Annotated in this window: 50 protein-coding genes (2 of these 50 cut by a window edge); 19 read left to right on the forward strand and 31 right to left on the reverse strand. The window is 59.9% G+C overall.

The window, feature by feature from the left end; genetic code table 11:
* From BMZ67_RS16415 to BMZ67_RS16435, 5 genes are all read left to right on the forward strand, one after another.
* Positions 1 to 731 carry the 3' end of a PrkA family serine protein kinase gene (locus BMZ67_RS16415; protein WP_092025750.1) on the forward strand. It extends 1,192 nt beyond the left edge of the window, so only the last 731 of its 1,923 coding nucleotides appear in the window; the start codon falls outside the window, past its left edge; it ends in the stop codon at positions 729 to 731.
* Between the two features lie 123 nt (positions 732 to 854).
* Positions 855 to 2,141, forward strand: a complete 1,287-nt coding sequence (locus BMZ67_RS16420) for a YeaH/YhbH family protein (protein ID WP_245750022.1) — start codon at positions 855 to 857, stop codon at positions 2,139 to 2,141.
* Positions 2,138 to 3,709, forward strand: coding sequence for a SpoVR family protein (locus tag BMZ67_RS16425; protein WP_092025756.1), 1,572 nt, complete (start codon positions 2,138 to 2,140; stop codon positions 3,707 to 3,709). Before BMZ67_RS16420 ends, BMZ67_RS16425 begins: the two co-directional genes overlap by 4 nt.
* Positions 3,690 to 5,414, forward strand: a complete 1,725-nt coding sequence (locus BMZ67_RS16430; protein ID WP_092025760.1) for an ABC transporter substrate-binding protein — start codon at positions 3,690 to 3,692, stop codon at positions 5,412 to 5,414. Before BMZ67_RS16425 ends, BMZ67_RS16430 begins: the two co-directional genes overlap by 20 nt.
* Positions 5,408 to 6,130, forward strand: a complete 723-nt coding sequence (locus tag BMZ67_RS16435) for a substrate-binding periplasmic protein (RefSeq protein ID WP_092025763.1) — start codon at positions 5,408 to 5,410, stop codon at positions 6,128 to 6,130. Before BMZ67_RS16430 ends, BMZ67_RS16435 begins: the two co-directional genes overlap by 7 nt.
* Here the strand turns inward: BMZ67_RS16435 and BMZ67_RS16440 are convergent.
* From BMZ67_RS16440 to BMZ67_RS16455, 4 genes are all read right to left on the reverse strand, one after another.
* A complete protein-coding gene (locus tag BMZ67_RS16440) occupies positions 6,111 to 8,243 on the reverse strand; it encodes a TRAP transporter large permease subunit (protein WP_217642513.1) in 2,133 nt (710 codons plus the stop codon). The two genes, BMZ67_RS16435 and BMZ67_RS16440, sit on opposite strands and share 20 nt — an antisense overlap.
* A gap of 3 nt (positions 8,244 to 8,246) precedes the next feature.
* Positions 8,247 to 9,368 (reverse strand): putative solute-binding protein, encoded by a 1,122-nt coding sequence (locus BMZ67_RS16445; RefSeq protein ID WP_092025766.1) that lies wholly within the window; start codon positions 9,366 to 9,368, stop codon positions 8,247 to 8,249.
* Between the two features lie 128 nt (positions 9,369 to 9,496).
* Positions 9,497 to 10,387 (reverse strand): bile acid:sodium symporter family protein, encoded by an 891-nt coding sequence (locus BMZ67_RS16450; RefSeq protein WP_092025769.1) that lies wholly within the window; start codon positions 10,385 to 10,387, stop codon positions 9,497 to 9,499.
* Positions 10,388 to 10,455: 68 nt separating this feature from the next.
* Entirely contained in the window at positions 10,456 to 11,148 is a 693-nt protein-coding gene (locus tag BMZ67_RS16455) for a Crp/Fnr family transcriptional regulator (protein WP_092025772.1), read from the reverse strand.
* A gap of 132 nt (positions 11,149 to 11,280) precedes the next feature.
* On the opposite strand from BMZ67_RS16455, the gene BMZ67_RS16460 reads away from it, so the two are divergent.
* From BMZ67_RS16460 to BMZ67_RS16470, 3 genes are all read left to right on the forward strand, one after another.
* Positions 11,281 to 12,051 carry a class II aldolase/adducin family protein gene (locus BMZ67_RS16460; RefSeq protein ID WP_092025775.1) on the forward strand — a complete coding sequence of 257 codons (771 nt, stop codon included), beginning with the start codon at positions 11,281 to 11,283 and terminating at the stop codon, positions 12,049 to 12,051.
* A gap of 14 nt (positions 12,052 to 12,065) precedes the next feature.
* Positions 12,066 to 12,662, forward strand: coding sequence for an HD domain-containing protein (locus BMZ67_RS16465; RefSeq protein ID WP_092025777.1), 597 nt, complete (start codon positions 12,066 to 12,068; stop codon positions 12,660 to 12,662).
* A gap of 255 nt (positions 12,663 to 12,917) precedes the next feature.
* On the forward strand, positions 12,918 to 14,366 hold the full coding sequence (locus tag BMZ67_RS16470; protein WP_092025780.1) for a WS/DGAT/MGAT family O-acyltransferase: 1,449 nt from the start codon (positions 12,918 to 12,920) through the stop codon (positions 14,364 to 14,366).
* A gap of 9 nt (positions 14,367 to 14,375) precedes the next feature.
* Here BMZ67_RS16470 and BMZ67_RS16475 read toward each other — a convergent pair whose 3' ends face one another.
* Complete coding sequence (locus BMZ67_RS16475; protein ID WP_092025782.1) at positions 14,376 to 15,020, reverse strand: TetR family transcriptional regulator; 645 nt, start codon at positions 15,018 to 15,020, stop codon at positions 14,376 to 14,378.
* A 300-nt stretch (positions 15,021 to 15,320) separates the two neighbouring features.
* Here BMZ67_RS16475 and BMZ67_RS16480 point away from each other — a divergent pair, with 300 nt between their 5' ends.
* Both BMZ67_RS16480 and BMZ67_RS16485 read left to right on the forward strand, forming a co-directional pair.
* Positions 15,321 to 16,424 (forward strand): ferredoxin reductase, encoded by a 1,104-nt coding sequence (locus BMZ67_RS16480; protein WP_092025785.1) that lies wholly within the window; start codon positions 15,321 to 15,323, stop codon positions 16,422 to 16,424.
* Positions 16,425 to 16,491: 67 nt separating this feature from the next.
* Positions 16,492 to 17,571, forward strand: a complete 1,080-nt coding sequence (locus tag BMZ67_RS16485) for a fatty acid desaturase family protein (protein ID WP_092025790.1) — start codon at positions 16,492 to 16,494, stop codon at positions 17,569 to 17,571.
* Positions 17,572 to 17,589: 18 nt separating this feature from the next.
* Here the strand turns inward: BMZ67_RS16485 and BMZ67_RS16490 are convergent, their stop codons facing one another.
* Genes BMZ67_RS16490 through BMZ67_RS16500 form a run of 3 tightly spaced genes read right to left on the reverse strand, consistent with a single transcriptional unit; the run spans position 17,590 to position 18,695 of the window.
* Complete coding sequence (locus BMZ67_RS16490; RefSeq protein WP_092025792.1) at positions 17,590 to 18,027, reverse strand: RrF2 family transcriptional regulator; 438 nt, start codon at positions 18,025 to 18,027, stop codon at positions 17,590 to 17,592.
* Positions 18,028 to 18,069: 42 nt separating this feature from the next.
* Entirely contained in the window at positions 18,070 to 18,432 is a 363-nt protein-coding gene (locus BMZ67_RS16495) for a YbaN family protein (RefSeq protein ID WP_092025795.1), read from the reverse strand.
* Between the two features lie 47 nt (positions 18,433 to 18,479).
* Positions 18,480 to 18,695, reverse strand: coding sequence for a hypothetical protein (locus tag BMZ67_RS16500; protein ID WP_092025798.1), 216 nt, complete (start codon positions 18,693 to 18,695; stop codon positions 18,480 to 18,482).
* A 133-nt stretch (positions 18,696 to 18,828) separates the two neighbouring features.
* Here BMZ67_RS16500 and ytfE point away from each other — a divergent pair, with 133 nt between their 5' ends.
* The 3 genes from ytfE (at position 18,829) to moaA (ending at position 23,075) form a co-directional block, all read left to right on the forward strand.
* Complete coding sequence (ytfE, locus tag BMZ67_RS16505; protein ID WP_217642514.1) at positions 18,829 to 19,515, forward strand: iron-sulfur cluster repair protein YtfE; 687 nt, start codon at positions 18,829 to 18,831, stop codon at positions 19,513 to 19,515.
* Entirely contained in the window at positions 19,508 to 21,796 is a 2,289-nt protein-coding gene (locus tag BMZ67_RS16510; RefSeq protein ID WP_092026203.1) for a nitric-oxide reductase large subunit, read from the forward strand. Before ytfE ends, BMZ67_RS16510 begins: the two co-directional genes overlap by 8 nt.
* A 286-nt stretch (positions 21,797 to 22,082) precedes the next feature.
* On the forward strand, positions 22,083 to 23,075 hold the full coding sequence (gene moaA, locus BMZ67_RS16515; RefSeq protein ID WP_092025801.1) for a GTP 3',8-cyclase MoaA: 993 nt from the start codon (positions 22,083 to 22,085) through the stop codon (positions 23,073 to 23,075).
* Positions 23,076 to 23,117: 42 nt separating this feature from the next.
* On the opposite strand, the gene BMZ67_RS16520 is transcribed toward moaA, so the two are convergent.
* The 9 genes from BMZ67_RS16520 to BMZ67_RS16560 form a co-directional block, all read right to left on the reverse strand.
* Entirely contained in the window at positions 23,118 to 23,432 is a 315-nt protein-coding gene (locus BMZ67_RS16520) for a c-type cytochrome (RefSeq protein WP_092025803.1), read from the reverse strand.
* Positions 23,433 to 23,467: 35 nt separating this feature from the next.
* Positions 23,468 to 24,058, reverse strand: a complete 591-nt coding sequence (locus BMZ67_RS16525; protein ID WP_092025806.1) for a nitrous oxide reductase accessory protein NosL — start codon at positions 24,056 to 24,058, stop codon at positions 23,468 to 23,470.
* A complete protein-coding gene (locus BMZ67_RS16530; RefSeq protein WP_092025807.1) occupies positions 24,055 to 24,885 on the reverse strand; it encodes an ABC transporter permease in 831 nt (276 codons plus the stop codon). The genes BMZ67_RS16525 and BMZ67_RS16530 overlap by 4 nt, the downstream gene beginning before the upstream one ends.
* A 1-nt stretch (position 24,886) precedes the next feature.
* Positions 24,887 to 25,801, reverse strand: a complete 915-nt coding sequence (locus BMZ67_RS16535; protein ID WP_092025809.1) for an ABC transporter ATP-binding protein — start codon at positions 25,799 to 25,801, stop codon at positions 24,887 to 24,889.
* Positions 25,788 to 27,062 (reverse strand): nitrous oxide reductase family maturation protein NosD, encoded by a 1,275-nt coding sequence (locus BMZ67_RS16540; protein WP_092025811.1) that lies wholly within the window; start codon positions 27,060 to 27,062, stop codon positions 25,788 to 25,790. The genes BMZ67_RS16535 and BMZ67_RS16540 overlap by 14 nt, the downstream gene beginning before the upstream one ends.
* Before the next feature lie 20 nt (positions 27,063 to 27,082).
* On the reverse strand, positions 27,083 to 28,975 hold the full coding sequence (nosZ, locus tag BMZ67_RS16545; RefSeq protein ID WP_092025814.1) for a TAT-dependent nitrous-oxide reductase: 1,893 nt from the start codon (positions 28,973 to 28,975) through the stop codon (positions 27,083 to 27,085).
* Positions 28,976 to 29,018: 43 nt separating this feature from the next.
* Positions 29,019 to 31,124, reverse strand: coding sequence for a transcriptional regulator NosR (gene nosR, locus BMZ67_RS16550; protein ID WP_092026206.1), 2,106 nt, complete (start codon positions 31,122 to 31,124; stop codon positions 29,019 to 29,021).
* A 151-nt stretch (positions 31,125 to 31,275) separates the two neighbouring features.
* Positions 31,276 to 31,680 (reverse strand): ribonucleotide reductase subunit alpha, encoded by a 405-nt coding sequence (locus BMZ67_RS16555; RefSeq protein WP_092025816.1) that lies wholly within the window; start codon positions 31,678 to 31,680, stop codon positions 31,276 to 31,278.
* Positions 31,681 to 31,685: 5 nt separating this feature from the next.
* Complete coding sequence (locus tag BMZ67_RS16560; RefSeq protein ID WP_245750020.1) at positions 31,686 to 32,111, reverse strand: putative zinc-binding protein; 426 nt, start codon at positions 32,109 to 32,111, stop codon at positions 31,686 to 31,688.
* 251 nt (positions 32,112 to 32,362) lie between these two features.
* Here BMZ67_RS16560 and BMZ67_RS16565 point away from each other — a divergent pair, with 251 nt between their 5' ends.
* Both BMZ67_RS16565 and BMZ67_RS16570 read left to right on the forward strand, forming a co-directional pair.
* Entirely contained in the window at positions 32,363 to 33,700 is a 1,338-nt protein-coding gene (locus BMZ67_RS16565; protein WP_092025819.1) for an MFS transporter, read from the forward strand.
* Between the two features lie 67 nt (positions 33,701 to 33,767).
* Positions 33,768 to 35,372 (forward strand): MFS transporter, encoded by a 1,605-nt coding sequence (locus BMZ67_RS16570; RefSeq protein WP_092025822.1) that lies wholly within the window; start codon positions 33,768 to 33,770, stop codon positions 35,370 to 35,372.
* A gap of 286 nt (positions 35,373 to 35,658) precedes the next feature.
* On the opposite strand, the gene BMZ67_RS16575 is transcribed toward BMZ67_RS16570, so the two are convergent.
* From BMZ67_RS16575 to BMZ67_RS16605, 7 genes are all read right to left on the reverse strand, one after another.
* Entirely contained in the window at positions 35,659 to 36,408 is a 750-nt protein-coding gene (locus tag BMZ67_RS16575; protein ID WP_092025825.1) for a Crp/Fnr family transcriptional regulator, read from the reverse strand.
* 165 nt (positions 36,409 to 36,573) lie between these two features.
* A complete protein-coding gene (locus tag BMZ67_RS16580; protein WP_092025828.1) occupies positions 36,574 to 37,383 on the reverse strand; it encodes a peptidylprolyl isomerase in 810 nt (269 codons plus the stop codon).
* Between the two features lie 186 nt (positions 37,384 to 37,569).
* Complete coding sequence (gene narI, locus BMZ67_RS16585; protein ID WP_092025831.1) at positions 37,570 to 38,247, reverse strand: respiratory nitrate reductase subunit gamma; 678 nt, start codon at positions 38,245 to 38,247, stop codon at positions 37,570 to 37,572.
* Positions 38,248 to 38,266: 19 nt separating this feature from the next.
* Positions 38,267 to 39,007 (reverse strand): nitrate reductase molybdenum cofactor assembly chaperone, encoded by a 741-nt coding sequence (narJ, locus tag BMZ67_RS16590; protein ID WP_092025834.1) that lies wholly within the window; start codon positions 39,005 to 39,007, stop codon positions 38,267 to 38,269.
* An 11-nt stretch (positions 39,008 to 39,018) separates the two neighbouring features.
* Positions 39,019 to 40,596, reverse strand: a complete 1,578-nt coding sequence (gene narH, locus BMZ67_RS16595; protein ID WP_092025836.1) for a nitrate reductase subunit beta — start codon at positions 40,594 to 40,596, stop codon at positions 39,019 to 39,021.
* On the reverse strand, positions 40,593 to 44,336 hold the full coding sequence (locus BMZ67_RS16600; RefSeq protein WP_092025839.1) for a nitrate reductase subunit alpha: 3,744 nt from the start codon (positions 44,334 to 44,336) through the stop codon (positions 40,593 to 40,595). The genes narH and BMZ67_RS16600 overlap by 4 nt, the downstream gene beginning before the upstream one ends.
* A 205-nt stretch (positions 44,337 to 44,541) precedes the next feature.
* Positions 44,542 to 45,801, reverse strand: a complete 1,260-nt coding sequence (locus BMZ67_RS16605; protein WP_092025841.1) for an MFS transporter — start codon at positions 45,799 to 45,801, stop codon at positions 44,542 to 44,544.
* A gap of 216 nt (positions 45,802 to 46,017) precedes the next feature.
* Between BMZ67_RS16605 and BMZ67_RS16610 the strand changes: the two genes are divergently transcribed.
* From BMZ67_RS16610 to ubiT, 3 genes are all read left to right on the forward strand, one after another.
* The gene (locus BMZ67_RS16610) at positions 46,018 to 47,886 is read left to right on the forward strand and encodes a histidine kinase (RefSeq protein ID WP_092025844.1); all 1,869 of its coding nucleotides are present in this window, start codon (positions 46,018 to 46,020) and stop codon (positions 47,884 to 47,886) included.
* Positions 47,887 to 47,900: 14 nt separating this feature from the next.
* Positions 47,901 to 48,563 carry a two-component system response regulator NarL gene (gene narL, locus BMZ67_RS16615; RefSeq protein ID WP_092025847.1) on the forward strand — a complete coding sequence of 221 codons (663 nt, stop codon included), beginning with the start codon at positions 47,901 to 47,903 and terminating at the stop codon, positions 48,561 to 48,563.
* A 91-nt stretch (positions 48,564 to 48,654) separates the two neighbouring features.
* Entirely contained in the window at positions 48,655 to 49,149 is a 495-nt protein-coding gene (gene ubiT / locus BMZ67_RS16620) for a ubiquinone anaerobic biosynthesis accessory factor UbiT (RefSeq protein ID WP_092025850.1), read from the forward strand.
* 3 nt (positions 49,150 to 49,152) lie between these two features.
* On the opposite strand, the gene BMZ67_RS16625 is transcribed toward ubiT, so the two are convergent.
* The 3 genes from BMZ67_RS16625 to hemN all read right to left on the reverse strand — a co-directional run bounded on the left by BMZ67_RS16625 (position 49,153) and on the right by hemN (position 52,628).
* On the reverse strand, positions 49,153 to 50,043 hold the full coding sequence (locus tag BMZ67_RS16625; protein WP_092025853.1) for a U32 family peptidase: 891 nt from the start codon (positions 50,041 to 50,043) through the stop codon (positions 49,153 to 49,155).
* A 13-nt stretch (positions 50,044 to 50,056) separates the two neighbouring features.
* Positions 50,057 to 51,052 carry a ubiquinone anaerobic biosynthesis protein UbiU gene (ubiU, locus tag BMZ67_RS16630; protein WP_092025854.1) on the reverse strand — a complete coding sequence of 332 codons (996 nt, stop codon included), beginning with the start codon at positions 51,050 to 51,052 and terminating at the stop codon, positions 50,057 to 50,059.
* A 142-nt stretch (positions 51,053 to 51,194) separates the two neighbouring features.
* Positions 51,195 to 52,628 carry an oxygen-independent coproporphyrinogen III oxidase gene (gene hemN, locus BMZ67_RS16635; protein ID WP_092025857.1) on the reverse strand — a complete coding sequence of 478 codons (1,434 nt, stop codon included), beginning with the start codon at positions 52,626 to 52,628 and terminating at the stop codon, positions 51,195 to 51,197.
* Between the two features lie 250 nt (positions 52,629 to 52,878).
* Between hemN and BMZ67_RS16640 the strand changes: the two genes are divergently transcribed.
* Positions 52,879 to 54,183, forward strand: a complete 1,305-nt coding sequence (locus BMZ67_RS16640) for a DUF2235 domain-containing protein (RefSeq protein WP_092025860.1) — start codon at positions 52,879 to 52,881, stop codon at positions 54,181 to 54,183.
* Positions 54,184 to 54,219: 36 nt separating this feature from the next.
* Here BMZ67_RS16640 and BMZ67_RS16645 read toward each other — a convergent pair whose 3' ends face one another.
* From BMZ67_RS16645 to BMZ67_RS16660, 4 genes are all read right to left on the reverse strand, one after another.
* A complete protein-coding gene (locus BMZ67_RS16645; RefSeq protein ID WP_245750021.1) occupies positions 54,220 to 54,801 on the reverse strand; it encodes a DUF2845 domain-containing protein in 582 nt (193 codons plus the stop codon).
* Between the two features lie 32 nt (positions 54,802 to 54,833).
* Positions 54,834 to 56,525, reverse strand: a complete 1,692-nt coding sequence (locus BMZ67_RS16650; protein ID WP_092025862.1) for an HAD family hydrolase — start codon at positions 56,523 to 56,525, stop codon at positions 54,834 to 54,836.
* Positions 56,526 to 56,613: 88 nt separating this feature from the next.
* On the reverse strand, positions 56,614 to 57,114 hold the full coding sequence (locus tag BMZ67_RS16655) for a hypothetical protein (RefSeq protein WP_092025865.1): 501 nt from the start codon (positions 57,112 to 57,114) through the stop codon (positions 56,614 to 56,616).
* 49 nt (positions 57,115 to 57,163) lie between these two features.
* Positions 57,164 to 57,501, reverse strand: partial view of an ATPase gene (locus tag BMZ67_RS16660; RefSeq protein WP_092025868.1) — the 3' portion only. Its footprint extends 121 nt past the window's final position; 338 of the gene's 459 nt are visible here — the last part of the coding sequence; its start codon lies beyond the right edge, outside the window; the stop codon is at positions 57,164 to 57,166.

The following is a 57,501-nucleotide window of genomic DNA, read 5'->3' on the forward strand; positions in this document are numbered from 1 at the left end:
CGATCCAGGAGTATCGTGATTCCGCCGGGGTCAATGAGGGCATGGAGGGGCTGTCGACACGTTTTGCCTTCAAGATTCTCTCGAAGGTGTTCAACTTCGACACCACCGAGATTGCCGCCAACCCGGTACACCTGCTCTACGTGCTGGAGAAACAGATTGAACAGGAGCAGTACCCCAGCGAAACCCAGGAGCGCTACCTGAGGTTCATCAAGGAGTTCCTGGCACCGCACTACGTCGAGTTCATCGGCAAGGAAATCCAGACCGCGTATCTAGAAAGCTACAGCGAGTACGGCCAGAACCTGTTCGACCGCTACGTCACCTACGCCGACTTCTGGATTCAGGATCAGGAGTACCGCGACCCCGAAACCGGCGAAATCCTCGACCGCTCCGCCATCAACGATGAGCTGGAAAAAATCGAGAAACCCGCGGGGATCAGCAACCCCAAAGACTTCCGCAACGAGGTGGTCAACTTCGTCCTGCGGGCCAGGGCCAACAACCAGGGTCAGAACCCGTCGTGGCTCAGCTATGAAAAACTGCGCAGCGTGATCGAGAAGAAGATGTTCTCCAACACCGAGGACCTGCTGCCGGTTATCTCCTTCAACCCCAAAGCGAGCCAGGAGGACCAGAAGAAACACAAGCAGTTCGTCGAACGCATGGTCGACCGAGGCTATACCGAGAAACAGGTGCGTCTGCTGGCCGAATGGTATCTGCGGGTCCGCAAGTCCCAGTAAGGCGCTGTGGATGACGGTTCCGGAACTGCGGGCGCCGATGCCAGGGAGCACGGTGCAGGTCGCGGTTCCGGAGTCCCCAGCGATTCCCGGTATAAATGACTATCAAGAGGTGCAGTTATGGGAATGACCCATATCGTCGACCGGCGACTGAACGGCAAGAACAAGAGCGCCGTCAACCGCGAGCGTTTTCTCCGCCGTTACCGCCAGCACATCAAGAAGGCCGTAGCGGACGCGGTTCAGCGTCGCTCAATTACCGATATCGAACGGGGGGAGAGCGTCAGCATTCCTTCCCGTGACATTCAGGAACCGGTCTTCCACCATGGCCGCGGTGGACGGCGTGAAGTTGTTCACCCTGGCAACCGCGAATACGTCGCCGGGGACAGTATTCCCAGGCCCCAGGGCGGCGGCGCAGGGGGTGGCGGCGGCCAGGCCAGCCCCGATGGTGAGGGCATGGACGAGTTCGCATTCCAGATTACTCAGGAAGAGTTTCTCGATTTCCTGTTTGATGACCTTGAGCTGCCCAACCTCGCCCGCAAGAAACTCAAAGACACCGAGACGTTCAAGTATGTCCGGGCCGGCTACTCCACCCAGGGTGTCCCTGCCCGCCTTGATGTGGTCCGCTCGCTGCGGGGCGCCCATGCCCGCCGCCTGAGCCTTGGCGGTGCCCGTCGGCGCAAGATTCGAGACCTGGAGCAACAGCTGGCGGAGCTGAAAGCCAGCCCCCAGGAACAGGACCCGGCGTTCAGCGTCGAAGACCAGATCGAGGCCCTGGAAGAAGAAATTCTTCGCCTGAAAAACAACCTCCGGCGTATCCCGTTCATCGATGACATCGACCTGCGCTTCCGCCAGCATCAGAAACAGCCACAACCGGCCACCAGCGCGGTGATGTTTTGCCTGATGGACGTGTCCGGTTCCATGACCCAAATGCACAAGGACATCGCCAAGCGCTTCTTCATCCTGCTGTACCTGTTCCTGAAGAAAAACTACAAGAAGATCGACGTGGTCTTTATCCGCCACCACACCAGCGCCAAGGAAGTGGATGAGGAGGAGTTTTTCTACTCGCGGGAGACCGGTGGCACCATCGTGTCCAGCGCACTCAAGTTGATGAAGAAGATCGTTGACGCCCGTTATCCGCCGTCTGAGTGGAACATTTACGCTGCCCAGGCCTCCGACGGTGACAACTGGAATGACGACTCGCCCATCTGCGGCAAACTGCTCAAGAACGGCATCCTGCCCCTGGTTCAGTATTTCGCCTATGTAGAGATTACGCCCCAGGACCACCAGATGCTGTGGTACGAATACGAAAAGGTCATGGCGGAGGCTTCCAACAGCTTCGCCATGCAGCAGATTGCCGACGCCAGTGAGATTTATCCGGTATTCCGTCAGTTGTTCGAGAGGAAAGCGGCATGAGCGAAAGCATCGAGCAGCCACCCAAAACGCCGCCCAGCAAGCCCGCGGCCCGAGAGCCCATTTCCACCGGTTCGGAGTGGACGTTTGACCTGATCGCCCGGTACGACGAGGAAATTGCCAAGTGTGCCAAGGAGTTCGGTCTGGACACCTATCCCAACCAGGTCGAAGTAATCAGTGCAGAGCAGATGATGGACGCCTACAGTTCCGTCGGCATGCCGGTTGGCTATAACCATTGGTCCTTCGGCAAACAGTTCCTGAACACCGCAAAGAGTTACCAGCGTGGCCAGATGGGCCTGGCCTACGAGATCGTCATAAACTCCAACCCCTGCATCGCCTACCTGATGGAGGAAAACACCCTGCCGATGCAGGCACTGGTGATCGCCCATGCCTGCTATGGCCACAACTCGTTCTTCAAGGGTAACTACCTGTTCCGCACCTGGACCGACGCCAGCGCCATCATCGACTACCTGGTATTTGCCCGGAACTACGTGGCCCAGTGCGAGGAACGCCATGGTGTCGATGCGGTGGAGGAGATCCTCGACTCCTGCCACGCTTTGATGAACTACGGGGTCGACCGTTACAAGCGCCCCGCCCCCATCTCGGCCGCCGAGGAACAGCGCCGCCAGAAAGAGCGGGAGGAATACCTCCAACGCCAGCTCAACGACCTGTGGCGCACCATTCCCCGGAGCCAGGACGGCGACGAGGAAAAGAACCGTCGCAAGCTGCGTTACCCCGAGGAACCCCACGAAAACCTGCTGTATTTCATCGAAAAGAACGCCCCGCTACTGGAAACCTGGCAACGGGAGATCATCCGCATCGTGCGCAAGATTGCCCAGTACTTCTACCCTCAGCGCCAGACACAGGTAATGAACGAGGGCTGGGCCTCGTTCTGGCACTACACACTGCTCAACCGACTGTACGAGAAGGGGCTGGTCACCGATGGCTTCATGATGGAGTTCCTCCAGAGCCATACCGCGGTGATCTACCAGCCGCCCTTCAACAGCCCGTGGTATTCCGGCATCAACCCTTACACTCTGGGCTTTTCCATTTACACCGACCTGCGGCGCATCTGCGAGAACCCCACGGATGAAGACCGGGCCTGGTTCCCGGACTTTGCCGGCACCGACTGGGTCGAGACCCTTCATTTCGCCATGAAGAATTTCAAGGACGAAAGCTTCATCCAGCAGTTCCTGTCGCCCAAGGTGATGCGGGACCTGAAGCTGTTCGCCATTGAAGACGATGACCAGGCGGACGCCTACAAGGTCACCGCCATCCATGATGAACCCGGCTATCGTCAACTGCGGGAGAAACTGGCCCGGCAGTACAACCTCAGCTACCGGGAGCCGAACATTCAGGTCTGGAACGTTGATTTGCGTGGCGATCGTTCGCTCACCTTGCGCCACGTGCCCATTGACCGGATTCCTCTGGCCGAGGACACCGAAGAGGTATTACGTCACACTCACAGACTTTGGGGTTTTGATGTCCACCTTGAGAGTGTTGATGATGGTAAACTGGTGCAGGAGTTCCATTGCCCTCCCAGGGACATGGATGAGGAACGGGACACCTGAGATCAACCTATCAGTGAAAGTTACTTTGCCACTGCTTGTGTCGGGCCTGGCGGCATTTCCGGCGCACGCCGATGTGTACACAGATGCCGCCGAACGCTGGCTCACCAACGAATTCACCGAATCAACCCTGAGTCACGAGCAGCAGATGGACGAGCTGGCCTGGTTCAGCCAGGCCGCCGCTCCTTATCGGGGCATGACGATCCGTGTGGTCTCCGAACGCATCGACACCCACGTCTACGAAGCCAACGTACTGGCCCGGGCCTTCCGTGACATTACCGGTATTAACGTGATCCATGAGGTGACCGGGGAGGACGACCTGGTCAAGAAGATCCGCGCGCAGATGGACACCGGGCTTAACATCTACGACGGATACATCAACGACACCGACTTTATCGGCACTCACTTCCGTTATGGCAAAACCGTTGCGCTCTCCGACTATATCCAGGCGGAAGGCGCTGAGGTGACGCTCCCCACACTGGATCTGGACGATTTCATCGGCCTGGACTTTGGCACCGGCCCGGACGGTAAGCTGTATCAGTTACCGGACCAGCAGTTTGCCAACCTGTACTGGTATCGCCACGACTGGTTCAGCCGCCCCGACCTGCAACGGCAGTTTGAAACCCAGTACGGTTACCCGCTGGGGGTTCCGCAGAACTGGGCCGCCTACGAAGACATCGCCGAGTTTTTCAGCCATCGGGTCCAACGAATCGACGGCCAGCGTATCTGGGGGCATATGGACTACGGCAGGACCGACCCTTCGCTGGGCTGGCGCGTATCCGATGCCTGGCTGAGCCTGGCCGGTGCTGGTGATACCGGGCTACCCAATGGCTACCCGGTTGATGAGTGGGGGATCCGCATGGATGGGTGCCATCCGGTCGGCGCGTCTGTCGCCCGTGGCGGGGCGCTCAACAGCCCCGCCGCCGTATATGCCATCACCAAGTATGTGGAATGGCTGGAGCAATTTGCGCCTCCTCAGGCCTTTGAGCTGACCTTTACCTCGTCTGGCGAATGGATCGCCCAGGGCCAGGTGGCCCAACAGGTGTTTTGGTATACCGCATTCATGCCCGCCCTCACCGCACCAACCTCCAGGGTAACCGGTCAGGATGGCCGCCCGCTCTGGCGAGTGGCGCCCTCTCCTCGAGGCGCCTATTGGCAAGAGGGCATGAAATCCGGCTACCAGGATGCCGGGGGTTGGACTTTCCTGAAAAACACCCCGGCGGACCGGCTCGCCGCCGCCTGGCTGTATGCCCAGTTCACCGTATCGAAGACCGTCTCGCTGCAAAAGCTGCTGGTCAACCTGACCCCGATACGGCTCTCCGACATTGAGTCAGAGCAGTTTGGCGAACAGGCGCCCTACCTCGGCGGCCTGGTCGAGTTCTATCGCAGCAATGCCCGCAATATCTGGACACCAACGGGGGTCAACGTTCCGGACTACGCGGCCCTTTCCGGCTACTGGTGGCAACACCTGAGCCAGGTTCTACGCCATCAGGCGTCGCCAGAAGAAGCCATGACAGCGCTGGCCCGGGACATCGATATAACGCTGGAGGAGCTTGGCAACGACCCCGACCTCTCCTGCGCGCCGCAGCTGAATCCGCCTCGCCCCGAGGCTGACTGGCTGCAGGTTCCCGGTGCACCCAAGCCCCGCCTGACCCAGCAGCCCACGCCGGTCACCTTGCCCTATCGGGAGGCCATCGAACAATGGTAATCCTGCGACGCCTGACGGGTATCCTACTGTTGCTGACCGCCTGTGGCGGAAGCCGGGCGGACGAACCGCTGACCCTGCTGACCTTTGACATTCCGCCCCTGGTGAATGAGCAGGAAGGCCGGCAAGCCAGCGGCTATGCCTACCGGGTTGTCGAGCGAATGTTTGAACTGGCTGGTGACGAGTTCCGGCTGGAATTCCAGCCTCCTAAGCGGGCCCTGCGATCGGCCATGGAGCTGCCGAATACCTGTGCCTTTCCCGTCGATCGCTCTCAGGAGCGGGAAACCAGCCTCAGCTGGATTGGCCCGGTCTCGGTGAGCCGCCACGGCCTCTATAGTCATCCCGATCGCCCCCACCCCATCGCCACCCTGGATGATGCCCGTCAATGGAGCATCAGCAGTTACCTCGGCAGCGGCGTTGGTGAGTACCTGCAAACCCAGGGGTTTGACATTCACCTGGCCTCAAAACCGTACCTGGGCCTGCTGATGTTGCAGGCCAACCGCGTCGATCTGTGGATCGCCGACACCCGGGCGGCGCCGCTCATTGCGCGGGCCCAGGGCATAGAGCTGAATGAACCGGAGCTGGTGTTTTTCACCACCCTGCGCTCCATGGGCTGTAATACCAGCATCCCTCAGGAGCGCCTCCGCAAACTGGAGCGGGCCTTGCTGACCCTTTATCGAAACGGCGAACTGGCCGACATTATTGAGCTGGCTCCGTGACTCCGCCAAGCAACAGTCGGTAGGCCCAGTCCGACGCTTCCGGCGCAAACGTGACCACGACCAGCGCCGTCCCCATCACCAGTACCGGCAGGATGTAGCGAAAGTTACGCTGCCAGAAACTGCCATGCAGACTTTCCCAGTCCGTCGGTACCCCAACCACCTGACGGGTCAGCAGGTGGTTCAGCGCAACCGGCGGTGTCAGGTAGCCCATCTCAAAGGCCAGCACCGTCATTACCCAGAAGTGCAGCGGATTCACTCCACTTTCCAGCGCGATGGGCGCCAAGGTCGCGTTAACGAGCAACACTGCGCCGTAGGGATCCATGATCATGCCAATAATCACCAGCATGCCCATCAGCAATGCCAGGGTCAGCCACACCGATTCAAGGTCGCGGGGAAACAGCTCCAGCAGCCCAGAACGCTCGATCAGTCCGCCCATGCTGACCGACAGAGCCATCAGCATTAACAGCGCACCAATCAACGCAGATGAATCGTCAGTCGCCCGCATGACCGCATCACGAAAACGCGTCGGTGTCGGCTGTTCGATTGGGTCATCGGGGTCACCTTCCTTCAGTATCAGCCGCTCCATCGCCACCACCAGCAGCATGACCAGTGGCAGGATGGCCGGTGCCGAGAACTCATCCAGCCCTCGACCAAGCAGGAATTCCCAAGCCATCACCACGGTGACAAAGCAGGCGATGTAGGGCAGCAATGGCCCAAGCGCACGCACCATACCTGGCAGCGCCCGCGTCGGCGAAGCAATCCGCAGCGTCGACTTGCCGCCCAACACCAGCACATAGAGGGTATACAGCAGGGCCGTCAGCAACAGCACCCGGGCACCCGCGGTAAACAACTCGTCGGTGGTGACACTGCTGTTCAGGGTGGCGACGATCACCACCAGCAGGCACGGCCTTAGCATGGTGCCCATTGAGCCTGAGATCGCGGTGGTCGCCAGCGCCAGCTGCTCCGAGGTACCGGCGCGGCGTAATTCCCGGTAGAGCGTCATACCAGCAGCGAGGATGAAGATCCCCGACGCACCGCTGTAGGCCGTGGGCAATGCCGTCAGCAACAGCACCACCACCCCCAGCCATTTGGGCGGCAATTCCCAGGGCCGGATCAGGTCAAACACCTTACGGGGCAGATGAGTCCGCGCCAGCAGCATGCCCACCCAGACGTACAACCCCAGGCTCAGGAACAAGGCTGACAGCTCGGCCATCATATTGAGGTACACGGCAATACCGTGATAGAAACCGTGCCAAGCAAACTGGGCAGCCGCTGTCAGGCACATGAAGCTGTACAGGGGTATGCTCAGCAGCGCCCGGTTCCAGGACGAGCCCGCCGGCAGATCCGTTCGGGGCTGGCGGAGCTGCCAGACAGAGATCAGGGTCAACCCGCCGAAACCGGCCACCCAGACATCGTGCATAAAAAGATGGGCCAGCGGCATCCCGGCGGCGGCCTGGGCCAGCTCCTGCTGACGGTACAACAGCGCGGACAGCGTCAGCAGACCATTGGCGATCAATTGCGCCAGGGTTGCCACCCGGTCGTCCCGCTGACTCTCCACCGGCCGCAGGGCAATGTGCTGGCGACGCAGGGTCGCAGCAGCGGCACAGAACAGCAGCATTAACCCCAGCAGCACCCGGCGGTTACCGGTCACCAGCACCACGGCCTGGGCCAGCCCGGCCTCAATCGTGGCATACACCCGCACCGCGGGCGTATCCAGGGCCTGCAGACGTTGCCAACTCCGCCACTGGGTTTCACAGGCAGCGGTCTGAGCCTGCAACGATGCGCGAATAGCAGCTCGATCAATATCACCACCAAACACGTCGGCAAACGGGTCGTTCGCCAGCTCCCGCTGCCGGTCATGCACCGCCTGCTCAACTGCCTGATCGAGGTCGGGCTGGCGCTCACAGGACGGTGACGAAACCTGGTCAAGCACCCGCAGGCTGAAATAGTCCGGCCAAGTGGCACCACCGACCTCCAGCAGGCGGGAGTGCAGGGTTTCGCCCACCGCAGCCAGCAAGGTCAGCATCAGGACGACCAGCATTGGTAACGCAGACAGCCCTCGGCTGAAGGCCAACCCTCGTGGGCCCGACAGGGTCCCCGTGCGCATGGTCATGGCTTACTCAACCGGGTTGGTGCATTCTTCACGGGTACTGTCAGTACGACAGCGGATCTTGCGCTGCAGCGACAGCATATCGGCGTTGTAGTAGCCTTCATCACGCAATTGCAGACGGGCCTGCTGCATCATCCGTTCGTACTCGACACGGTCGTTTTCGGGAATCGGAATCCACCACTGCTCCGGCACCTTTTCCTCTTCGGCGGCCACCCGGCTGATGATCTCATCAAACCCCTGATAGAAGGCTTCCCGGACAAACTGGGCCAGTTCATTGGGAACCACCTCACGGCGTCCGATCAGCTGCATGGTGATGTGGGTCAACGGCAGGTCGATAATGCCGCCGTCCGGCGCCAGCCCCTTGTAGAGTTCCAGCACTTCGTAGCCTGCCAGCGGCGCTGCCAGCACATCCACCACGCCGGTATTGAACATGTTGGGGGCATTGACGATGTCCGCGACCACTGGCGTGGCACCCACACCAGCAATCATCTTGGCCTGGGTGGGGTCATAATCCAGCACCACCACGCGCTTTCCGGAGGCCTTGGCGAGGGTATTAATGCTGCGGTCATTCACAAACACGTGGGCGGCACCACCGGGCGCAATGCCCATCACCACATAGTCTCCGCTGACCATGCGCTCGGCACTGCGGGAGTCGGCCATCAGCTGCAGGGCCAGGCGCATCTGACTGCGCTCCGGAAAACCGCCAATGGAATCCAGGGTACCGGTGTACTGGTTGAACAGGCGGGCTCGTAAACCGCTCATCAGGGCAGCGTCACAGGTGCCGGATTTCAACTCCTCCACCATGATCGATTCGCTGGTATACGGCACCATCTCCACGTTAATGCCGTACTGCATGATCTTGACCCGCTGGGCCTGGGCCGCGTTGAAGATGGGCCCCGAACGGCCAAAGATATCCCAGATACAGACCCGGTATACCTGATCCGGGTCTGGCTCCAGTCCTGTCAGCGCCTGCATGGCGGCAATGCGCACATCCAGTGGCTGACTCTGGTCATAGACCTGGGCTCGCAGCGCATCGTCGGAGCCATGGCTGGCTAAGGAAAACAGAACGGAAAACAGCAGCAGTGCAGCACGGTACAGACCCGTACCAGGGGAGTGTCGGAAAGGCATTGTTATTGTTCCTGATCGGCTGGTCTCGGTGGCGCTTAGCGCCAGCATTCACGCAGACTACCAGTATCAGGTTCCGGGAGGACTGACCCTGAGGCCAGCCACCCCCGTCAAACAAACCGGCTAATGATTCAGGCCGGTTCCGCCAGGGACTTTGGCAGCGCAGGGATAACCTTGCGGCCATAGGTGACCAGAAGGAATCCAATGGGGAACATCAGTACGCCGTAAACCGCCGCAGGAATCGACATTTCACTGGATTCCAGCAGGGTCAGGGTCACCATCAGCGCAATGGTGCCATTCTTGATTCCAAGTTCCATCGCCACCGCCAACGACTCCCGCTGGGAGAGTCCCGCCATCCGGCTGGTCACTACACCGATCACAATACCGCCCAGGTTGAGCAGCAGCGCCGCCAGGCCAGCCTGAGCCGCCAGTTCGCCAATCCGGTCGCGAATGCCATACAGCAGGCCAACAATAAGCAGCGCCAGCACCACACCACCAAACAGGCTGACAATTTTCTCCGCCCGGATTGCCAGAGCCGGAGCGCGCGTGCGCACCAACATGCCCAACGCAACCGGAAGCAGGACCACGCCGACAAGCATGACGATGGTCTTGCCTACCGGCAGGGATATTTCTGCCGAAGTACCGAAGTACAGCCCAAGGGCATAGTTGGTAAAGAACGGTAAGGAAATGATGGTGATCAAGCTGGCCGACACCGTCAGCAGGATGGATAGGGCCACGTTGCCACGGGCCAACAGGACAAACAGGTTGGAGGTCGTACCGCCAGGACAGGCAGCAATGATGACCAACCCGACCGCAATGGCAGGCGCAAGCCCGAGTGCTCCGGCCAGGGCCAGGGCCACCAGCGGCATGATCAGGATCTGGGCAATGCTCCCGACGATCATTCCCCGAGGGTTAACAGTGACTTGGTGAAAGTCCCTCAACGTCAGGGTCATGCCAATGCCGACCATGATGATGAACAGGGAAAGGGGCAGTCCAAAGGAAATCAGCGGCCCGGATTCCATAGTAATTCTCCGATAATGTTATTGTTGTGTCCGCCCGGTTGGTGCCGTTCGGTAGTACTGGTCGCATATCAATCCAGAGTTTGCAGGTACGCCTGCAGCGCTGCTGGATCCACGACCGTTATCCGTCCATAAGACAACTCCAGCAGGCCTTCGGTTTCAAATCGTTTGATCACCTTGTGGACACCCTGACGGCTCATTCCCATCATATTGGCCACGTGCTCCCGGGTGAGAAAAAACGTCACCGGCTCCGAGCCGAATTGACCATCACCCTGAATCTGAACCAGGAATAGCATCCGCCGGGCAAATCGCGCCTCAATTCCCCGCAAGGCGTCGGTCTCGATGATGGACATCGCCGACCACAATCGCCGGCTGACCAGGTCCAATGCCACCGGATAGCTTTCCGGGTAGTTCTTCAGCAACTGTCGGAAGCCCTCCCCGGGGAGTTCAACAACCACCGCCGATTCATGGGCCGTAGCCCCATAGACCCGCGGCATCTCCGGCGAAAATACGGTATCCCCAAGCCATGCTCCGGGGCCAAAGATAATCAGCGTCGCCTCCTTGCCGGCGGCATTCACTGAACTCACCCTTACCGTACCGGAGGCGATCACACAGAGGGTCGATTGACGCGATCCCACGTCGTAGATCGACTTGCCAGCCACAAACTGGCGCTGTCGCGCCATGGCCGTGGCCTCATCCAGTGCCTGATCGGGAAGTCCTGCCAGAAGCGGGCACCCTGCAAGCACCGATTTGATATTTATCATGGTCGTAAACTATAGAAGTAAGCCAGAAAACAATGTAAACGATTTGACAGTTTTGCGCTCTCTGAACTGCCTACACTGATAAAAATGCTCACAAGGCAACTCCAACAACAACCAGCAGATGAGAGCTACCCTATGACTACACAACTGGTAATTCCCTCAAAGAAAGATCACGTCAGCCCCGAGGAATGGCAGCTGCGCGTGGACCTGGCCGCCGTCTACCGTCTGATCGCCCTGTACGGCTGGGACGACCTGATTTTTACCCACGTTTCGGCTCGCATCCCCGGTGACGAGCACCATTTCCTGATCAACCCCTACGGCATGATGTTCGACGAGATCACCGCCTCCAGCCTGGTACGGGTTGACCAGGACGCCAACAAGATCGATCCGGATGACTTTGACATCAACCCGGCCGGCTTCACCATTCACAGCGCCATTCATGCGGTACGTGAAGACGCGGCCTGTGTCCTGCACACCCACACCACCGCCGGCGTAGCCGTATCGGCCCAGCAGGAAGGCCTGTTGCCGCTGTCGCAACAAAGCCTGTTCCCGCTGTCCAACCTGGCCTACCACGAGTACGAAGGGGTCGCCCTGCGCGAGGATGAGAAGTCCCGCCTGCAGGCAGACCTGGGCACCAACAATTTCATGATCCTGCGCAATCACGGTCTGCTGACCACCGGAAGCAGCATTGCCGATGCGTTCCTGGGCATGTATGTCCTGCAAACCGCCTGTGAGATCCAGCTTCAGGCGATGTCAGGCGCCCGCCCACTGACGCACGTTCCAGATGGCATTGTCGATACCATCAAACAACAGGCAGAACAGGTCACCAAGGGCATGGGAGGGAAGCTCGCCTGGCCGGGTCTGCTCCGCAAGCTTGATCGCATCGACCCCAGCTTCCGCGACTGACAGAGGACCTGAACATGACTGACATGACCACGCCACACGCCCAGTTCACCCATATGAAAGATGGGACCGCCGAAGACTGGGGCATCATCGCCTCCCACTTTGGCGAATTTGCCAAAGGACTGCCGGACCGCATCATGCAGCACATGGAGTTGCTCAAGGGCGACTTTGGTGGCTTCCCCATCGACCGCCTCAGCCACTGCCTGCAAACGGCCACCCTGGCGCACCGGGATGGCAAGGATGACGAATACGTAGTGTGTGCCCTGCTCCACGATATCGGCGACACCCTGGGTTCCTACAACCACGCCGACGTCGCTGCGGTGCTGCTGGAGCCCTTCGTCAGCGAAGCCAACCACTGGATGATCAAGCATCACGCCATCTTCCAGGGCTACTACTTCTTCCATTATCTGGGTATGGATCGCGACCTTCGAAACAACTACCGCGACAACCCCCACTTCATGCGCACGATCGAGTTCGTCAGCAAGTACGACGCACCCGCGTTTGACCCGGACGGTGAAATTCTGCCGATGGAGTTCTTCGAGCCGATGATTCGCAAAGTATTCGCCAAACCGGTACGGTCACTCTACAAGGAAGCGGAAGCCGCAATGAGCTAATCCCGCGCACACCGGCAGTGACCTGATCACTGCCGGTGTGAGTACCGTTTCACGACTCCACAGGTCACCCTTCTTTTGTCCCTCTTCCCCCTCGTTTCAACGCGTCTGTAACCGTATACTCAACAGTAAACCGGTGGAACCTTTTCAAACATAACAACGTGTGCCCTTAACGATCGCGGCACATGACAAAAACCATCCCAGAAAAACACCACCCCACGTTCGTTCAACCGAGCAAGGGATGCAAGAGGACGACGAATGAAACGCCTGGCAACACTGGACGCCTCCTGGCTGGCAGTAGATTCCGAAGACACGCCAATGCACGTTGGCACCATGCAGATTTTCTCGGTACCGGAGGGGGCTCCGGATACCTTCCTGCGGGACCTGGTCGAACGCATGAAGACACAGCGTGAGGTGGCCAAACCCTGGTGCTACAAACTATACCGCCCCGGGGCTTTGGGGCGCCTGCTGACCCCCGCATGGAAGATCGATCAGGACATCGATCTCGACTATCACGTGCGACACTCGGCGCTGCCTAAACCCGGCAGTGAGCGGGAACTGGGGGTTCTGATTTCCCGGCTGCATTCCAATCACCTGGATTTCAGCCGTCCGTTGTGGGAGTGCCACATCATTGAGGGCCTGGAAAATAACCGTTTTGCCCTCTACACCAAAATGCATCACTCTCTGATTGACGGCATCAGTGGCGTACGCCTGATGCAGCGAGTGCTGTCTACCGATCCGGAAGAGACCCACATGCTGCCGCCCTGGGCCGTTCGCCCGGAGCAGCGCCGCGCCAGCAAAGACGACAGCGATGCATCATTCAGTGGGGCGGTGTCGCAAGCCCTGGACGCGCTCAAGCTTCAGGCCGACATGGCCCCTCGGCTTTGGGGAGCGATGTCTCGACTGGTCAGCTCCATGCGCCATCCGGAAGACAGCCTTACAGCCCCGTTTACCGGACCGGTTTCACTGCTTAACCATCGGGTTACCGGGCAACGTCGTTTTGCCACCCAGCATTACCAGCTCGACCGGCTCCGCAAGCTGGCCAAAGTGGCCCAGGGCTCAATGAACGATATCGTTCTGTACCTGTGTGGCACTGCCTTGCGCCGCTTCCTGATCGAGCAGGGGGAGTTACCCGATACCGCACTGACCTCAGGTATTCCAGTCAGCATCCGCCCTGCGGATGACCAGAATACGGGTAACCAAATCAGTTTCATGATTGCCTCGCTGGCAACCGATGAGCCTGACCCGCTGACTCGTCTTCAGCACATCAAGAGTTCCACCCGGAAAGCCAAGGAGCACCTGCAGAAGCTACCCAAAGCCGCCCTCACCCAATACACCATGATGTTGATGTCGCCGTACATCCTTCAGCTGATGACCGGGATGGGCGGGCGCATGCGGCCGGTATTCAACGTCACCATCTCCAACGTTCCCGGGCCCAGCAAGGCGCTGTACTACGAAGGGGCAAAGCTGGAGGCCATGTACCCGGTTTCGCTCATTGCCCACGGCGGCGCCCTGAACATCACCTGCCTGAGCTACGACGGCTCGTTGAACTTCGGGTTTACCGGTTGTCGCGACACGCTGCCCAGCATGCAGAAGCTGGCGGTATATACCGGTGAAGCACTGGACGAGCTGGAAGCCCTGCTGATGCCCGAGGTGGCCAGCAACTCCGACCGGAGCGAGAAAGCCAAGACCCGGGCCAAGGGCTGATCGACCGACTCAGCTGGAAAGAGGGGCTTGCTCGCCGGTGCGCCAGTGGGCAGCCCCGACAAAAATCAGCTGAAGAAAACGCGTGGTACGCTTACGAATCTGCTCAATCTGGTAGTCATCCTCCGGTGACACGCCAATCAGATCGGTCAGGCTGAAGGCCACCGTCCGCACCACCAGGTCACAGGTCAGCTCCAGGTCACCGTCATTGAGGTGGTCGACCAGGCGCAGGCGCCTCAGATCATTGCCAAGCTCACTGGCAAAGAACCGCAACTCACTGCGAATTCCCTCCTGAACCGCCCGGCTCTCCCCGGCCATGCCCTGCGCCATGAATACAAAGAAGCTCCGGTTTTGCTGGACGTGACTGATGAAGATCGCCACCGACTCATCCATCAGACGATCCGCCTGCAACACATTGGCACGGGCTTCCCGCATCATTCGCCGCAGCACCAGCCCCAGCTCATCCACCAACTGAAGACCCAGGTCATCCATATTACGGAAGTGCCGATAGAACGATGTCGGCACCACCCCGGCCTGACGGGTGACTTCACGAATGCCCAGACTGGCAAAGTGACGCCCCTTGCCGACCAGCTCGAGCGCAGCGTTCATCAACTTGTCCCGGGTTTCACCCGGCTTACGGCGTTTTCGCTCAGTCATACCCACAACGATCTCTGATACCTGCCTCCCGTTCTCCGGTTGGCCCACTCCCCAGAACGGGGACTGACAAGTGTACACAAACCTGTCTGAAAGTTGACACAATCCAAGTCATAACAGGCCATTAAACCTGAGAACTGCGTCAGAAACATCAGACCAACCAGATTAAATCGAAAATAATCTCTTAAAAACAGCACATTACAACTGACAATCAAGCATAGACCCGGATCATTGACACCTCAATTGCCACTTGTGTACATTCGTTCACATAACGTGAACAACTGTACACATGAAGGATAAACCATGCTGTCTATTCTGGAAAATAGCCGTTCCATACGCTGGCTCGGCAAGCAGCTCTTCAACCGCGAAGACCCCAGTGCCTTTTTTGATCCGCTGCTCAGCCAGCTTGACCCGATGATGGTGCGTCAGTACATCCCCGCGCGGGTTATTGAGATCTTTGATGAAACTGCCGACACCAAAACCTTCGTACTGAAACCAGCCACGCGCTGGCCAGGCTTCGGTGCCGGACAACATGTGAACATCTGTATCGAAATCGATGGCACTCGCCATAACCGCACCTTCAGCCTGTCTTGCTCCCCTGAGCAGTGGCGGCAGCAGGGTACGGTATCCCTGACCATCAAACGCCTGCCTGGCGGTCGAGTCACCAACTGGATGCACGACAACCTCAAGCCCGGTGCAGTACTGGGGCTGGGTGATGCCTTTGGTGAGTTCCAGCTGCCGGTCAACCCGGAACCGTTGCTGTACATTGCCGGCGGCAGTGGCATTACCCCGATCCTAAGCCAACTGGAAAGCCTGGCCGGAGCCGACTGGCGTGCGCCGGTCACCCTGCTCTACTTCGTGCGTACCCAGGCCGATGTGATTGCCGCCGAGAAGCTGTACGCCATCCAGCAACGCTGGCCCGCGTTCAGCCTGAACGTAGTCACCACCGAAGACGGTGACACCCCGCAATACCTGAGCGATCAGCATCTTGAGCAGGTACCCGGCGTCAACGCCCGCCGCTGTTACCTGTGTGGGCCGAAGGGCCTGATGGACCTGGCGAGCGAGCTGCTCCACCGTCGCGGAGTTACCGAGGATCGCATCCACAGCACCTTTTTCTCCGCCCCCGCTGCCGCGTTGGTCAGCGATGAGCTGGGAGGGGAGGTTCGCTTCAGTCGCAGCGAACTGACGGTGTCATCCGAGGGTGATGCCGCCCTGCTCGACATCGCCGAGGCCGCGCGTCTGTCGCCACAGTCCGGATGCCGCATGGGTATCTGCCACCAGTGCAGTTGTCGGAAAACCAGCGGAACCGTCATCAACCGGCTCACAGGCAAAGCCTCTGGCCCTGGTGAGGAAAGCATTCAACTCTGTATTTCCATCCCCCAAGGGCCGGTCACTGTCGACCTTTAACCCTGGCACCCCCACAAGAACAACGACACCGGGCTCCACAAACGAGCCCGGCGAAGGAGCACTGACCATGAAAAAACTGACTGAAGAACAACTCAACGAATTGCAACAGGATCTCGACGCCATCCGTGACGAGGTTCTGGCTGACCTGGGTGAACGCGATGCCAACTACATCCGCCGCATCATCCGCCTTCACCGTACCCTGGAAATCGGCGGACGGGTCATGATGCCCTTCGGCTTCATCCCGCCGGTATTCGTTGCGGCGACGGTTTCCCTCGGCCTGGCCAAGATCATTGAGAACATGGAAATCGGCCATAACGTCATGCACGGCCAGTACGACTGGATGAACGACCCATCATTGAATTCCCAGACCTACGAGTGGGATACGGTGTGCACCAGTGAATCCTGGCGCCGCACCCACAACTACGAGCACCATACCTACACCAACGTGATCGGCAAGGACCGGGACTACGGCTACGCCGTGCTGCGCCTGAGCGACGACGTGAAATGGCACCCGGGGCACCTGCTCCAGTTCATTAACTACCTGCTGCTGACCGTATTCTTCCAGTGGGGGGTTGGAGTGCATGAACTTGAGAGTGAGCGGCTGCGCCGCCGGGAAATCACCTGGGCGTCGAAGTTGCCGTTCCTCAAGTCCTTTGTCCGCAAGGGGGGTCGCCAGGCATTCAAGGATTACGTCTTCTTCCCCTTGCTGACCTTCCCGGTCGCCCCGATCGTGCTGGCCGGTAACCTCGGCGCCAACCTGATCCGCAACCTGTGGTCATCCACGGTAATTTTCTGCGGCCACTTTACCCAGGACGCCGAGACGTTTACCGAGCAGGAGTGTGAAAACGAGAGCAAAGGGCATTGGTACCTGCGCCAACTGACCGGGTCCAGCAACTTCACCGGCAGCAACTTTGTCCACATGCTGAGTGGCCACTTGAGCTTCCAGGTCGAACACCACGTGTTCCCCGATCTCCCCGCCCACCGCTACAAGGAAATCTCACCGAAGGTGCAGGCGGTGTGCGAGAAATACGGTATTCACTACAACACCGACAGTTTTGCCCGCCAGTACTGGACGGTACTCAAGCGCATTGGCAAATTCTCACTGCCGGATCGGGTACGCCTGAAACTGGACACGCAACCGGCGTAACGGCCAAACGTCTCCGTCTCAGCCTATTTGCAGAAGCCGCACCAGTTGCGGCTTTTTTTGTTCGGGAAGAATGTCCGCCAGGGTGTACTTGTCCAGCGTGGCCAGGAACGCCTGCAGGGCTTCGGAGAGTATGCCCTTGAGCCCGCACACCGGGGTGATGGTGCACTGGCTACCGGACGAAAAACACTCCACCAGTTCCAGGTCCTGTTCGGTTTCCCGCACCAGTAAGCCTACATTGATATCCCCAGGCGCCTTCGATAATCGCATCCCGCCATTCTTGCCCCGGACGGTCTCGATGTAGCCTTTCTTGTTGAGCTGGTGAACGACTTTCATCAGGTGGTTCTTGGACACCGAGTAGCTGTCCGAGATTTCCTGGATCGTAACCAGTTTGTCCGGTTGCAGTGCCAGGTAAATCAATACCCTGAGAGAGTAGTCGGTATAGCGAGTGATGTGCATCCAAGGTCTCCGATGCGGGGGCAGGACGGGCCCGGAAAAAAACTAGTACGACGGCCGCGACAGCAGGTAGCCCGCCAAGCCACAGAAAAACAGGCCCAACGAGGCCAGTAGCCAGAACGGCGAGCCGTTGTAGTACAGGATCAGCCAGCTGACCGAGAGCATGGTGCAGGCCAGCGCCTTGGCCTTGGGAGGCACCACCTGCCTTGCCCGCCAATTCACGATTGTCGGTCCGAACCGTTCGTGGTTGAGCAGCCAAGTCTCAAACTCTGGTGAACTGCGTCCGGCGGCCCAGGCGGCAATCAGCACAAAAACCGTGGTCGGCAGCAACGGCAGGATCACCCCGGCAATGGCAAGGCCAACACAGAGGTAGGCCAGTAATCGATAACCGCCCTTACTGATGGACATTGTCGCAGAGTCACCTGTCATATCTGGTAGGGCCATTCTAACCGCATTCAATGCAGAGGTCTTCCCAGCGCACGCAGGGACACCAGCCTTACGATGTAAGCCACCTTGATCCCGGTCGCAAACAACAGCGTACCAATATGGGCCGCGACCTGGCCGAACATGGGCACCTTTGCAGCCAGTGGGTAGGCAATCAGAATCGTCACCACCAGCGCCACCAGAAACAAGGCCAACGTGGTATTTGCCATTGTCAGTAATTGTTTCATTGGTCGTTTCCTCTTCTCGAAACAGACTCCTGGGCAGGGGTCGTCTCAATCAAAACAAATATTCTGTTTACATCTTATATTCAAAAGATGTATTTTGAAAGCATGTTAAAAAGAGACCGAAGAGGTACCGACCATGATCACCTTGAGCGAACAACCCATTGGCCAACTGGCCCGAGACCTGCCGGGGGCCACCGCGGTGTTTCACCGGTTCAAACTGGACTTCTGCTGTGGCGGCGGGCAGTCCTTGCGGGAGGTTGCCACCCGTAAGGGAATTAATCTGGCCGATGTCCTGGAAGCACTGTCTTTGCTCCAGCAGGACACTCCGGATCTTGACCTGCTGACCCGGCTGGACGACCAACCGCTGGTGGAACACATCCTTACCCGCTACCACGACGTGCATCGCGAACAACTGCCCGAACTGATCCGCCTGGCCCAACGGGTAGAGCGAGTCCACGGCGGCCACCCCAGCTGCCCGGCGGGGCTCAGCGCTCATCTGGAGGAAATGGCGGCTGAGCTGGAAGCGCACATGCAAAAAGAGGAGAAAATCCTGTTCCCGATGATCACCCGTGGGATGGCAGGCATGGCCGTGGCGCCGGTGCAGGTGATGCGCCACGAGCATGATGACCACGGCGCAGCGCTGGATAAGCTGCTGGCGCTGACCCACGACCTGACCCTGCCGGAAGGCGCCTGCAACACCTGGCAGGCGTTGTACCGGGGGCTACAAACCCTGAGGAATGACCTGATGGAACACATCCACCTGGAAAACAACGTGCTGTTCCAGCGCGTGGATGGCCAACTGGGAGGCGAGCACCATGGCTAACTACCGCCGACTCTGGCTCACGTTGATCGCTGTGCTGGCGATCACCTTTGCCTTGCTCGGGTACTTCGGTGTCGAAGTCTACCGGGCCGCCCCCCCCATCCCCGACCGCGTGGTCAGCGATCAGGGCGAACTACTAATGACTGAGGACAGCATCCTCGATGGTCAGACCGCCTGGCAGTCCGTGGGCGGAATGCAACTGGGCTCGGTCTGGGGACACGGCGCCTACCAGGCACCGGACTGGACCGCTGACTGGCTGCACCGGGAACTGACCGCCTGGCTTGAACTGGCCGCCCAGGACACCTATGGCCAGGGCTACCACGACCTCGACGGTGCCCAGCAGAACCAGCTGCAGTACGAGCTGAAACAGACTTACCGGAGCAACAGCTACAACCCGGACACCGGAACCCTGGTGCTGTCTCAGCGGCGCATTGACGCCATCAACGAGACAGCGGCCTACTACCGAACTCTGTTCAGTGACGACCCGGCGTTGCAGCCAACCCGGGAAAACTACGCCATGAAGGAGAACACCCTGCCGGACGAAGCCCGTCGTCAGCAGCTCACCGAGTTCTTCTTCTGGACCGCCTGGGCTGCGTCCACCGAACGACCGGGCAGTGACGCCACCTACACCAACAACTGGCCCCACGAACCGCTAATCGACAACGAACCCACCGCAGAGAACGTGGTCTGGTCAGTGGTCAGTGTGATCCTGCTGATTGCCGGCGTCGGTGGACTGGTCTGGGCCTGGGCCTTCCTGCGTCGTCACGATGAACAGGACCCGGACGCCCCGCCAGCCGACCCGCTCACCAGCTTCGCCCTGACCGCGTCACAGAAAGCCCTGGGCAAATACCTGCTGTTGGTGGTGGCGCTGTTTACCTTCCAGGTCATGCTCGGCGGCTTTACCGCCCACTACACCGTGGAAGGCCAAAGCTTCTACGGCATCAACGTGTCCGAATGGTTCCCCTACTCACTGGTCCGCACCTGGCACATCCAGTCTGCGCTATTCTGGATCGCCACCGGCTTCCTCGCGGCGGGTCTGTTCCTCGCCCCCATCATCAACGGCGGCAAGGACCCCAAGTTCCAGAAACTGGGGGTAGACCTGCTGTTCTGGGCACTGGTGGTGGTTGTGGTTGGCTCCTTTATCGGCAACTACCTGGCCATCGCCCAGATCATGCCAGCTGAGTGGAACTTCTGGCTTGGCCATCAGGGCTATGAGTTCGTTGACCTGGGCCGGCTCTGGCAGATTGGCAAGTTTACCGGCATCGCCTTCTGGCTGGTCCTGATGCTGCGGGGCATCGTTCCCGCCTTGCGCCAGCCCGGCGACAAGAACCTGCTGGCCCTGCTCACCGCCTCAGTCGTCGCCATCGGCCTGTTCTACGGTGCCGGCTTCTTTTATGGCGAACGCACTCACCTGTCCATCATGGAGTACTGGCGCTGGTGGATTGTCCACCTGTGGGTGGAAGGTTTCTTTGAAGTCTTCGCCACCACCGCTCTGGCCTTTATCTTCTGCAGCATGGGCCTGGTGTCCCGCACTGTGGCCACCTCTGCGAGCCTGGCCTCCGCGTCACTGTTCATGCTGGGCGGTGTACCTGGCACCTTCCACCACCTCTACTTTGCCGGTACCACAACCCCGGTCATGGCGGTGGGCGCTACTTTCAGTGCCCTGGAAGTCGTGCCACTGGTGGTGCTGGGTTACGAAGCCTGGGAAAACTGGCGCCTGAAACAGCGGGCACCGTGGATGGAGAACGTACGCTGGCCGCTGATGTTCTTCGTCGCTGTGGCGTTCTGGAACATGCTAGGCGCCGGGGTGTTCGGTTTCATGATCAACCCGCCCATCTCGCTGTACTACGTGCAGGGCCTCAACACCACACCAACCCACGCCCATGCGGCCCTGTTCGGTGTCTACGGCTTCCTGGCCCTGGGCTTCACCCTGCTGGTATTGCGCTACATCCGGCCCCGGCTGGTCTTTGACGAGCGCCTGATGAAGACCGGTTTCTGGTGGCTCAACATCGGCCTGGTGCTGATGCTCGCCACCAGCCTGCTGCCCATTGGCATCATCCAGTTCCTGGCAAGCGCCGATCAAGGCCTGTGGTACGCCCGCAGCGAAGCCTTCATGCAGACCGATCTGCTACAAACCCTGCGTTGGGTCCGCACCTTCGGGGATGTGGTGTTCATCGTCGGCGCTTTGGCAGTGACCTGGCAGGTGGTCAAAGGCTTGTTCTTCCCGACCTTGAGGGAGGAAGAGCTGACAGCTATAGGCCAACCTCTGGAGCAAAATTCATAGCCTGTCGAATAGCAACATCGGTGATGCGATATCACCTAACTCTGGCTGTTTGGCGGCCGGATCGTTACAGAGCAGGGCCATGGATGGCCCGATAGCTTGGCCGGCACACGGACGTGCCGTCCAAGCGGTGGCGTAACGATCCGGCCGCCAAACAGCTTCACTCAAACACCAGGCTACACCCCAACAGGATCCTGGGGTTACCCCCCCAGAGGTATCAAACCAACCCCCAGGATTTGAGATACTGACCCCATTCTGGAACCGGCTTTACAAAGACGGGACACTGACCATGCCAAACGCCCAACTGACCGACCGCTTCGGCCGCACCATCAACTACGTGCGCCTCTCGGTCACCGACCGTTGCGACTTCCGCTGCGTCTATTGCATGGCAGAAGACATGACCTTCCTGCCCCGCCAGCAAGTGCTGACACTGGAAGAAATTGCCCGCCTGGCCCGCACCTTCATCAGCCTGGGCACCGAAAAAATCCGCCTCACCGGCGGCGAACCCCTGGTCCGCAACGACATCCTCGACCTGGTCCGCGAGATCGGCGCCATGGGCCTGCGAGACTTTGCCATGACCACCAACGGCAACCAGCTCACCAAACTTGCCCAGCCGCTCCGACAGGCCGGACTCAAACGCCTGAACATCAGCCTCGACTCCCTCGACCCGGACCGCTTCCACAGCATCACCCGAACCGGACACCTCAACCAGGTCATTGACGGCATCGACGCCGCCCGCGAGGCCGGATTCGACGGCATCAAGCTCAATGTAGTGGTTATGAAAGGGCGTAACGAGGATGAAGTGCCAGCGCTGGTCGAGTTCGCCCGCGGCAGGAACCTCGACATCAGTTTTATTGAAGAAATGCCCCTGGGCCAGATCACCGAACACCACCGGGGTGAAAGCCTATTTACCAGCGACCAGGTCCGCGCCATGATCCGCCAGCACCACGACCTGGTACCCGCCACCGCCGACAGTGGTGGCCCTGCCCGTTACTACCGTATGCCCGACAGCAACATCCAGGTCGGCTTTATCTCGCCCCACTCCCACAACTTCTGCGCCACCTGCAACCGGGTCAGGGTCACCGTGGAAGGACGACTGCTCCTGTGCCTGGGCAACGAACATTCCGTTGACCTGCGCCGGGTCCTGCGGGGCTACCCCGTCAGCGACGACAAGCTCAGGGACACCATTATTCAAGCCATGGACCTCAAGCCCGAACGCCATCACTTCTCCAGCGATGGCGATGTCCAGATCCTGAGATTCATGAACATGACCGGGGGCTGACCCCCGGCCCTTACCTTTACCCGCCCTGAAAGGCGAGCCTTCCTACTGCAAACTCAAAACCCATTCCGCCAAGGTACGAGCTTCCTCTTCAGTCACCGCATTGGGCGGCATGGCGGCGGACCCCCATTTTCCACTAACACCGTTCTTGATGCTGGTGGCCAGAATATCCACCGCACCTTCCTGGCCGGCATAGCGGGCGGCCACTTCTTTCAGAGCTGGACCTACCAGCTGGCTGTCAACGGTATGGCAGGCCACACAGGGTTTACTGGAAAACAGCGCCTCTCCGTCTTGCGCCTGAAGCGGGGCTGTTGCCAATGCGCCAGCGGCGAGACTTAGCGAAAGCAGGATTTTTTTCATCGTCGTTTCTCTCTCACTCAGGGTTTACTCAGGGTTTATTCAGAACTGTCGGCGCTACCGTGGGCAGGCATATGGCCCATGGTGGCGTGGCCGGAAACTTCCTCGGTGCCGATATCTGTCATGGATTGCAGCACCGCCAGTGTGATTTCTTCGTAGCGCAGGAGACGTCCACCATAGTTCGCCATGAACTGCCGCGCCAACGACTCGCTGGCAAACGAAGCCAGAGTCGGCCCCATGGCGCCAGCGCGCTCGCTACCTACAACATAGTAGGCCAGACGGGCATCCACCAGCGCGGCATCGTCAGGGCGCTGCCAATCGGTCTGAGCCATGTCATGCACATACACCGTGTAATCCCGGTGCTGTTGTTCCGGTTGCAGCAACCAGGAGAACAGATCGCGGGTCGAGCAGAACTTCCGCACTGGGGCGTTCCCTCCCAGAACCTCCCCCTTCGGCCCGGGGAAGCCGGCAATCACCATGCCACACACATGGCATTCGTCGCCGGATTCAAACGCCACTGGTGGCAACTGGCCAACCGACTCATCCGATGACGGTTGAGAGCACCCCGCCACCACCAGCAGCCATCCCAGAACCAAAATACCGCTCCAACGAACCGATCTCACCGTCATACCCTCCTAGCCTTAAACAACGCCAGCGCCGCCATAAACGGCGCCACCACCCAAACCAGCAACGCCCCCCACAGCCCCCAGGGGCCCATAGGCAAATCACCGCCCAGACTCAGCACCCCGGCCAGCTCACCACCATCACTGAACGCCAAGATATTCAGCAGGCGATAGATGTCGGTCGGATTTAACAGCAGCAGCCACGGCAGCAGATCAGGGTGCAGCGCCCCTTCACTGGCCACCAGGAGCCCCAACAACAACAGATCAAACACCAGCACGAACAAGAACCACAGCGCCAGCGCCAGCCCGGCGGCCACCGGCTTCTCGCTGACACGCACGCTGACCAGGTAAGCCAGTGCAACGAAGCCCCAACCCAGCAAAATGGACGACAGGATGAAGCGTCCCAATGCGATAAACAGCGGCACCACCGGCACCCCGTCCACCATCAGCGCAATCGCCACACCCGCCGCACCAAACCCCATCACCGTCGCCAAGGCCAGTGTCAGGCCATGGCCCAGGAACTTGCCCAGCAGCAACTGGCCCCGGGTCAGCGGGTATGTCATCAATAACAGCAGCGTGCCGCCCTCGTCTTCGCCGACAATGGCATCGTAGGCCAGCAACAGCGCAATCAGCGGAATCAAAAAGATACCCAGGCTGGCGAGACTGGCGATCGTGGCCGGTGTGGTGGCGTAGCCAATACTGCCGGAGGCTGCCGTGCCCGCCCAGGCAATGCCCATCGCAAGGGTGGCAAACACCAGGGTAATCGCCAGCAGCCAGCGATTACGCAGGCTGTCGAAGAGTTCCTTGCGGGCAATGATCCAGATGCTTCCCATGTCACTGCCCCTCCTGCGAACCGATGTCCATGAAGTGACAATAGAGGTCCTCCAGGGTCGGCTGGTGGATTTGCAGGTCTTCCACCAACCCGGAACCCAGCAGCCCCTGGATCGCAGCCATTTTCTCCCCCGGGGCGACCACCAGTTCGATGGTATTGGCGTCTTTGACCAGCGCACTCAGTCTCGGCAGGCTGCCATTGAGCCGGGTCAGGGTTCCCTGGCTGTCGGCACTGCGCACAATCAGCCGGACCGGCAGCTCCGCCCGGGCCCGCAATGACGGCAAATCCCCCAACGCCTGCAGGCGCCCTTTGAACAGGATCGCGGCCTGGTCGATGTAGGGTTCAACACCCGGTAACACGTGAGAACACAGCACAATGCCGGTGCCCCGGTTACGAAGGCAGCGCAGCAGGCGGTAAAGCTCCGCCGTAGCCACCGGGTCCAGCCCGACGGTCGGCTCATCCAGAATCAGCAAACGGGGATCGGCCAGCAGGGCCTGCGCCAGCCCCAGCCGTTGCCTCATGCCTTTGGAATAGGTTTTCACCCGGCGGTTGCAGGCATCCTCCAGTCCTACCTGCTCCAGCAGTTGCGGCACCTGACTGCGGGCAGCCCCCTTGAGACGGGCAAAGTGATCGAGTATCTCCCGCCCGGTCATTTGCGGGTAAAACATCACGTTCTCAGGCAGGTAGCCAATCTGCCGGGCTACCGCCGGGGTTCCGGCCTGACCGCCCAGGACCGACAAACTGCCTCGTTGCGGCGCCATCAATCCCAGGATCAGCTTGATGGTGGTGGTCTTGCCCGCACCGTTGTGGCCAAACAGCCCCATTATGCGACCGGGCGCCAGGGTCAGAGTGATGTCTCGCAACAAGGGTTGCCGACCGTAGCCAAACTCGATGCAGTTCAACTCAAAGCTGTTCATCAATACTCCCTACTGCCGCCGTGGGCCTGCGCATATACGGGAAATGGTCGGTGACCCCGGAGGCCTTAACCACGGGGAAAGCCCTCTGCACCCAGCGCAGGGTGTCCACCGCCGGGCTGTTCATCAGTATTCGTGCTTCCGGGTAAGTCCATAGCAGCCGGTCCACCTGATCGTTGGGCTCGTAGGGCACGTCACCGAAACCGTCCTGGTTCCGGTCCCAGCCCAGGTAATCACTCCAGAAATTGCCCCGACCTTCATCGGACCATTCCTGGGGGCGGGTCGCCACGTACTTCACCTGCCGCTGATTGCGGACAAAGGCATTGCCAAAAACCCGGTTGTCTTCCGAGCCTGCGGTCAGGTGAATACCGATGTCGCTGTTGCTGAACACGTTGCCGGTGAAGATGTTGTAGAGGGAGTTGTAGATAAACACGGCCTTGCCTTCAGCGCCGTCAATCGTCACCCCGGCGGTTTGCCCCTGGGTGACGCCGTCAATCACGTTATCGCGGATCTCAGACTGGGTAATAAAGTTCATCAGGATGCCGTAGTTGCGGTCGCCTTCCGAGCGATTGTTGATCACTGTAAGCCGCTTGCTCTGCATCAATGCATAACCCGTACGGGTGTTACGGGTGATGTTGCCCTCCAGGTGATTGCTGTGGGAGTACATGTAATGGATGCCGTAGCGCAGGTCAGACATCACATTGTTGGTGATGCGGTTGTTGTTCGCCGTCTCGATGTAGATGGCGTCGCGGGTCTGGTGGATCTGGTTGCCGTCAATGTGTGCGCCCTGGGTGTTAAACAGGTGAATACCGTTGCCACGGTCCTGGGACCGCAGCGTGGTATCCCCCTGGATCACGTTGTGGCGCACGGTGGCATCCGCCGCGGCATCCAGCCAGACGCCGAACCCCGGTCCACTCAGGCGGTTGTTTTCGACAATCACACCTTGGGCCTCGCGAGCTACAAAGATGCCAGCATCCAGGGTGTTGAGGTCACGCCCCCAGTGGCGGATATCGCATCCACGAAGGGTCACCTCTGGCGCGGAGATCACCACCGCATGGCCCTCCCCCCCGGCATCGATCACCGTGTCGGGCGCGCACTCCACAGTGACCCCTGCCACTCCGAGGCTGATTGCCGGCAACTGCGCCCCCGGCAGCACAAAGCGTGTGCCGGGGGACAAGCCGTCGAGTTCAGTCTGGATACCCGCTGACACCGCAGCACCGCACCAGCCAAGCCATAGCGACAAGCCAATACCAAGCTTGAACATCCAGACGCTCCTGCGTGTGATCAGGCTTTCTCGACGATCATCCGACCTCGCATTTCCATATGGAGGGCGTGGCAGAACCAGTTGCAGTAGTACCAGAACACCCCCGGTTGATCGACGGTGAAGGTCGCTGACGCGGTCTGCTGCGGGCTGATTTCCATGCTGACGCCGTGATTCACCATACAGAAGCCGTGGGTCACATCTTCGATGGTATCGAGGTTGGTGATATAGACCGTCACCTCATCCCCCTGCTTGACCCGGAATTCAGTCATGCCATAGGTCGGCGCGACTGACGTCATGTAGACCCGGACCTTGTTGCCGTCCCGGACGACCTTGTTGTCCGATTCCAGGGTCACGCCGTCTTTCTCGGCCTGTGTCCGGGCGCTGGCAAAGAAGGGATCATCACGGCTGTAGATCTTCGCCGGCTTGATCTGGTCCCGTCGCACCAGGATGCAGTCATGGGGCTCGGCAAAGGTAGGGCCATCGTGCACCAGCGTCATCTCTTCGCCGGAAATATCGATTAACTGGTCGTTCTCTGGATGCAACGGCCCGGCCGGCAGGAAGCGGTCCTTGGAGAACTTGGACAGTACCACCAGCCACTTGCCGTCGGCGTCCCGTGACTCGGTCAGGGAGGCGTGGTTATGGCCCGGCTGATAGTGGACATCCAGCTTCTGGCGGATGTAGTCCACGCTCTCTCCGGCGTAGTTGCGGATGGCGTCTTCAATGTTCCACTTGGCAACCTGGCTGTCGATGAACAGGGTAGTGTAGGCGTTGCCACGGCCATCGAAGGTGGTGTGCAGGGGCCCCAGCCCCAGTTCAGGCTCGGCCACAATCACGTCGCGGGCGTCGCTGAGTTTGTCGTCGAACAGGTCGTCCAGACGGTCAATGGCGATGATGGATACGGTCGGGGAAAGCTTGCCGTTGGCAATGAAGTACTTGCCGTCGGGCGAGGTGTTGAGACCGTGCGGGTTCTTTGGCACCGGCACATAGCGGGTGAACTCAGAGCCATGACGACCATCCACCACCGGAACCGGTGAGTCGCCAATGGTCTTGTGGTTACCGGCTTTCACCGCTGCCGCAATACGCTCGATGTTGAACACCACCACCCAGTCCCGGTCGTTGCGCATGGTGCCCGCCAGGTCCAGGGCCTTCTCGGAGTTGTAGCAGGTGGACGCCGCATAGCGGCCGGTGTAATCGGCGTCGGTATTGTCGAGGTTACCATCCACGATCACCTGGAAGGCGACTTCCATGGTTTCCGCGTCAATGGCATTGAACATGGTGTAGTGGTCTTCCAGATTCTCCATGTTGGTGCCGTCGTTGGGCTGCGGGATGACAAACTCCGCGTTGCAGAACACATAGTTGGTCTTCGGCACCTTCTGGAGACGCAAACCGTGGATGGCCTGGACATTGGGCACATGGGTGATCTTGTCGCACTTCATGATATCCAAACGAATCCGCGCAACCCGGGTGTTGGCCTTATCGTTGATAAACAGGTAACGGCCATCGTAGCGACCATCGGTCATGGAAATATGGGGGTGGTGGGCGTCACCGTTAAGGAAGGTGTTGTCGTGACCCAGTACATCCTTACTTTCGTTGGTGATACCCCAGCCAGTGGCGGAGTCGGTGTTAAACACCGGGATGCGCATCAGCTCCCGCATGGACGGAACGCCCAGCACCCGGACTTCCCCGGAATGCCCGCCACTCCAGAAACCGTAGTACTCATCCAGCTCACCCGGATGGATCACCGCCTTGTTGCGCGCTTCTTCGGCTGCGGCCGCCCAGCTTTCCCGGGACATAACCGCCGAACCCAGTCCGGTCGCACCGACCACCCCCGCTGCTGCCGTGGCACCCAGAAAATGCCGACGGCTCAAACCGCCAGAGGCTTGGGCGTTGTTCCGCTCGTCTTTCTTCGTCATGACATCCAACTCCGTAGTTAACGTACTTGGGGTACCCTTACGGTCAATCCAGCTGGACCGCGGGAATCTCATGCTCCGGTCGCCCGGGCGCGTTCTGACCACGGCGCCCCCGCCGCTTGCTGATCAGCGGTGGGCACTTGTGGTCGTCAAAATAGGTCATCTGGCAATCAAGGCAGTAATGGCATTCCATGTAATTGATGGTGCCATCCGGATGGATTGCCTGGACTTCGCATTCCTTCTCGCAACGGCGACAGGGCTTGCCGCATTCATGACGGCGCTTGAGCCAGTCGAAGATCCGGAACCGGGTTGGCAGCGCCAGCGCGGCGCCCAGTGGGCACAGGTAACGGCAGTAGAGCTTGCGGGTGAACAGGTTCACCACCACTAGCAGGACCGCGTAGGTGACAAATGGCCAGGACCGATCAAAGTGAAGGGTGATAGCGGTCTTGAACGGCTCCACCTCGGCCAGCTGTTCCGCCGTGGCCATGGACTCCAGGGACACGCCAAACAACCCCAGCAGGATCAGGTATTTGATGGCCCAGAGCCGTTCATGCACGGCAAACGGGACGTTGTACTGGGGCACTTTGAGCCAGCGGGCGACTTCGTTTACCAGCTCCTGCAGCGCGCCAAAGGGACACAACCAGCCACAGTAGACGGCCCGCCCCCACATCAGCACGATGGCAGCCACCGCGGTCCACAGCACAAACAGCATGGGATCGATCAGGAAGGTGTCCCAGCTGAACCCGGCAATCACACTGTGAACGAAGGTCAGTACGTTGACGATCGATAGCTGCCCCAGGGCATACCAGCCGATGAAGAACAGGGTATAGACCAGAAAGCCATGGCGGATGTTGCGCATCAGCCGGGGCCGCTGTACCAGCCAGTCTTGGAAGAACAGGATGAACATCAGCACACCGATGCCCACCGCCAGCACGGCGATCTGGAACTGACGCTGGTACCAGACCTGGACCCAGAGAGGCTGGTCAGCCAGCAGGTCTTCTTCGGTGAGCACGGGTTCCGGGCGGTTGAAGTATTTCTCGGGTAGCTGATAGGACAGCGGGAAGACCCGGAATTCACTGTCCAGCGGACCGGTCTGACGTTTGACGGTCAATTCCAGCGCCCACTCGGTACCGGGGTCAAAGAGGTATTGCTGGCGCACGATGAACATGGCCATCTCGCTGAACCGGGGCATATCGTCAGCATAGACATCGCTGAGCCGGTAATAGTCGAGATCACGGAAGTTGAAGGTATCGCCGAACTGGCGGATCTGGAGCCGGTCGAAAATGCCGCCACGGACGTAGCCGGAACCCTTGAACGAATAGTCGCCGTTCGCCATCACAGCAATGGCATGCTCACCAGGTTGCAGCTCCGACATCAGCCAGTCGTACTGGCTATCCCCCAGCAGGTTGCGACCAATGGTGGGGGCGTTCAGGTAGGCCGCATACAGGTCGATGACCGGCCCCTGGTCCTGACCACGGCGGGCCCGGTTGCGGTGGTCTGCCGAGGTCCCCTTGAAGGCCTCATTGACCTGCTCGCGCTCCAGCAACAGTCGCCGTATGGAGCCATCCCCGGTCAGGGTCGCCCAGCTTTCAGGGGCCATCAGGGCGGTGTCGATCTCGGCAATGGGCGGCCGTTGCGCCCCTTCGCCCGCCACCAGGCCCAACGCCACTCCAACTTTATGGGCGGTACGCATGATCACTTCATTGACCACCATGACCGTCACGGTGGCGCCAGAGACCCCATCGACCGCAATCCGCGTGGTGGACGAACTGCCACCCACGGTCACCCGCTGGTCGGCTTTCAGTCCGATGTACTGGTCGGTGAAGTCGTGCAGGCGCTGCTCGGGAATCCCCACCAGCAGGATCGGCTCGTGATGCTCAATCACTCGCACCGCCACAATATTGGCCGCTGGATCGAGCACTACCACTGCGTTGAGGGGTTTTCCGGAGTAGGCCGGAGTCTGGACGAAATCCAGTGACTGGTAGGCGTAACCAAGCAGGCGTTCGCCCGCATACAATTCGAGGATCGCCCGGTTATCTTCCCGGGGTTCGGCACGATCGGCCTCAGGTACCCGCTGCTCCAGAAACTGCCGCAGCCCGATCGGCTCCAGTTCGGCCACCGGCATGGCATAGCTGTGTCCAGCCACCAGCATCAACAGGGTCAGCAATACCCGCTGCAATCCTTGAACGATAACCGTCACGCTGTTCCCTCCATGAACACAGTCACCACCCTGCCCCGCCTCGTCACGACTGTTCCGGGCGTCACCACTGACGGTGAGCAGCAGAAGACATGGGATGCTGTGATCAGTGCTTCAGTGTCACCAGTGCGCCATCACGATCGAACGGCAGATAGTTTCCAATGTAGCCCAAGCGTATGGTTTCAACCATCATCGACAGGGGCTGGCTGGCTTCGTCCGACGATGGCTCAATGCCACCGCGACCAGACATCGCGGCCACAAAGACCATATCCCAGGCTTGCCCGGTCTCGCGGGATTCCTCACAGAGATCTTCGAAATCAGTCACTTGCGAGGGCGTCTTGTCGACACAGACCACTGGCACCAGGGCGCCACCGTCGCCACGTTCAAACTGCTGTCGTTCAGCCTCCGAAGCATCGTCCGGCAACTCGGCCCGGCAAAATACAAACAGCAGGCGCTGGGGTTCGGGCTGCTGACAGGCTGCGGAGATAAAATCTTGGTAACTGCTGATCATCGTCGTCATCCGGAAATATCGTCCAGGGCCAGGACAGAAATAAGCTGTTGGTGGCGCGCACGCACCATCTGGGCAACCGCTGCCACTTCCGTTACCTCATAGCTGCGGCCGTAGTGTTTCCTGAAACCAAATTCGTACAGCCGGACATGGTCATCCGGCGTCACCCCGACACCCTCCAGGCAGGCCCGCGCGCACTGCAGCGGACAGCCATCAATCACCGTGATGGCACGACCGGAGCGCGCGATTTTCACCAGGCTGGGCACCTTGCCGCCAACGCCTGAAATACACGACATCTCAAAGTCACCGGCGTGGTCGAGGGAGACGGCTGCGTTGTTGGCCAGCTGGGCTACGTCCGAGCAACCGGAACAGGCATAGATCAGGGGGCGATCCTTCCTTGACGTTACCCTGGCGATCACTTTCGAGGTCATCATCGCGCCTCCATCGAAACATTCCCCTCCATGGTAAGGAAGCCTCCGGCCAGACACCCTTCCCCATTGGAGGTATATAAACGGCGCAAAGTGGATAGGTGCAGGTAACCCAAAAACAGCAGAAATCCGCCCTGGAGATAGCCCCATTGGCGCGTTAGGGGTAGGTCTGGAAGCTATTGATATTCGTCAAGGTTGGCGTAACGGCCGGTGTGACGTAATCAAGCCACACCATCCAGAAACCGGGGGTTTCCACCATGTTGAGTGAAAGGGATTACAACCCGCCAAAAGCTCATAAAGCGTTGCTGTTTTCCACGCTCGCGTTCACTACGTGCTTCGCCGTATGGACCATCTTTTCCATCATCGGGGTCAAGATCAAACAGGAGCTCGGGCTCTCCGAGACCCAGTTTGGCCTGCTGGTCGCCACACCCGTGCTGACCGGTTCGATCAGCCGTCTGTTCCTCGGCATCTGGACCGAACGTTTTGGCGGACGCCTGGTGTTCACCATCCTGATGCTTGCCACCGCTGTCGCCGTTTACCTGCTTTCCACCGTCAAGACCTATGAGATGTTCCTATTGGCGGCGCTGGGCGTGGGGCTGGCGGGGGGCTCATTCATTGTCGGCGTTGCCTACATTTCCGAATGGTATGACAAGGGCCACCAGGGCACGGCACTGGGGGTATTCGGCGCCGGTAATGTGGGGGCGGCGGTGACCAACTTCGCGGCCCCATTCCTGGTGGTTGCGTTTGGCTGGCAGACTACGGCACAGATCTACGCGGCCGTGCTGGCCGGTATTGCCATCCTGTTCTATCTACTGACCGAGAACGATCCCCGCCTGGCCCGTCGTGCCAAAGAGGGCGTCACCTCCATGCCCTTGCGGGACCAGCTGGCGCCACTGGCCAAACTTCAGGTCTGGCGTTTTTCGCTCTACTACTTCTTCGTGTTCGGCGCCTTTGTCTCTCTGGCCTCCTGGCTACCCCGTTACTACGTCGGTGCCTACGACATGACGTTGGAACAGGCCGGCATGCTTGCCGCCCTCTACACCGCACCAGCATCAGTTTTCCGCGCCCTCGGCGGCTGGATGTCTGACCGTTTCGGTGCCCGAACCGTGATGTACTGGACTTATGGCGTGTCCCTGATCTGCCTGTTCATCCTGAGCTACCCGGAAACCAGCTATGTGGTCCGGGGGATTGATGGCCCCATTGAGTTCTCCATTGTGGTGCCGGTTACCTTGTTCGTTGTCCTGACCGTTTCTCTCGGCTTCGTGATGTCCCTGGGCAAGGCCGCCGTCTACAAGCACATCCCGGTTTACTACCCGGATCACGTCGGCTCGGTTGGCGGCCTGGTGGGCATGATCGGCGGCCTCGGCGGCTTCATCCTGCCCATCGTCTTTGGCGCCATGAACGATCTGATCGGGGTCTGGACCAGCTGCTTCATGCTGCTGTTCGTCATCGTGCTGGTGTCTTTCCTGTGGATGCACGGCGCCATCGTCCGGATGGAAGCCCGCCGCTACCCAGAGATCAAGAGCGCGGAAACCTCACGGTTCCTGCCTGAACTCCAGCCCGACTATGGCCGCGAAGGGGCCACGGGCAAATAACCCAAAGCCGGCATGCCCAGCCGTGCCGGCCGTTACCCACTTCTGACCAATACCTGTGAGGTTTGATATGACCGACATCAAAACCTGGGACCCGGAGGACGACCAGTTCTGGGCGTCCTCCGGCAAACAGATCGCTACCCGGAACCTATGGATCTCCATTCCCAGCCTGCTCTGCGGATTCGCGGTCTGGCTTTACTGGGGCATCATCACCGTTCAGATGCTGAACCTGGGCTTTCCGATTCCGAAAGCCGACCTGTTCACCCTGAGCGCCATTGCTGGCCTGACCGGCGCTACCCTGCGCATACCCAGCAGTTTCTTCATCCGCATTGCCGGTGGCCGCAACACCATTTTCTTTACTACAGCACTGCTGATGATTCCGGCCATTGGTACCGGTTTCGCCCTGCAGGACGTCAACACCCCGCTGTGGGTCTTCCAGCTACTGGCGTTCCTGTCTGGCATCGGTGGCGGCAACTTTGCCTCGTCCATGTCCAACATCAGTTTCTTCTACCCGAAACGCCAGCAAGGTCTGGCCCTGGGTCTGAATGCCGGCCTCGGCAACGCTGGTGTCACCACCATGCAGATCCTGGTGCCACTGGTGATGACCTTTGGACTGTTCGGCGGCGAGCCGATGATTCTGGAAAACACCTCCGGCACCCTGATTGGCAAGATTCCCGCCGGCAGTGAAACCTGGATCCATAACGCCGGTTTTGTCTGGTTGCTGCTGCTGATCCCACTGGCCCTGGCGGGCTGGTTCGGCATGAACAACATCCGCACCGATGCGGTGTCTCCCAACATCGGCTCCCCGACCGGCGCCTTCGGCAAAATCACCGGTATGCTGCTGGTCGGCTTCCTGACTGCCGCCATCGGTCTCTACATTATCCTGCCCGCCCCGGTTGGAATCGGCGCGCCTGACTGGACCAAGTGGCCGGTGATCCTCGGCATCCTGCTGGTGACCGTCCTGCTGTTGAAGATGATCCCGGGCGAGATCAAGCCCAATCTGCAACGCCAGTTCCGTATCTTCTCCAACAAGCACACCTGGATCATGAGTGTGATCTACACCATGACCTTCGGCAGTTTCATTGGGTTCTCCGCCGGTTTTGCTCTCGCCATCAAGGTGGTGTTCGGCTACCAGCACGTCATGGTCGATGGCGTTATGACCCACGATCTGGCCAACCCGGATGGTCCCTCTGCCCTGATGTATGCTTGGATGGGGCCTTTCATTGGCGCCTTGATTCGTCCCGTAGGTGGCTGGATCGCCGATAAGGTCGGCGGCGCCCTGGTGACCGGTATCGTGGCCATCGTCATGATCGCCAGTTCCCTGGCCGTGGCCTATTACCTCAAGGCTGCCTATAACTCCGCCACTCCGCAGGAGTACTTCATGCCATTCCTGCTGCTATTCCTGGTGCTGTTTGCCGCCAGCGGTATCGGTAACGGCTCCACCTTCCGCACCATCGCCATGGTGTTTGATAAAGAGCAGGCGGGCCCTGCCCTGGGCTGGACTTCCGCAGTCGCGGCCTACGGCGCCTTCGTTATTCCCCAGGTATTTGGAGAGCAGATCAAGGCTGCCACACCGGAAATGGCACTCTACGGATTCGCCCTGTTCTACGGTGCCTGCCTAGTCCTGAACTGGTGGTTCTACCTCGGCCCGAAGGCGGAGTACAAGAACCCCTGACACGTCCGGTTTAATGTGCGCTTGCCGGCCCAAGGGCCGGCTTTTTTATGCCTGCAATACCAGCCTATACATCACCCGCCCGTATAAACTTCAGCCTCGCCTGGGTCATCAGAGGCCCGGCGACACGATGATATGTACCTGGGGCCATGGTAATACCGCCAGCCAGGCAATACATCTGGAGGTAGTTAGCGGCTTTGGTGTGAGAGGCAGGAGATGTGCACAAAAAAAGGGCAACGGCTTGCACCGTTGCCCGAAACCCACTGGTAAGAGTGGTCTGATGGAAGCTTTATTGGCTGATGGCAACCAGCCGCATGGGGTCAGGAATGAACACCCGGCTCCGGTTGACCCGGACCAGGCCCTGGTTTTTAAGCTCAGCCAGGATGCGAGAGAACGTTTCCGGCTGCATGGCCAGGCGGGAGGCCACCAGGCACTTGGGCAATGGCAGTTCAACCTCGATACCGCGCCGGCAGTTCTCGGGCAACAGGTCAATCAGGTAACGAACCAGGCGATCCCGGGCATTCTGCACGGTCATGATTTCCAGCTCGTGGAAGCGGGAAACAGCACGGGATGCGTAATGCCTAAGGGCACTGCGGGCGTACTCCGGATGTTGCTCCAGCATCTGCTGGTAAATCTTGATCGGGATCACCAGCACCTGCCCCTGGCATAACGCTTCGGCGTAACAGGCGTAGCGGGCCGGTTCGGCGTAGATCATCACTTCGGCAAAGCAGTCGCCGGGGGCAATGCTGTCGAGGGTGCGCTCCACTCCGGAAGCGTCCAGGCGGTACAGGCGCAGGCGTCCGGACAGCACGAAATAGAAATGCTGGGCGGGCATGTCCTGGTGGTACAACAGCTGGTGGTGACCAAGGGCCACCCGACGGGAGCGACTGACGATATAGTCGAAGTCGTCATCGTCGAACTCCCTGAACAGGGCATGCTCACGCAACGGCTTGAGATCGTCAGTCATGGCACGGCGCGGCCCGGCCGTGAACAGTATTGGTTTATGTATCTGCGGTTCCACCGCGTGCGCTGCACCCATGACGAACTCCTTCATGTAATCCTGAAAGTCTGCGTTGATGTCATGGTAAGTAAGGCTGAGGGCTTTGGCGCTCCCCCGATGGAGGTAGTTCCCGGGGTTAAATGAGGTATTCCATAAACAAGAAGGCCGGAGCAAGCTCCGGCCGGGTAACCCGAAACGGGTCGGCTACTGCATAAGCGGTGAATCCGGCAGATCCAGGTCAACGCCGGATACGCCAATATCCATCGCCAGGGCCTGCACATACTGGCGCAACGCCCGTCGGCTGACGCTTTCGAGCAACTGGTGTCGCACCATGGATTTGGCCGCATCAAAAGGCAGCGGCTCGCCTTCCAGGCGCTGGTCTACCCGGACAATATGCCAGCCATAGCGGGACTCCACCGGGTCAGCAACCAGCCCTTCCGGAGCGGCCCATACCCGCTCTTCGAACTCGCGGACAGTCTGCCCGCGGACCAACTGGCCCAGGCTTCCACCGTGTTCACGGGATTCGCAGGCAGAGTGCCGGCGGGCTAACGTTTCAAACGACGCCCCCTCTTCACGCAGCTGACGAAGCATCTCGCGGGCCAGGTCTTCCTGTTGCAGGCGCTCGTCAATATCATCCGGGGCGGCCGCCAGCAGGATGTGGCTGGCCGCCAGGATGGTTGGGCTGTAGAACTTTTCCCGGTTTGCTTCGTAGTAGCGCAGGCAATCCGCCTCCGCTGGCTCCGGCACGTCCAGCTCCCGCTCCAGCACCGCGGCAATCACAGCCTCTTCGTTATCATCCGTCACTGCCAGCTCCAGTTCACCGGCCCGCCGCAGCAGCAGTTCCCGGATCACCAGGCTGACCGCAGCTTCGTGCCAGGCCGCACTCAGTTCCCCGGCAGGGTGGTGCTGCAGCTCGCTGGCGATGTCGGTCTCGTCGATCAATTGGTCACCAACATACACCGGCGGGAACTGATTGCGGGGTTTGTCGGCGTCGCCGGTTGGGATCAGTTGCATGGTTTGTGCTCCCACTGTTGTTGGTAAGCTTTTTGGGTTTAGTGCAAGGTCTTGGCAGAGGGAGAGTCTGCTTCGCCGCTTGGAAGGTACATCCTTGTACCTGCCAAGCTACCGGGGCTTCCCTGCCCCTGCTGCGCGACTCTCCCTCTGCCAAGCCCCCAAGCTCCGTGCCCTCCCCGACCGCCATCAGGCCCTCTTACGGACCACCTGGTAACGCCGGGTCAGGTACTCCAGCGGCGCGCTGAACATGTGCACCAGGCGAGTGAACGGGAACACCACAAAGATCGTCAGCCCCAGGAAGATGTGCAGTTTGTAGATCCAGTGCACATCGGCGATGTGGTTGGCGACGCCGCCCTGGAAGGTCAGGATACCCTGGGCCCAGGCCGAGAACTTGAGCATGGTGCCGCCATCCAGGTGACCCATGGTGGGCAGGATGGTCAGCAGTCCCAGCGCGACCTGGGCGGTCAGCAGCACGATAATCAGGTTATCGGCACCACTGCTGGTGGCCCGGACCCTGGGGTCGGTAAAGCGGCGAATGGTCAGCATCAGTGCGCCGATAAAGCAGGCCACACCGGCAACACCACCCACCACAATCGCCATCACCTGCTTCTGGCCCGGCGTGATGAAGGGCTCGTATGCCCAGTGCGGCGTCAACAGGCCCACAAAGTGGCCAAACAGGATGACCAGTATGCCGACATGGAAGAGCACGCTGGCGAGCACCATGTTCTTCTTACGCAGCATCTGGCTGGAACCGGCCTTCCAGGTGAACTGGCCGTGGTCATAGCGGATCCAGCTGCCGATGAACAGCACCGCCAGGGCAATGTACGGGTAGATCCCGAAGATCAGTGTATTGAGATAAGACATCCGAATTCCCTCCTGCGCCTCAGGCGCGCCCTGCCCGAGCCCTAGTGACACCGGGCATCAGCTCGTCGCTTAAATGGATGGTCTGGACCTGTTCCAGCTCCCGCCGGCGCTGGCCTACAGCGCCTTGATCGCCGCAGGACCCGCCCTGGTCATCCACAAACTTCACCATTTCCTCTTCCCACACCTGGTCCAGCGCTTCGGGGGTGTCGTCCCGCTCCTCCGAAGCCACCAGTGCCGCCAGTTCCTGGCGATCCGGCTCCCGCCCGGCAATCTGAAGCAGGGCGTCGAACAGCACGTGGTACTGGCTCTCTCGCTGGTACAAGCGCTCCGCCAGCAAGCCGAGGATGTGGTGAATGTCCTCCAGCCAGCTCTGGATATCCGCCGCCGGTCGGGTAGACAGGAACTCCAGGAACAGCGGCAGGTAGTCCGGCAACTCCCGGGCGTCCAGTTCCAGGCCGGCCGCCTCGTACTGGGCCAGCAGATCCACCATCGCCTGGCCGCGATCGCGGGACTCACCGTGAACATGCTCGAACAGCAGCAGTGACAGTGAGCGACCACGATCAAAGGTCTCGACGTAGGCTTCCTGCAGGTCCATCAGGTCACCCCTGCACAACCCCTCAATACAAACCAGCAAGGCTCGTTTCTGGTGGGTTTTCAGCAACCCGTCTTCCAGTACCGCGGAGGTCAGGTCATCGTGGGCGGCTTGCAGGGCAGCCGTGGGGTAATCCAGCAATCGCGCAATGACTCGCAAGATATTCATACGATTCCTCCTCAGTCCCGAAGCTGGCGTGGGTCAACCTGTTTCACCGTTGACAGTTTCTGCACCATGCTGGTGGTCTGTTTCTTGCCACCAAACAGGCTGAAGTCGCTGTCTCCGCCGTTGCAGCCGTCGCCGAAGCTGAAGCCGCAACCACCGCGCTCAGCGTAGGGCGTTGCATCGGGGAAGGCCTCCTTGGCCAGCTCTCGATGGCTGGTGGGAATCACGAAACGGTCTTCGTAGTTGGCGATGGCCAGGTAGCGGTACATCTCATCGGCCTGGGCTTTGCTCAGCCCGGCCTCTTCCAGTGCCCGCAGGTCTTCCCGCCCTTCCACAGTTTCGGCCCGCTTGTACAGGCGCATCGCCATGATCCGCTTGAGCGCCAGCACGATGGGTTTTTCATCCCCGGCAGTCAGCAGGTTGGCCAGGTACTTGACTGGAATCCGCAGGCTCTCGATCTTCGGCAACACACCGTCAAACTCCACCTTGCCCGCCTCAGCAGCGGACTGGATCGGTGACAGTGGCGGTACGTACCAAACCATCGGCAGGGTGCGGTATTCCGGGTGCAGCGGCAGGGCCAGTTTCCAGTCCACCGCCATCTTGTAGACCGGGCTTTCCTGCGCAGCCTTGATGACGTTGTCCGGAACGCCGTCTTTTCTGGCCTGCTCGATCACCTTGGGGTCGAACGGGTCGAGGAAAATCTCCAGCTGCTTCTCGTACAGGTCCTGCTCACCAGGGGCGCTGGCCACTTCCTCAATACGGTCGGCGTCATAGAGCAGTACGCCAAGGTAGCGGATTCGGCCAACACAGGTTTCAGAACACACCGTAGGCATACCGGACTCGATCCGTGGGTAGCAGAAGATGCACTTCTCGGACTTGCCGGTTTTCCAGTTGAAGTAGATTTTCTTGTACGGACAGCCCGACACACACATCCGCCAACCGCGACACTTGTCCTGGTCGATCAGGACGATGCCGTCCTCTTCCCGCTTGTAGATGGCGCCACTGGGGCAGCTGGCGACACAGGCCGGGTTGAGGCAGTGCTCACACAGCCGCGGCAGGTACATCATGAAGGTGTTTTCGAACTGGCCGTAGATATCCGCCTGTACCTGGTCGAAGTTCTTGTCCTTGCGACGCTTGGCAAACTCGGTACCGAGGATTTCTTCCCAGTTCGGGCCCCACTCCACTTTTTTCATGCGCTCACCGGAAATCAGTGAACGGGGACGGGCCACCGGCTGATGCTTGCTGTCACCGGCGGTGTGCAGGTGTTGGTAGTCAAAGTCGAACGGCTCGTAGTAGTCGTCGATCTGGGGCAGGTCCGGGTTGGCGAAAATGTTCGCCAACACCCGGAACTTGCCGCCGATGCGTGGGCGGATGCGGCCGTTGCTGTCCCGCAGCCAGCCGCCTTTCCACTTGTCCTGGTTCTCCCATTCTTTCGGGTAACCGACACCGGGCTTGGTTTCGACGTTATTGAACCAGGCGTATTCCATACCTTCACGGCTGGTCCAGACGTTCTTGCAGGTGACCGAACAGGTGTGGCAACCGATGCACTTATCCAGGTTCAGTACCATGCCAACTTGCGAACGGATCTTCATTTCACGGCCTCCTGTACATCGTCATTGCCTTCACCATCAAGCCAGTCCACCCGGTGCATCTTGCGCACCACCACGAACTCGTCGCGGTTGGAGCCGACGGTGCCGTAGTAGTTGAACCCGTAGGAGTACTGGGCGTAGCCACCAATCATGTGGGTCGGTTTCGGACAGACCCGGGTAACCGAGTTGTGGATACCGCCACGGGTGCCGGTCACTTCGGAGCCGGGCACGTTCACAATCCGCTCCTGGGCGTGGTACATCATCACCATCCCCGGCATCACCCGCTGGCTCACCACTGCACGGGCTGCGATAGCGCCGTTGGTGTTGAACAGCTCGATCCAGTCGTTGTCCTCAACGCCGATGTCGCGGGCGTCGTCCTCACTGAGCCAGACGATCGGGCCACCCCGGGACAACGTCAGCATCAGCAGGTTGTCGCTGTAGGTGCTGTGGATTCCCCACTTCTGGTGCGGTGTGATCCAGTTCAGCGCCTTCTCCGGGTTGCCGTTGGAGTGCTTGCCGATCATCGGCGCTGCCGCCTTGGTGTTGATGGGCGGACGATAGACCAGCAGGCTCTCGCCAAAGGCCCGCATCCACTCATGGTCCTGGTAGAACTGCTGGCGTCCGGTCAGGGTGCGCCAGGGAATCAGCTCGTGGACGTTGGTGTAACCCGCGTTGTAGGAGACATGTTCATCTTCCAGGCCTGACCAGGTCGGGCTGGAAATGATCTTGCGGGGCTGGGCCACAATGTCGCGGAAGCGGATTTTTTCCTCTTCCTTGTTGGTGGCCAGGTGGGTGTGATCCAGCCCGGTCAACTCAGACAGTGCCTGCCAGGCTTTCACAGCCACCTGACCGTTGGTTTCCGGTGCCAGGGTCAGGATCACTTCCGCCGCATCGATGGCGGATTCGATCTTCGGACGTCCAGCGTTGGCGCCATCCAGATGGGTGTAGTTCAACTCCTTCAGGAAATTGACTTCCTTCTCGGTGTTCCAGTTGATGCCCTTGCCGCCATTGCCCAGCTTGTCCATCAACGGACCCAGCGAGGTGAAGCGGGCGTAGGTGTTGGGGTAGTCGCGCTCCACCGTAATGAAACTTGGCGCGGTTTTGCCGGGAATCAGGTCACACTCGCCCTTCTTCCAATCCTTGACGTCAAAGGGCTGACCCAGTTCCGCTGGTGCATCGTGCAGCAACGGCAGGGTAACCACGTCCTGCTCTACGCCCAGGTGGCCTTCGGCGGCTTTGGAGAACGCCTTGGCAATGCCCTTGTAGATCTCCCAGTCACTGCGGGCTTCCCAGGCCGGATCGGTGGCGGCGGTCAGCGGGTGAATGAAGGGGTGCATGTCGGAGGTATTGAGGTCGTTCTTCTCATACCAGGTGGCTGTCGGAAGCACGATGTCGGAGTACAGGCAAGTGGTGGACATGCGGAAGTCCAGGGTCACCAGCAGGTCGAGCTTGCCGTTCTTGGCCTCGTCACGCCAGACCACTTCCTCCGGCTTGGCGGCCCCTTCCTGGCCCAGATCCTTGCCCTGCAGACCATTGGTGGTGCCGAGCAGGTATTTGAGCATGTACTCATGCCCCTTGCCGGAGGAGCCCAGCAGGTTGGAGCGCCAGACAAACAGGTTACGCGGATGGTTCTCCGGCGCTTCCGGATCCTCACTGGCAAACGCCAGGGAGCCGTCCTTGAGGGACTTGGCCACGTAGTCGGCCACGTCCATTCCCGCCGCTTTCGCCTCGGCGGCGATGGTCAGCGGGTTGCGGTTCAGCTGGGGAGCCGACGGCAACCAGCCCATGCGCTCGGCGCGAACGTTGTAGTCAATCAGGCTGCCAGAGAACTTCGACTTGTCGGCCAAAGGCGACAGAATCTCGTCTACCCCCACTTTCTCGTAGCGCCATTGTCCGGAATGGGCGTAGAAGAACGAGGTGGAATTCATATGCCGGGGCGGACGCTGCCAGTCCAGACCGAACGCCAGCGGCTGCCAGCCGGTCTGCGGCCGCAATTTTTCCTGGCCAACGTAATGGGACCAACCACCGCCACTCTGGCCGACACAGCCACAGAGGATCAGCATGTTGATCAGACCACGGTAGTTCATGTCCATGTGGTACCAGTGGTTCATACCGGCACCAACGATCACCATGGACTTGCCTTTGGTCTTGTCGGCGTTGTCGGCGAACTCGCGGGCAATACGGATCACTTTTTCCGCAGGAACCCCGGTGATCTGCTCCTGCCAGGCCGGAGTGTATGGCCTGATCTGGTCATAAGAGGTGGCACCGTCGTCGTCACCCAGGCCACGGTTGATGCCGTAGTTGGCCACCATCAGGTCAAACACCGTCGCCACGTAGGCGTCATCGCCATTGGCCAGAGTGACCTTACGGGCGCCCATCTTGTGGGTCAGAGTGTCGCTGATCTGGACGTGGTTGTAGTGCTCGTGCTCGATGCCGCCGAAGTACGGGAAGGCCACCTCGACCACATCATCGTGCGTATCGACCAGCGACAGGCGCAGGTTGACGTCCTGGCCATCGGCGGTCTGTTTCAGGTTCCATTTGCCCTTTTCACCCCAGCGGTAGCCGATGGAGCCGTTGGGCGCGGTCAGTTCATCATTGCCTTCGTCGATGGCTATGGTTTTCCATTCCGGGTTGTTCTCTTCACCCAGGTTGTCCACCAGGTCGCTGGCACGAAGGAAACGGCCGGGCACATAGCGACCATCATCGTTTTTATCGAGCAGCACCAGGTAGGGCATGTCGGTGTAGCGGCGGACATAGTCGGTGAAGTAGGCGCTGGGCTTGTCGATGTGGAATTCTTTGAGGATGACGTGGCCCATGGCCATGCCGAGCGCCGCATCGGTTCCCTGCTTGGGATTGAGCCACTCGTCGGACAGCTTGGAGACTTCCGCATAATCCGGGGTAATGGCCACGGTCTTGGTGCCCTTGTAGCGCACTTCGGTGAAGAAGTGGGCGTCCGGGGTCCGGGTCTGTGGCACATTGGAGCCCCAGGCGATGATGTAGCCGGAGTTGTACCAGTCCGCGGATTCCGGAACGTCGGTCTGCTCGCCCCAGGTCTGCGGAGATGCCGGCGGCAAGTCGCAGTACCAGTCGTAGAAGCTCATGCAGACCCCGCCAATCATGGACAGGTAACGGCTGCCGGCGGCGTAGGACACCATGGACATGGCCGGGATCGGCGAGAACCCGATGATCCGGTCTGGCCCATACTGTTTGGCGGTGTAAACGTTGGAGGCAGCGATCAGCTCGTTGAGCTCATCCCAGCTGGAACGGACAAAGCCCCCCATGCCACGACGGGTCTTGTACTCCGCACTTTGCTTGGGATCTTCGACAATGGATGCCCAGGCAGCGACCGGGTCGCTGTGCTGGGCCTTGGCGGCGCGCCACAGTTTCAGCAGGTGCTTGCGGGCCAGGGGGTACTTGAGCCGGTTGGCACTGTACATGTACCAGGAGTAGCTGGCCCCACGGGGGCAGCCACGGGGTTCGTGGTTGGGCAGGTCGGCGCGGGTACGCGGGTAGTCGGTCTGCTGGGTTTCCCAGGTCACCAAACCGTTCTTGACGTAGATTTTCCAGCTGCAAGACCCGGTGCAGTTCACGCCGTGGGTGGAGCGAACCACCTTGTCGTGCTGCCACCGCTTGCGGTAGCTGTCTTCCCAGTCACGGTTGACCTCGTGGGTTTCACCGTGGCCCTGGGCAAACGGTTCGCGCTTCTTCCTGAAATAATTCAGCTTATCGATCAAGTGACTCATGGTCTCTCTCCAGACACTGTGGGCCAGTCAGCTGGTACCAACAACGGTGTTTTGCCACCGGCACCATTTGGTTCCATTGTGAGAGAGTGGACTGGTGAAATCTGCGTGGTTACCCCGAGATAGCCGGCTTCTATCCCCATCGGGGTAGTCAGGGCTTAGACCTTGGGAAGAGCCATCAACAACGAGAGCAATTAGAAGGGAGCGATTAGAGCGAGCCGTCAAAAGGACTGTCGTGGCGGTACTCGGCGGATTCCACCGTCAGCACTGCCAAACCACATAGCGAAAAGAGCAGCATGAAAACGGAACTGCGAATCCCGGTCAGGTCGTTGGCCACACCAAACAGCAGCGGCAGAGCGAAGGCCGCTATACAACCGCTGGCCAGCATCATCCCCCCCACCCCGCCGATCTGTTGTGGGTAGTGCTCGAATAACAGCCGCATCACCGCACCCAGACCGGCTCCCATGGCGGCGCTCAACAATGCCAGCAGCACCACCGTCGTGGTGAGTGACGCCGCCAGGTGCAGCTCGATCGTTCGCTCGATGCCCTGAATAGACAGCGTGGTGTCGGGGTAGGACAGCGCAAACAGGAATAACAAGGCAAACACCAGCGCCAGTCTCAGCACCAGGGTTGAACCAAAGCGGTCGGCACCGACGCCCCCTGGCACCTGAAACAGCACCATCGGCAACGCAAACAGGAGTGACCAGCGGGCCCCTTCATCCAGCGGAAGGGAGTAGACCGCCGACAGGTATCCTGGCAGCCAGAGGATCAACGCAATGAGCCCTCCAAACAGGAAGGCAAAATACAGCGAGAAACGACAGACCATGGGCGTTCGCCAGAGTCGCACCGATGACAGCCAGCAGGTACGCCGCGACGCAGTCGGCCTCGCCGGCTCCGGGTCGGTCAGCACCAGAAGCAGCAGGATGATCAGCACGGTCACCAACAGGTAAGCCAGCGGGGCCAGCTCCCAGGAATAGGCCTCCCGTACCGCCGGTACAATCAGGTAGGAAAAACCGGCCCCACTGGTGCCCACGCCAAAAACCCCCAAAACCAGGCCCGCCCGGGACGGCGGCAGGTAGCTGACCAGGTAGTGCAGACCGGCACTGAACAACCCCCCGGACACGCCGAGACCCGCCCCACAGAGCAGAAAGCCAACATACGAGGTTGCCCAAGTCATCGAGAGCAGCGCCATCGCCAGCACCGCCAGGCAAACCAGGATGACCCTCCGCCCGCCCAGACGCTGGGTCAGCAGCCCCAGAGGAAACGACAGCAGGCCGCCGGTCAGCACCGGCGTTGCAATCAGCAAGGCAAACTGGGTATTGGTCAGCTGGAATAGATGCTGGAGATCCACGCCAATCACCGCAAACAGGGTCCAGCAGGCGAACGCAACAAAGAAGGCGGCCAGGGTAAGGGGCAGAACAATCGTCAAAGAGGTCTGGTCGACCGTCGGCCGATGCTGCGAAGTCATGACTCAGGTATCCAGGCTCGGAATACATTGCTATTGTGATTCTTTGAACCGAGGCACTGCAAAAGGTCATTGGGAAGACTATCTTCCGGGGTAGGCATCTACCTCCAAGGAGGTAGTCCGAAACACCAACCACCTGATTTAGTATGGTATGGAAGGTCAAACGCAAGAATGACCGGGCCCCGTGGCCACCCACTCATATCGGAAAGCTTGAGTTCAATGCTGGGTAATTCACTGGTACACAGGATCGGGGCGGTCGTCACCTCGATCAGCATCGTTGCCCTTGTCAACATCGCCATTTCGATGGCGATCTCCGCAAGCATCCAGGGTAGCGCCACCGCCATCAACGTGGCCGGGTCGTTGCGCATGCAAAGCTACGTCCTGTTCAGCGACTGGTTACAGGCTCAGGACACTACGCCCCCGATTGAAGAGACGGAGCGCCTGCACCGTATCGACGATTTTACCCGTCGCCTCAACAACCCCGCTTTGGTTGACGCGTTGCCGCAAACCACAGACCACCCGCTCGCGCAGCGATACCAGGTCATCATTTCCGCCTGGCAACACAATATTCGCCCTACCCTGTTGGCGTCACCCTCGTCACAAAACCCGGTGGAGCTGCGCGCGAACATTGCCAGTCTGGTGGCCGAAATCGAGGTCCTGGTCACTCAGCTGGAAGAACGCACCGAAGCCCGTGTGCGGCTGATGAACCTGGTCCAGACCATCAGCCTGGTGTTCGCGGCGCTGGTGATTTTCCTGATGATGATCGACATCAAGAACCGGGTAATCAAGCCTCTTGGCCGGCTGCTTCAGGTCGCCTATGCCGTGGGCCGCAAGGACTTTGACCAGCGCGCCAACCTTGAAGGGAAGGACGAGCTGAGCAAATTGGGGAAGGCCTTCGACCAGATGACCAGCGCCCTGGCCGTCAGTTACAGCACCCTGGAAAGCGAAGCCTCAGAGAAAACCCGAGAACTGGAAAAAAGCCACGCCGCACTCGAGCTGCTGCACAAGGCGAGCCGTTCACTCTATTCGAGCCATGACCTCTGTGGTGGTGCCATCCCCCTGCTGCAAAACCTGGAAGAACTCCTCAGTATCGGCCCTATTCGGCTGTTCCTCCATGACCGCAACTCGCCGGACATGGTCGAGGCCATCACCACCGCCACCGTGGAGCGACCGTACTACTGCAAGGACCATGACTGTAACGCCTGCCTGGTGACTCCAACGGCGTTTGACTGCCTGCCCAACGACACCAATGGCCGCCGCCTGCTGTTGCCGATCCAGACCGCCAATACCCTGCTCGGCACGCTGGAAGTTTGGTACCGCAAGGAACCCGGGTTGCCAGACATTTCCCGGCGGCTGCTGGAAACCCTGTGCGACCAGCTGGCCACCGCCATTTTCCTGCAGAACCAGATCACCGAGCAGCAGCAACTCACCCTGGCTGAAGAACGGGCGGTGATCGCCCGCGAGTTGCACGACTCCCTTGCCCAGTCACTCTCCTACCTGAAGATGCAGGTGGCACGGCTTCGCCGGGTAGGCTCCGCCAACGCCAACGAATCCCTGCACGAAGACATCCTCAACGAACTCAGCACCGGCCTGAACAGCGCCTACCGGCAGCTGAGAGAACTGTTGACCACGTTCCGGCTGAAGCTGGATACCCCCGACCTCGGCACCGCTTTGCGGGAAACCATTACCGAGTTCGGCGAGCGCCTGGAAAGCCAGATCCACCTGGACTACCACCTGCCACCCCGAACCCTGTCGGCGAACGAGGAGATCCACGTGCTGCAGATTGTGCGCGAGGCCCTCGCCAATACCGTCAAACATGCCGAGGCCACACGGGTGGAGGTTGAAGTTCTGTTCGATTCGCCCAAGGTCAGCGTCGTCATCCGCGATAACGGCGTCGGCCTTCCCGATGGCGAGCAACCGGCGCAACACTATGGTCTGATCATCATGCAGGACCGGGCCAGGACCCTCGGTGGCAAGCTGATGGTTCATAACGTCACCCCCAGCGGCGTGGAAGTGTCACTGACATTTGTGCCCCAGAGCCGCCACCTGATTCCCACCAAAAACTTATCAGAACAACAAGCTTCCTGAGCGAGAGAACCACCATGGAGACTACGGAAAACCAAGCCAGCATACTGCTGATTGACGATCACCCGCTGCTGCGGCAGGGCATCAAACAGCTGGTGGAACTGGAAGACGATATGCAGATTGCCGGTGAAGCCAGCAACGCCCTGGACGGCATTGCCCTGGCCCTGGACCTTGAACCCGACCTGATCCTGCTGGACCTCAATATGCCGGAAATCAACGGCATCGAAACCCTGAAGCGCCTGCGAGCGGAAAACGTGAGCTCGCGGATCGTCATCTTTACCGTGTCCGATCACGAAGACGATGTGGTCGCCGCCCTGCGCGCTGGCGCCGACGGCTACCTGCTCAAGGACATGGAACCGGAAGACCTGGTGCCTCAACTGCGTCAGGCCGCGACCGGCCGCATGGCCATCAGTGACCGGTTAACTGCGTTGCTGGCCCAGGCCCTGCGGGACCAGAAGCCAGAGACCGAGAAAGCCGACTACAACAGCCTGACCCCCCGGGAAAAGGACATACTCAAGCTAATTGCCGACGGGCTCTCCAACAAGATGATTGGCCGCCGGTTGGACATCAGCGATGGCACTGTGAAAGTCCACGTCAAGCACCTGCTCAAAAAGCTCAAACTGCGCTCTAGGGTAGAGGTTGCGGTCTGGGCCGTCGAGGAAGGCCTGCACCGCGACTGACCGGCACCCGGGCCGACTCTGCGAAATATCAAGTCGGCCCGTTGCCAGCCACGCTAAGCTCCGGACACACCCTCTGTGTCAGGAGCCAGCCATGGCCTTTCTCCCCATTCCCCGGAGCCTCTTCCCCGCCCCATTGCGACGACAATGCCGGGCTCTGCTGGCAGAATACCTGCCCAGCCCAGCACCGCTGTTCCATAGCCTCGAACAACGTATCCCCCAGCCCGCCAGACAACTGGCGGTTGAGTTGCCACTGAACCAGCTTTTTGCGGATGCCATCAGCGATGGTGAGTTTGAAGTGCTGGAAGGACGCACCTTGCGACTGGAGCTCGACGGCGGCTTCCCTGGCATCACCCTGGGCTACTGGCAAGGCCGCTTTCGCCAGGTGGAAGGCCGCGGAGAGGCCACCATTCGGGGATCCCTGAAGGCGTTCCGCCAGCTTGCGGAACGTAAGGTTGATCCGGATCAGCTGTTCTTCCAGCGGCGGCTGGTGATTGAGGGCGACACCGAACTGGGGCTCACCCTGAAGAACCTGCTGGACGGGCTGGAGTGGTCGCTACCCCAACTGCCCACGGCCCCCTGGCGCTGACGTTCAGCCTCTCAGCTCCATCCCTGGGCGACCGTACCAATAGCCATCACAGGGGGGGGCCTCAACCAGCGCCAGGGGATCGGATGGCGGCACCTGCCCACGCCGAACCTGATCGAATCTGGCCACCACCTCTGCCATGCCCTGATGCTCAGGGCTCAGGCGAACCGTTGACACCCCCATCTCAGCCATGTCCGGAAGCTGGCGCATGAGGTCGTAGCGGGCGCCCGACAGCGTCGAAATACCGTTGATCCGAAACAGTTCCTGGGCCTCCCGGGACCGCAGCGCCAGACCATCGGGGTGCTGGAGGCAACGGAACTCACAGTTATCTTTCGGCAGGTTGTAGTGGCGAGCGGTAAAGCAGCGGGACGACCAGGCCAGGGGCAGGAACCCCCAGGAAAAGACTTCCACCGGCAAGTCCAGACCTTCCTGCTCCAGCTCTTCCAGCAGGCATTGCAAGGTGTCCCGGGACAGCTCCACCGGCAGGCACCAGCCCTGCAAGCCGCGATTGGCCAGCACCCTGAGCGTCGCCGTGTTGTAGATGTTCATGGCGGGACCGGTGACAAACGGCAGCTCATGGCGTATCGCCAAATTCACCGCACTCTGGTCATTGGCTTCCACCAGAAACTCCTGCTGACTGCAGAGCTTACGGAGCGTGCGGAGATCCGCTTCCGATTCCACCAGGGTGAGCGATGACAGCACCACCTTCTTGCCGCACTGCGCCAGCTCCCGGGCCAGGCCCAGCCAGTCGTCCGGTTTCAGCTCCCGACGCCGTGAGCACACCGCCTCCCCCAGATAAATCGTATCCACCGGCCAGTCCGCCGCCTCACCATAGAACTCAAACACACTTTGACGGGACCAGAACCAGAGAATCGGCCCCAGGGACAGGTTCAACATTCGTACCTCCCGGTTATTTCCATTGACGGTGATAGGCTCCAAGGGTGGTCAGGCCACCCTCGGAAACGCTGGCCAAGGTGTCCTGCCAGGCAGGGTCCACGGCAAAGCGGTCCGGCGTGTTCGCCAGACGGTCCAGCGCCTGACGCCAGGTTCCGGCCACCTGTCCGATATAGGCCGGGCTGCGCTGGCGGCCCTCAATTTTGACCGCACGGATGCCCAGCTCCGCCAGCTGGGGAATCAGGTCCATGGTATTGAGGCTGACCGGCTCTTCGATGGCGTGATAGACGTTGCCCTCAACATCAAAACGGCCTTTACACAAGGTCGGATAGCCAGCGTTCTCCCCCGGTCCGTAACGGTCGATCAACACGTCATTGAGACGGGATTCCAGCCCGTTGGTGGTTTCCTCCCAACGCACTGCCTTGGCCGGGGAACAGGCGCCACGGGTGTTGGGGGATTCGTCGGTCAGGTAGGACGACAGATAGCAACGGCCTTCGGCCATGATGCACAGGCTGCCGAAGGCAAACACCTCCAGCTCCACCGGGCTCTGGCGGGCCACGTTACGAACCTGGTCAAGGGAGAGCACCCGTGGCAGCACCGCACGGCGGATATCAAAGGCGTCCTTGTAGAAAGACAGAGCCTCGTAGCTGGTGGCGGAACCCTGCACCGACAGATGGCGCGGCAAGTCCGGGTGGTGGCGGGCGGCGTAATCCAGCAGGCCCATGTCAGCCAGAATGACCGCGTCAACGCCAAGCGCCGCTGCCCGGTCCACCGCTGATGTCCACTGTTGCCAGCCCTGGGGTTGGGGGTAGGTGTTGATGGCACAGAACACACGGCAGCCACGGCTATGAGCGTATTCGATGCCTTCAGCGGCACGCTGATCATTGAAGTTGAGGCCGGCAAACTGCCGGGCGTTGGTGCTGTCCCGGAAACCGAAGTACACCGCATTGGCGCCGTTATCGACGGCGGCCTTCAATGCGGGCAGGGTTCCGGCTGGGCATACCAGTTCCATGTCATCCCTCCTCTGCTATGAATGGAGAGACTAGACGGTCTGCGTCCTGGTCACCTTGATGATTATCAGACCAGCCCGCTGGAGCTCCCTGCCCCAGCCTGGCCAAGAGGAATGTTCACAACGTCCAGGCTGTGCCGGGCGCTCAGATAATCCGGGAGAAACGCTGACCAGCGCCGCCCTTGCGGTAGTAATCGAACAACTGGCAGATCGCACGGATCAGCAGGCGCCCCTGAGGCTGAACCTGCAACGTACGGCCATCGTCGGCGATCAGACCATCGTTCACCATGGTCGCCAGTTGCGCCAGCTCGTCGGCAAAATAGAAATCGAACTCCCGTTCCCATACCTGCTCAAACTGCTGTCGATCCAGGCGGAAATGGCAGATCAGCTGTCCTATCACCCAGCGCCGGATACGGTCGTCATCCGTCAGCTCTACCCCGCGAACAATGGCCAGCCTGTTTTCGTCGATGGCTTGTTCCCAGTCCGCCAGCACCGGCGTATTCTGGAAATAGGCATCGTCGGTCTGACCAATAGCCGACACTCCAAGGGACACCAGGTCACAGTCCGAGTGGGTGGTGTAACCCTGGAAGTTACGGTGCAGCTGGCCGTTACGCTGGGCTACCGCCAGGCTGTCGTCCGGCTTGGCAAAATGATCCATGCCAATGTACTCGTAGCCTGCCTCCAACAGCCGGGCAATGGTGTTGTGCAGGATCGTCAGCTTCTCAGCCGGAGTGGGCAGGTCTTCCGCCCGAATCCGGGTTTGCGGGAAGAAGCGCTCCGGCAGGTGGGCGTAGCTGAACACCGACAACCGGTCCGGTGACATGTCGATCACCTGTTCCAGGGTTTCTGCAAAGGTGTCTGGGGTCTGGTGCGGCAGGCCGTAGATCAGGTCCAGATTAATAGACCTGAAACCCAACCGGCGGGATTCGTTCAAAACCGCCTGGGTCATACTCAAGGGTTGAATCCGGTTCACCGCCTTCTGGACTTTCAGGTTCAGGTCCTGAACGCCAAGGCTGATACGGTTGAAGCCGAGATCCCACAGCGTCGCCAGGGTCTGGTCGTCCACTTCCCGCGGGTCAATCTCAACACTGAAGTCACGTTCGTCATCCGACTGCAGGTTGAACAGGTCGCGGTACCCCGCCATCAGTGTTCGCATGGCCTCGGGGGGCAGGAAGGTAGGCGTGCCCCCGCCCCAGTGCAGTTGTCGCACCTGACGCTCGGCACCAAACAGCGGGGCCTGCATGGCGGCTTCTTTCAGCAGTCGCTGCACATAGGGCATGGCCTTGTCGCGCTTGCGGGTGACTTCCTTGTTACAGGCGCAGTAATAGCAAAGGCGCGCACAGAACGGCAGGTGTGTGTACAGCGACAGCGGCCCGCCCTGGGCGCGGCTGCGCTCGGCCGCCGCCAGTAACTGGTCAACGCCGAAATCCTGATTGAACTCAACCGCCGTGGGATAGGAGGTATATCGAGGCCCACTGAGGTCGTACCGACGAATCAGCGCCTCATTCCAAACCAGCGTTTTGGCAATCTCATCATACCCTTGCGCCAATTTGGCCTGCGCTCCAGCGTTACCCAACATTCTGCACACCTCCCATCAATTCAGCTTTGCAGTCTAGCAGGCGGTGCAGACAGGGCTTTTGACGGACATCAAAGCACCGGCAAAACCCTTGTGCCGACAGACTTCAGCTATACTTTCAAGGAGCCTCCAGACAATGTTGGGGTTCCCCTGCGAGCAGTGCATTGCCTTGAGGCTCCTGATCAGCGGCGTTGTCATCGCATTGCGATAGGCCTGAAATTTCACCTGACGGCAAGCTCGACAGGAGGCCACCATGAACCCCACCAAACGCATCATCATCTGCTGCGACGGTACCTGGAATCAGCCCGATATTGATCCCACCAATGTGGTCAAACTGGTTCGTAGCATTGAGCCGGTCGCCGCAGACGGCACCCAACAAGTGGTTTTCTACGATCAGGGCGTCGGCACCGGCAGCAAAAGCGACAAGCTGCTCGGCGGCGCCTTCGGTAAGGGACTGGCCAAGAACATGCTCGACTGCTACCGCTTCCTTGTGCACAACTACCATGAAGGCGATGAAATCTATACCTTCGGGTTCAGTCGCGGTGCCTATACCTCACGAGCCTTTGCCGGCTTTGTCTACGCCATCGGCCTGATGAAGAAAAGCAGGTTGGAGCAACTGCCAAAGGCCTACCAGTACTACCGTACAGAGCCCCGCAAACGTCCCCCAAGCAGTTACGACGACAACCCCCGCCCCAACATCCGCATGGTGGGGGTATGGGATACCGTCGGCGCCCTGGGCGCCCCGACCCCACTGCTGGGCCGTTTCACCAAACCTTGGGTCGGTTTCTTCAACACCCACATCAGCCCGATCATCGAGTATGCCTATCAGGCCCTGGCGCTCGACGAACAACGGACCACTTTCCGACCCGATCTATGGACGGGCACCGTTGAACCCCACCAGACGGTAGAGCAGTGCTGGTTCCGTGGCGTCCATTCCGATATTGGCGGCGGCTACAAGGAGTCCGGCCTGTCCGACATTGCCCTGTTCTGGATGGTGGGCAAGGCCCAGGATCTGGGCCTGGAAGTGGACACCGACTACCTGCGCCACATCTGCCACCCCAACCCAAACATGGCCGCACATGACTCCTTCAGCACCGGCTATAAGCTACTGGAAAAGCTCAAGGTCAAACCGCTGATCCGCAATGTGTATGGCGAACAGGAGGACGAGCGCACCCGGCCGCTCAACGTCACCATCCACGACACCGTAATGACCGCCATCCGCTCCGGCCACTATCTGCCGCAAAACTTCGACTTCCCGTTCCCTGAAGAAGTCGTTGACCAACCGGAGAGCGATCACGACTACCACGAGCGCAGGCACGAGACCCGCCACACCGTGAACCATGTGGAGGCCGAAGTGGCGTTGGCACCCGATGCCCAACCCCTGTCCTGCGAGTTGCTGGATTACAGCCTCAAGGGCGGTGTACGCATTCGCACCAACCAGCCGATCCAGGCCGGTGCCAAGGTGCAGATCGCCAGTGACTTCTTCGACCCTACCGAAGCCGTGTGCGTCTGGACCAAAGAACAGGATCACGGTCTGGCGTTCGAGAAGGCCGCCTGATCCCTGCGGTTTTGTGCCGATGGCAGGCCCCCGGATTCAACGGGGCTTGTCATCGGTACGAACCTCAACCACCAGGCCATTCTGCAGCACCACCACCCGGCGAAACTCGTTACGCCCAAATTCATAGAGCCATTCCTTGACCGGCATTACCACCACACCAGCGCCCGGGTAACCCGGCCAGCCAGCGTCAAAGGAACGCCAGTACACCCGCTGGGACAAGGCCTCGCCACACCGGCTCAACACCTCGTATTCACTCAGCCCCTCCCGCAGGAAACCGCTGGAACACCGCTCACCACTACCGGTGACAAAACCGTAGCCAAGGGACTCCTCCCGATACAGCTTGCCGTCGCGGAACTCCAGCCGCCGGATCAGCCGGTGCGGCCCGGGGTTGTAGTACCAGTGTTCGATGGTGTCGGTGACCCCCAGGCCTGGCACCGCGGCAGACGGATACACTGCAATATGGTCAGGCTCACCGCAGCGCTCCCGCACCTCCACCGGCCAATCGCCAATATCCACCAGGGAATTGCCACAGCGAAATGCGGCGGTCGCAGGCCAGGTTTGCAAGGCCAGAAGCAGCACCAACGGGAGTAACCGGTTCGCAGAGAACATGACCACCATGACCAGCCCTCCCCCTTTCCCTACCCCATCCCCTAACCCGCCGGGCCGATTTCGCAGGCCAGCACCAGCGCCCAGAATTCCGAGAAATCGTTGACCACGACGTCGGGCTTGTCCGGGTGCTGGTGGGTACCGGGGAATATCTTGTTGAGCCAGGGCAGGTCCCACTGGGCACCATTGAAGAACACTGCGGTCATGCCCGCGCGCTTGGCGGCGATGATATCGGTGGTGCTGTCGCCCACGTACCAGACACTGGGGTCAGCCGGATACTCAAGGTTATGGGCGGCCAGCAGCAGCTGGTCAGGATGAGGTTTGCGGAGCGGCGTATCGTCGCCACAGACATTGGTGTCAAACAGGTGGGCCCACCCCGTGCCTTCAACGGCGCCGAGTTCGTGTTCGAAGAATTCCCGGTCCCGGTTGGTGATCAAACCGACCTGAATGCCAAGACGCCGCAACGCCTCCAGCATGTCCCGCACCTTGGGCTCAAAGGGCTTTACGGTGCCGTAATGGTTGCGGTAGTGACGGTTGAACGCTGTGTGGGCGACCTGTTTGGCCTCCTGGTCTTCGCCGAACAGCACTTCGAATATATCGGTGCGGGAGATCTTGCGATCGGCTTTGACCTTGGGGTGCAGGGCGGCAAACTCCCGGACGTAGGCCACCAGACGGGCGTCTTCCGGGGTCTTGCTGTCCTCCGGCATCACCATCCGTTCCATCAGGTTCAGGGATTGGAACTCCGGCAGCATGTCGTCCACTGCGTGGTACATGGCATCCAGGGTATCCACCAGGGTGGCGTGCCAATCGAACAGGATGATGGCGGGCCGGATCAGCTTGGCCACCGCCGGGTGCCAATCGGCTTCGAGCCGTGGCTCCGGCGGCTCCGGTGGCGGGTGGTACGGCGGCCGGACAGTCTCAGGCTCGACGGCAAAGGCCTGAGGGTGGTTGCGGCTGAGCAGGTCCAGCCCGGACATCAGGTCGTCGAAACTGTCGAGGATGGCATGGGGTGAGTTGCGATGACTGAACCAGCTCTCTATCCGCTCCGGCTCCCAGCAGGCGCCGTTGTAGAACACCCGGGTGATGCCCGCGTGGGCCGCAGTGATCATGTCGACAAAGCTGTCCCCCACATACCAGGCGCTGTCGTCTGCGGGCAGCCCCAGGTTATCCAGAGCCTTTAACATGATTTCCGGGTCCGGTTTGTAGTGGGTCACGTCATCCGCACAGACCGTGGTATCAAACAGGTTCGCCCAACGGCCACTGTCCACCGTGCGAATTTCGGTGTCGAGGAACTCCCGGTTGCGGTTGGTGGCCACCGCCAGCTTGATGCCCATTTCCTTGCAGGCTTCCAGATAATCGTAGACACCTTCCTGGAAGGGGCGAACCTGGCCAAAGTACTTTCGGTAGGCCTGATTGTAGGCCTCATGGGCGATCAGCCGTGCGTCCTTGTCATCGCCGAAAATGGCGTTGAAGATATCGGTGCGGGATACCCGGCGCTCGGCCAGGATTCGGGGATGCAACCTTCGGTACACGCGGATATAGCGCACCAGGCGGGCATCGTCCGGGGTCAGGCACTTGTCTTCCGGCAGCAGCCGCTCCACCAGCCCAAGGTCTTCCAACTGCGGCAGCATGTCTTCCATCGCACTGAACATGGCATCACTGGTGTTGACCAGGGTGCCATGCCAGTCAAACATCAAGACTCGGGGGGGCGAGATCTCGTCGGAAAATCGAGCCATACGCAGGCCTCCTCCTGAAGCATTGGGAATCCACCACTGCCTTCAGTTAAGGTCATTTTTCCCCTGAGCACCAAACTCCAGCGGGAGACTATTGGCCCCGCATCATCTCCCGCTGATTTTGCAGCATCTGCTCCATCATCAACTGCATCTGGTCAATGCGCCGCTCCATCTGTTGCATGCGCCGATCCTGATTCATTGCTCCAGGCCCCTGACCTTGTGCACCGGGGTTGCGATTCGGGTTCATCATGCCCTGATTCTGACCGGGCATCTGACCGGTTCCGTTCATCATCCCCCGTCCCATCATGCCTTGCCCCATCATGCCGCCATGCATCTGATACATATAGCGCTGCATCAGTTCCATGTGCTCCGCCATCAGCTCCTGACGTTTTTCGAGAGACCCTTCCTCATGAATGGACTCCATAAGCTCATGCATCTCCTCCATGTTCTTTTCCATGTGCTCATACATCTCATCCGGGTCTCCCATTGGCATGTTGCCCGGGGCCCAGTTTTCATGGCCATAGTGAGCAAAGGCCGGAACAGCGACAGCGCCAATAATTGACGCCAGTACAACGGGCTTCCAGTTAATCATGGCAATTCTCCTGAGAACGGTTACAACAACACAGTGATCGCTGACTTGTTCAAACGTCATCCATGCGACCAACCTGGCGGGCCAGCCGCATGGCTTCATGCTGCTCCATATCAAGCAATGCTTGCAGCAAATCCTGGGCCTCAGGGATATCGGCTTTGCTCACCAGGGTCTTGTACAGGTCCATGATCTGGTCGTGGAAGCTGAAAACTTCCCGACTGATCTCATCAAAGCTCATTTCGGCATAAGGCCGGGAGCAGGAACGATGGGTCTCCAGCGGCTGGTGGTTCAGGTAGTCGTAAACCCGGGTGTCCATTGCTTTGCCATCGCCCTGATGCTCAAACTCGGCAACCACCTTCGCCAACTCCGCTTCATGGGCTGCCAGATACT

Source organism: Marinobacter zhejiangensis, assembly GCF_900114775.1.
GTDB lineage: Bacteria > Pseudomonadota > Gammaproteobacteria > Pseudomonadales > Oleiphilaceae > Marinobacter > Marinobacter zhejiangensis.

What these genes read in the sequence shown, in the direction of transcription:
- nosZ (WP_092025814.1), bottom strand. Translation starts at nt 28,975, where the DNA reads ATGACGAAGAAAGACGAGCGGAACAACGCCCAAGCCTCTGGCGGTTTG.
- BMZ67_RS16655 (WP_092025865.1), bottom strand. Translation starts at nt 57,114, where the DNA reads ATGATTAACTGGAAGCCCGTTGTACTGGCGTCAATTATTGGCGCTGTC.
- BMZ67_RS16530 (WP_092025807.1), bottom strand. Translation starts at nt 24,885, where the DNA reads ATGGGAAGCATCTGGATCATTGCCCGCAAGGAACTCTTCGACAGCCTG.
- nosR (WP_092026206.1), bottom strand. Translation starts at nt 31,124, where the DNA reads ATGCTGGTGGCTGGACACAGCTATGCCATGCCGGTGGCCGAACTGGAG.
- BMZ67_RS16570 (WP_092025822.1), top strand. Translation starts at nt 33,768, where the DNA reads ATGACCGACATCAAAACCTGGGACCCGGAGGACGACCAGTTCTGGGCG.
- BMZ67_RS16445 (WP_092025766.1), bottom strand. Translation starts at nt 9,368, where the DNA reads ATGCCTTTCCGACACTCCCCTGGTACGGGTCTGTACCGTGCTGCACTG.
- BMZ67_RS16475 (WP_092025782.1), bottom strand. Translation starts at nt 15,020, where the DNA reads ATGACTGAGCGAAAACGCCGTAAGCCGGGTGAAACCCGGGACAAGTTG.
- BMZ67_RS16470 (WP_092025780.1), top strand. Translation starts at nt 12,918, where the DNA reads ATGAAACGCCTGGCAACACTGGACGCCTCCTGGCTGGCAGTAGATTCC.
- BMZ67_RS16435 (WP_092025763.1), top strand. Translation starts at nt 5,408, where the DNA reads ATGGTAATCCTGCGACGCCTGACGGGTATCCTACTGTTGCTGACCGCC.
- BMZ67_RS16440 (WP_217642513.1), bottom strand. Translation starts at nt 8,243, where the DNA reads ATGACCATGCGCACGGGGACCCTGTCGGGCCCACGAGGGTTGGCCTTC.
- narH (WP_092025836.1), bottom strand. Translation starts at nt 40,596, where the DNA reads ATGAAGATCCGTTCGCAAGTTGGCATGGTACTGAACCTGGATAAGTGC.
- BMZ67_RS16420 (WP_245750022.1), top strand. Translation starts at nt 855, where the DNA reads ATGACCCATATCGTCGACCGGCGACTGAACGGCAAGAACAAGAGCGCC.
- BMZ67_RS16510 (WP_092026203.1), top strand. Translation starts at nt 19,508, where the DNA reads ATGGCTAACTACCGCCGACTCTGGCTCACGTTGATCGCTGTGCTGGCG.
- BMZ67_RS16455 (WP_092025772.1), bottom strand. Translation starts at nt 11,148, where the DNA reads ATGATAAATATCAAATCGGTGCTTGCAGGGTGCCCGCTTCTGGCAGGA.
- BMZ67_RS16625 (WP_092025853.1), bottom strand. Translation starts at nt 50,043, where the DNA reads ATGTTGAACCTGTCCCTGGGGCCGATTCTCTGGTTCTGGTCCCGTCAA.
- BMZ67_RS16485 (WP_092025790.1), top strand. Translation starts at nt 16,492, where the DNA reads ATGAAAAAACTGACTGAAGAACAACTCAACGAATTGCAACAGGATCTC.
- ubiU (WP_092025854.1), bottom strand. Translation starts at nt 51,052, where the DNA reads ATGGAACTGGTATGCCCAGCCGGAACCCTGCCCGCATTGAAGGCCGCC.
- narL (WP_092025847.1), top strand. Translation starts at nt 47,901, where the DNA reads ATGGAGACTACGGAAAACCAAGCCAGCATACTGCTGATTGACGATCAC.
- BMZ67_RS16500 (WP_092025798.1), bottom strand. Translation starts at nt 18,695, where the DNA reads ATGAAACAATTACTGACAATGGCAAATACCACGTTGGCCTTGTTTCTG.
- BMZ67_RS16490 (WP_092025792.1), bottom strand. Translation starts at nt 18,027, where the DNA reads ATGCACATCACTCGCTATACCGACTACTCTCTCAGGGTATTGATTTAC.
- BMZ67_RS16450 (WP_092025769.1), bottom strand. Translation starts at nt 10,387, where the DNA reads ATGGAATCCGGGCCGCTGATTTCCTTTGGACTGCCCCTTTCCCTGTTC.
- BMZ67_RS16645 (WP_245750021.1), bottom strand. Translation starts at nt 54,801, where the DNA reads ATGGTGGTCATGTTCTCTGCGAACCGGTTACTCCCGTTGGTGCTGCTT.
- narJ (WP_092025834.1), bottom strand. Translation starts at nt 39,007, where the DNA reads ATGAATATCTTGCGAGTCATTGCGCGATTGCTGGATTACCCCACGGCT.
- BMZ67_RS16540 (WP_092025811.1), bottom strand. Translation starts at nt 27,062, where the DNA reads ATGTTCAAGCTTGGTATTGGCTTGTCGCTATGGCTTGGCTGGTGCGGT.
- ytfE (WP_217642514.1), top strand. Translation starts at nt 18,829, where the DNA reads ATGATCACCTTGAGCGAACAACCCATTGGCCAACTGGCCCGAGACCTG.
- BMZ67_RS16520 (WP_092025803.1), bottom strand. Translation starts at nt 23,432, where the DNA reads ATGAAAAAAATCCTGCTTTCGCTAAGTCTCGCCGCTGGCGCATTGGCA.
- BMZ67_RS16460 (WP_092025775.1), top strand. Translation starts at nt 11,281, where the DNA reads ATGACTACACAACTGGTAATTCCCTCAAAGAAAGATCACGTCAGCCCC.
- BMZ67_RS16575 (WP_092025825.1), bottom strand. Translation starts at nt 36,408, where the DNA reads ATGGGTGCAGCGCACGCGGTGGAACCGCAGATACATAAACCAATACTG.
- BMZ67_RS16425 (WP_092025756.1), top strand. Translation starts at nt 2,138, where the DNA reads ATGAGCGAAAGCATCGAGCAGCCACCCAAAACGCCGCCCAGCAAGCCC.
- BMZ67_RS16525 (WP_092025806.1), bottom strand. Translation starts at nt 24,058, where the DNA reads ATGACGGTGAGATCGGTTCGTTGGAGCGGTATTTTGGTTCTGGGATGG.
- BMZ67_RS16580 (WP_092025828.1), bottom strand. Translation starts at nt 37,383, where the DNA reads ATGCAACTGATCCCAACCGGCGACGCCGACAAACCCCGCAATCAGTTC.
- BMZ67_RS16555 (WP_092025816.1), bottom strand. Translation starts at nt 31,680, where the DNA reads ATGATCAGCAGTTACCAAGATTTTATCTCCGCAGCCTGTCAGCAGCCC.
- BMZ67_RS16560 (WP_245750020.1), bottom strand. Translation starts at nt 32,111, where the DNA reads ATGATGACCTCGAAAGTGATCGCCAGGGTAACGTCAAGGAAGGATCGC.
- BMZ67_RS16465 (WP_092025777.1), top strand. Translation starts at nt 12,066, where the DNA reads ATGACTGACATGACCACGCCACACGCCCAGTTCACCCATATGAAAGAT.
- hemN (WP_092025857.1), bottom strand. Translation starts at nt 52,628, where the DNA reads ATGTTGGGTAACGCTGGAGCGCAGGCCAAATTGGCGCAAGGGTATGAT.
- moaA (WP_092025801.1), top strand. Translation starts at nt 22,083, where the DNA reads ATGCCAAACGCCCAACTGACCGACCGCTTCGGCCGCACCATCAACTAC.
- BMZ67_RS16650 (WP_092025862.1), bottom strand. Translation starts at nt 56,525, where the DNA reads ATGGCTCGATTTTCCGACGAGATCTCGCCCCCCCGAGTCTTGATGTTT.
- BMZ67_RS16640 (WP_092025860.1), top strand. Translation starts at nt 52,879, where the DNA reads ATGAACCCCACCAAACGCATCATCATCTGCTGCGACGGTACCTGGAAT.
- BMZ67_RS16430 (WP_092025760.1), top strand. Translation starts at nt 3,690, where the DNA reads ATGAGGAACGGGACACCTGAGATCAACCTATCAGTGAAAGTTACTTTG.
- ubiT (WP_092025850.1), top strand. Translation starts at nt 48,655, where the DNA reads ATGGCCTTTCTCCCCATTCCCCGGAGCCTCTTCCCCGCCCCATTGCGA.
- BMZ67_RS16610 (WP_092025844.1), top strand. Translation starts at nt 46,018, where the DNA reads ATGCTGGGTAATTCACTGGTACACAGGATCGGGGCGGTCGTCACCTCG.
- BMZ67_RS16565 (WP_092025819.1), top strand. Translation starts at nt 32,363, where the DNA reads ATGTTGAGTGAAAGGGATTACAACCCGCCAAAAGCTCATAAAGCGTTG.
- BMZ67_RS16480 (WP_092025785.1), top strand. Translation starts at nt 15,321, where the DNA reads ATGCTGTCTATTCTGGAAAATAGCCGTTCCATACGCTGGCTCGGCAAG.
- BMZ67_RS16605 (WP_092025841.1), bottom strand. Translation starts at nt 45,801, where the DNA reads ATGACTTCGCAGCATCGGCCGACGGTCGACCAGACCTCTTTGACGATT.
- narI (WP_092025831.1), bottom strand. Translation starts at nt 38,247, where the DNA reads ATGTCTTATCTCAATACACTGATCTTCGGGATCTACCCGTACATTGCC.
- BMZ67_RS16535 (WP_092025809.1), bottom strand. Translation starts at nt 25,801, where the DNA reads ATGAACAGCTTTGAGTTGAACTGCATCGAGTTTGGCTACGGTCGGCAA.
- BMZ67_RS16495 (WP_092025795.1), bottom strand. Translation starts at nt 18,432, where the DNA reads ATGTCCATCAGTAAGGGCGGTTATCGATTACTGGCCTACCTCTGTGTT.
- BMZ67_RS16600 (WP_092025839.1), bottom strand. Translation starts at nt 44,336, where the DNA reads ATGAGTCACTTGATCGATAAGCTGAATTATTTCAGGAAGAAGCGCGAA.